The sequence below is a fragment of the Methylopila turkensis genome, assembly GCF_027922325.1.
GTDB lineage: Bacteria > Pseudomonadota > Alphaproteobacteria > Rhizobiales > Methylopilaceae > Methylopila > Methylopila turkensis.
Window position 1 is genome coordinate 446,033 of the sequence record NZ_BSFL01000002.1, and the last position, 55,293, is coordinate 501,325.

The following is a 55,293-nucleotide window of genomic DNA, read 5'->3' on the forward strand; positions in this document are numbered from 1 at the left end:
CCAGCCGTTCTCGCAGGCGCTCGCGACCGCGGTCGACATGGCGGCCGCGGCCTACAAGCGCGACGGCGGCCTCTCCGGCATCGCCACGGGGCTGACCGATCTCGACCGGCTGATGGGCGGGCTTCAGTCCTCCGACCTGATCATCCTCGCCGGCCGTCCCGCGATGGGCAAAACCTCGCTCGTCACCAACATCGCCTACAACGTGGCGAGCGCCTACAAGGGCGAGGTGCAGCCGGACGGGCGGATGAAGACCGTCAACGGCGGCGTCGTCGGCTTCTTCTCGCTGGAAATGTCGGCCGAACAGCTCGCGACCCGCATCATCGCCGAGCAGGCCTCGATCTCGTCGTCCAAGATCCGCCGCGGCGACATCCTCGAGAGCGACTTCTTCAAGCTGACCGAAGCGGTCGCCGAGATGCAGCGCGTGCCGCTGTTCATCGACGAGACCGGTGGCATCTCGATCGCCCAGCTCGCCGCCCGCGCCCGCCGGCTGAAGCGCTCCAAGGGCCTCGACGTCATGGTGGTCGACTACCTGCAGCTGCTGTCCGCCTCCGCCAAGAAGGGCGAGAACCGGGTGCAGGAGCTGACCGAAATCACCACCGGGCTAAAGGCGCTGGCGAAGGAGCTCGCGGTGCCGATCATCGCGCTGTCCCAGCTCTCCCGCCAGGTCGAGAGCCGCGAGGACAAGCGCCCCCAGCTCTCCGACCTGCGCGAATCCGGCTCGATCGAGCAGGACGCCGACGTGGTGCTGTTCGTCTTCCGCGAAGAGTATTACGTGAAGAACAAGAAGCCCCGCGAGGGCACGCCCGAGTTCGACCAGTGGATGTCGGAGATGGAGAACGTGGCCGGCAAGGCCGAGGTCATCATCGGCAAGCAGCGTCATGGCCCGACCGGCTCGGTGCTGCTGCAGTTCGAGGCCGAGTTCACCCGCTTCGGCAATCTCGCCCAACCCGACCATCTGCCGGAGCAGATGTGAGCGCCGCCGCCCTATGAACGAGGCGGCGGGCGCGCGCCTGACGATCGACCTCGCCGCGCTGGCCGCCAACTGGCGCACGCTCGCGCGCCTCGACCCCGGCTCCGAATGCGCCGCGGTGGTGAAGGCCGACGCCTACGGGATAGGCATCGCCCACGCCGTCCCGGCGCTCGCCGACGCCGGCGCGACGACGTTCTTCGTCGCGCATCTCGACGAGGCGCGCGCGGTTCGCGCGGCCGCGCCGCAGGCGACGATCTATGTCCTGAACGGCCTGCCGCCGGGCTGCTGCGACGCCTTCGCCGCGATCGACGCCCGGCCGGCGCTGGGCTCTGTCGAGGAAATTCTCGAATGGACCGCGTTCCGCGCCGCGACCGGCGCCGCGACGCGGGCCGCGGTCCATGTGGACACCGGCATGACCCGCCTGGGCCTCGACCCGGATCAGGCGCGCGACTGCCTCCCGCGCCTGCCCTTCGCGCCCGCGCTGCTGATGAGCCATCTCGCCTGCGCCGACGAGCCGGCGCGCCCCGAGACCGAACGGCAGCGCGCGCTGTTCGCGGAGCTGCGCTCCCTGAAGCCGGACGCGCCGGCGAGCCTCGCCAACTCGGCCGGAACGCTGCTCGGCAAGACGCAGGGCGGCGGCCTCGGCTTCGATCTGAGGCGGCCCGGCGTCGCGCTCTATGGCTCGAACCCTGTCGCGGGCCGGCCGTCGTCCCTGCGTCCGGTCGTGTGGCTGGAGGCGCGGGTCGTGCAGGTGCGCGAGGCGACGGCGGGCGCGGCGGTGGGCTACGGCGGCGCGGAGCGGCTCAGGCGGCGCTCGCGGCTCGCGATCCTGTCGCTCGGCTACGCCGACGGCATCCTGCGTTCCGGCGGTTCGGAGGACGGCGCGCCCGGCGCCTGCGCCGCGATCGGCGGCGTGCCCTGCCCCTATGTCGGCCGCATCTCGATGGACCTGATCGCGATCGACGTCACCGACGCGCCCGAACGCCCGAACCGCGGCGACTGGGTCGAGGTGCTCGGCTCCACCGTCTCCGTCGACGACCTCGCCCGCGCCTGCGGCACCATCGGCTACGAGGTGCTGACCGGGCTCAGCCGGCGATCCGAGCGCAGGTTCCTGGGGTAAGGCGTCGGTATTGACGGCGCCCTGGAGGCGCTACAGATTATCAACAGTTGATAACGCAGGAGGATCGTGATGCCGTCCAGTTTCGCCCTCGGCGAGCATTTCGAGGGCTTCATCCGGTCCATGGTTGCGTCCGGCCGCTACAACAACGCGAGCGAAGTGGTGCGCGACGGACTGCGCGCGCTCGAAGATCGCGAACTCGAGCGGGCGAAGGATCAGGCGGAGCTCGACGCTTTCTTGGCCGAGAGTTTCGATGACGTCGAGGCGGGACGGGTCTACCCGATCGAAGAGGTCTTCGACGAAATCCTCAGCGAGGTTCGCGAGCGGTCTGGACGCGCGGGTGACGATGTAAAATGAAGGTCGTGGTCACCCGCCGCGCCCGAAGCGAGCTGAGGGACATTGGCCGCTACGTCGCGGGCGACGACCCAGCGGCGGCGGAGCGATTGGTGGCTGACCTTTATGCGCGGCTGGCGGCGCTTGCCGACGTCGCCGAACGTGGAATGGTCGTCGGTATCAGTCGAACGCGACCGATCCGTCGTCTGGTCCATGGGGCCTACCTGATTATCTATACCGTCGACGTCGACGCCGTCCGGGTTCTGCGCGTGGTCCACGGCGCCCGAAGCCCGAAGCTTTTGCTCAGAGACATTGATCCCCAAGCCTGATGGCCCGCCTGAAACCCACCTTCGTCTGTCAGGCCTGCGGCGCGGTCACCTCGCGCTGGGCGGGGAAGTGCGAGGCCTGCGGGGCCTGGAACGCGATCGTCGAGGAAGCCGTCGCGGCGCCCCTGCCCGGCGGCGCGTCCTCGACGGCGGCGCGGGCGCTCGGCCGCGGCCGCGTGGTCGTTCTGGAGGGGCTGTCCGGCGCGACCGACGAGGCGCCGCGGCTCGTCGCGGGGCTCGGCGAGCTCGATCGCGTCACCGGCGGCGGCTTCGTCCACGGCTCCGCGCTGCTGCTGGGCGGCGAGCCCGGCATCGGCAAATCCACGCTGCTGCTGCAGGGCTCCGCCGCGCTCGCCCGCGCCGGCCATCGGGTGGTCTACGTCTCCGGCGAGGAAGCCGCGGCGCAGGTCAGGCTGCGCGCGCAGCGGCTTGGCCTCGCCGACGCGCCGGTCGCGCTCGCCGCCGAAACCAATGTCGAGGACATCCTGGCCACGCTGAAGGACGGCCCGCCGCCGCGGCTCGTCATCATCGATTCGATCCAGACGCTGTGGACCAGCCAGGTCGAGGCCGCCCCCGGCACCGTCACGCAGGTGCGCGCCGCGGCCCAGGCGATGATCCGTTACGCCAAGACCACGGGCGCCTGCGTCATCCTCGTGGGCCACGTCACCAAGGACGGCCAGATCGCCGGTCCTCGCGTCGTCGAGCACATGGTCGACGCGGTGCTGTCGTTCGAGGGCGATTCGGGCCGCGACTTCCGCATCCTGCGCGCGCAGAAGAACCGCTTCGGACCCACCGACGAGATCGGCGTGTTCGCCATGACCGGCGACGGGCTGGAGCAGGTGACGAATCCCTCCGCCCTGTTCCTCGGCGACCGGGAGCCCGACGCTCCCGGAGCCGCGGTGCTCGCGGGGCTCGAGGGGTCCCGACCGATTCTCGTGGAGATCCAGGCGCTGGTGGTGCCGTCGACCCTCGGCACGCCGCGCCGCGCCGTCGTCGGCTGGGACAACGCCCGTCTCGCCATGGTGCTGGCCGTGCTGGAGGCGCGCTGCGGGGTCCGGCTCGGCGGCCATGACGTGCATCTCGCGGTCGCGGGCGGGCTGCGCATCCAGGAGCCGGCGGCCGACCTCGCGGTCGCCGCCGCGCTCGTCTCCTCGCTCACCGGCGCGGCCCTGCCGGTGGACGCCGTGTTCTTCGGCGAGATCGGGCTCACCGGCGCGGTCCGGCCCGTGTCGCATCCCGGCCCGAGGCTGCGGGAGGCCGCGCGCCTCGGCTTCAAGCGCGGCGTTCTGCCGGCGGCCGCCGCGGACGCGGCGCAGGGCACGGACGTCTCGATCGTCGCCATTCCAACGCTCGACGTGCTGGTCGCCCGCCTTGCGGCGCGCGCAGACGCCGCGCATGCGTCGCGACAAGGCGCGTGACGGGCGCATGACCGCGCGGTATAGAGAGCCCGCTCGAAGGCCCGCGAGGGTTCACGCCCGCTCACGATCCCGATCGACCGCGTAGATGACCATCACACTTCTCGACGTGATCCTTATCGGCGTGATGCTGATCTCGGCCGTGCTGGCGATGGTGCGCGGATTCACGCGCGAGGTGCTGTCGATCGCCTCATGGGTCGCCGCGGCGGCAGCGACCATCGTCGCGTTCGAGCCGGCGCGAGCGCTCGCGCGCGAGCACATCAAGTTCAATCCGCCGCAGATCGCCGACGTGGTCGCCGCGGGCGGCGTGTTCATCGTCACGCTGCTGGTGGTGTCCTTCATCACCATGAAGATCTCGGACGCGATCCTCGACAGCCGCATCGGCCCGGTCGACCGCACGCTCGGCTTCATGTTCGGCGCGGCGCGCGGCCTGCTGCTGATCGTGATCGCGTTCCTGTTCTTCTCCTGGCTGGTGCCGGAGAAGGGCCAGCCGGACTGGTTCCGCACCGCGCAGTCCAAGCCCATGCTCCAGAGCGCGGGAGACCAGCTCCTGGCGCTGTTGCCCGAAGACCCCGAAAGCACCATTTTGCAGCGACTGAAGCGGCGCGACGGCGCGGCGGGCGAAGGCAATGCGGCGCCCTCTGCGCCGGCCACGCCTGACGCGGCGCCTCCGCCTGAGGAGACGCCCTCGGCGGCGCCGTCGCGGCAGGACAGGCAGGGCATACAGAACCTGCTCGACCGGGACGCCCGGCCGAACCAGTGAGATCGCCGCGCGGGTCGCGCGGCCGGCGTGGAGGCGGCGGAATCGCCTCCGGGAGACGGACCATGAGCGAGCCCAGCATGGCGCGCGCCGACGCCCAGCGCGCGCCGGACGCCGTCGAAGACGTTTTCGATCCTTACGCCGACCGGCTGCGTGAGGAATGCGGCGTCTTCGGCGTGTTCGGCCACCCGGACGCCGCCGCGCTCACAGCGCTTGGCCTGCACGCCCTTCAGCACCGCGGCCAGGAGGCCGCGGGCATCGTCTCCTTCGACGGCGGTCGCTTCCACGCGGAGAAACGCCTCGGCCTCGTCGGCGATCACTTCTCCGACGCCAAGACCATCGGCCGCCTGCCCGGCCGCGCCGCGATCGGCCACAATCGCTATTCGACCACCGGCGAGACCATTCTCCGCAACGTCCAGCCGCTGTTCGCGGAGCTCGACGCCGGCGGCCTCGCGGTGGCGCACAACGGCAACCTCACCAACGCGCTGACGCTGCGCCGCGAACTGGTGAAGGCGGGAGCCATCTGCCAGTCGACCTCCGACACCGAGGTCATCCTCCACCTCGTCGCCCAGAGTCGCCGCCCGCGCATCGTCGACCGCTTCGTCAACGCGCTGCGCGAGATCGAGGGCGCCTACGCCCTCGTCGCCCTGACCACCAAGAAGATGATCGGCGCGCGCGATCCGCTCGGCATCCGCCCGCTGATCCTGGGCGAGCTCGACGGCTGCCACATCCTGACCTCCGAGACCTGCGCGCTCGACATCATCGGCGCGAAGTACATCCGCGACATCGACAACGGCGAAGTCGTCGTCATCACCGACGAGGGCGTGCAGTCGCTGCGCCCGTTCCCGCCGCAGCCGATGCGCCCCTGCGTGTTCGAGTTCGTCTACTTCGCCCGACCCGACAGCGTGGTGCAGGGCCAGTCGGTCTACGAGGTGCGCAAGCGCATGGGCATGGAGCTCGCGCGCGAATCGATGCCCGACGCCGACGTCGTCGTGCCGGTGCCGGATTCTGGCGTCCCCGCGGCCATCGGTCTGTCGCGCGAGAGCGGGGTGCCGTTCGAACTCGGCATCATCCGCAACCACTATGTCGGCCGCACCTTCATCCAGCCGACCCAAGGCGTGCGCGAGCTCGGCGTGCGCATGAAGCACAGCGCCAACCGCAGCCAGATCGAGGGCAAGCGCGTCGTGCTGGTCGACGACAGCCTGGTGCGCGGCACCACGTCGAAAAAGATCGTGAAGATGATGTATGACGCCGGCGCCAAGGAGGTGCATTTCCGCCTCGCCTGCCCGCCGATCCTGTACTCCGACTATTACGGCATAGACACTCCGGAGCGGGAGAAGCTGCTCGCCGCGACCCACACGCTGGAGCAGATGCGCGAGCTGATCGGCGCGGACAGCCTGGCCTTCCTCTCGGTCGACGGGCTCTACCGCGCCATGGGCTACGACGGCCGCGACGACCTGCGGCCGCAGTTCGCCGACCACTGCTTCACCGGCGACTACCCGACCCTGCTCACCGACCGCTCGGGCGAGACCCCGCGCCAGCTCTCGCTGATCGCCGAGGCGAGCTGACGACCGGTTTTCCAAGGCTGGAGCCGCCCCGCGCGGTGTCTTTCGGCGCGCCTTTGCGGTAAGGGGTCCGGGCTCGCCGACCGGGAGACGTCACGTCCCGGTCGGCGAGCCGCGCATACGCAGACGGACGCCGAACGCCCATGTCGACTGAAAAGCTTCTCGCCGGCCGCGTCGCGGTCGTCACCGGCGCCTCCCGCGGCATCGGCAAAGCCGCCGCTCTCGCCCTCGCCGAGGCCGGAGCCCACGTGGTCGCGACCGCGCGGACGCAAGGCGGGCTTGAAGAGCTCGACGACGCCATCAAGGCCGCCGGCGGCTCCGCCACCCTCGCTCCGTTCGCCATCGACGACTACGACGCCATCGACCGCCTGGGCGCGGCGCTCTACCAGCGCTTCGGCAAGCTCGACATCCTGGTGGCCAACGCCGGCCAGCTCGGGCCGCTCTCGCCGCTCGGCCATGTGGAGCCGAAGGACTGGGACAAGACAATTGCGGTCAACTTAACCGCGAATTGGCGGCTCATCCGCTCGCTCGACCCGCTGCTGCGGCTCTCGGACGCCGGACGCGCCGTGTTCCTGACGTCCGGCGTCGTGCACAAGGACCGCGCCTACTGGGGCCCCTACGCCGTCACCAAGGCCGGCGTGGAGGCGCTCGCCCGATCCTACGCCGCCGAAACCCGGACCAACACGCCGGTGCGGGTGACCCTGGTCAGTCCCGGCCCGCTGCGCACCGCCATGCGCGCCCGCGCCATGCCCGGCGAAGATCCGGCGACCCTGAAGACGCCCGAAGACCTCGCGCCGAAGATCGTGGCGCTCTGCCGCCCTGAGTGGACCGAGACCGGCAAGCTCTACGACTTCCCGACCGACAGCCTGCAGAGCTTCCACGCGCCGGCGTGACGGCGCGTCAGCGCAGCAGCAGGTCCGGCAGCGCGCCGATCCGGCGGACGGCGCCGCTCCGCCGCGGCGTGACGGACACGTCCAGCATCATGCGCTCGACGCCTGAGAACCAAGGCAGATCGAGTTCGATCGTCTCGGCCGACCACCAGTCCGCCCGGGATGCGCGCCGGACGCCGCGCATGGACAGCGTCACCGTCATCGGCTCCGGCCCAAGGCCGGGATTGCGCAACGTCAGCGGCCGTCCGTCGTAGAGCGGAGCCTTGAGCGGTGGAGCGACGACGCCGAAGCGCGCCGCGAGATCGCTCTCAAGCCGATCGGCAGCCCGGACCAGCGCCTCTGGAACCTTGGCCGGGCGCACGGCGTCCCAGTCGATCGCGGCGAGCGACGCGGGATCGTCGAGAAACGCCGTCGGCAGAAAATCCCGGAAGCCGCTGAACCGCCGCAGCGCGTTCGATATGCCGCGGTCGGGCAGCGCGACCACCGGCGTGCCGAAGCCGACGCAGGGCAGCGCCACATGCAGCCGGCGGGTGATCACCAGCCGCGCGGTCCGCAGCCGCTCCAGCAGCCGGGCGAGCGCTGCGTAGCGCATCAGCGAGTCTTGCTGCGTCATCGGCGGCAGGAAGTTGCTGATCACCTCCGCCCCATCGCGGAGATGGGCCGGCACATGGGCCGCAATCGCCTCATCCGGCAGGTCGACGATCAGCACGCCGCGCCGCTGGTCCTCCGGGACCGGCGACAGGCCGCGCCCGATGAACAGCGTCAGGCACCCGACCCAATCCGCGGCCACGCCGGCCGCGCGCAGGAGCTCCGCGCTGTCCAGGTCTCGGGCGCCAACCGGACCGCGCGCCGCAAGCCACGGCTTCCACGCGCTCATCATCAACGCGTCGGAGCCGAGCGCGAAGCCGAACAGCGCCGGCTCGATCGACGGGTGCGGCGTCCGGTAGTCCTGCCCCTGCTTGAACCAGGAGTTGAAGATGGTCAGGTGGGGGCCGTCGAGCGCCTCGATCGCCATGCGGTCGCGCGCGATCAGCGCGTCGAGCCGCGGCAGCCGCGCCAGCGCCGCGTAGGACTGGATGTCGTCGCCGATGTTGTAGGTCGAGAAGCCGAAGGCCGCGGCCCGCAGGCCGGGCCGCTCCGCGCTCGTCCGCGACGGGGCCGCCACGCGCCGGCGCGTCAGCAGGTCGGTCAGCGGCCGGATCAGCCGCTGCGCCCGCTCCGCCGGCGTGCGCTTCGACACGGCGCCTTCAGCCCTTGTCGTAAGGGTTGTCCGGCGTGCGGAAGGTCAGCCGGATCGGCGCGCCGGGCAGGTCGAAGGTCTCGCGAAGCCCGTTGACGAGGTAGCGGACGTACGAGTCCGGCAGCTCCTCGGTGCGGGTTCCGAAGATGACGAAGAACGGCGGCCGGGCCTTCGGCTGGGTGGCGTAGCGCAGCTTGATGCGCTTGCCCGCGACCGCGGGCGGCGGGTGCCGCTCGAGCACGCCCTCGAGCCAGCGGTTCAGCGCGGCGGTGGAGACGCGGCGGTTCCAGACCTCATGCGCGGCCGCCACCGCCTGCATCAGCCGGTCGACGCCCTCGCCGGTCTGGCCGGACAGCGCGACGAGCTGCGCGCCCTTCACCTGCGGCAGCAGGCGATCGAGCGCCTCGCGATGGTCCTTCTGCGCCTGGCCGCGGTTCTCGACCAGATCCCACTTGTTGAGGGCGATCACCAGCGCCCTGCCCTCGCGCGCGACGAGGTCGGCGATCGACAGGTCCTGCTTCTCGAACGGCATCGTCGCGTCGAGCAGCACGACCACGACCTCGGCGAACTTGATCGAGCGGATGGCGTCGGCGACGGACAGCTTTTCAAGCTTGTCGATCACCCGCGCCTTGCGCCGGAGCCCCGCGGTGTCGACGAGCCGCACGCGGCGGTCGTTCCACTCCCAGTCGATCGAGACCGAATCGCGGGTGATGCCCGCCTCCGGCCCGGTCAGCATGCGCTCCGATCCGACAAGCCGGTTGACGAGCGTCGACTTGCCCGCGTTCGGACGGCCGACGATCGCGATGCGCAGCGGCGCGTCCTCGCCCGGCTCGTCCTCGTCTTCGTCGGAGGGCTCCGGAAAGAACGGCCGCAGGGCGTCGTAGAGCTCGCCAAGGCCCTCGCCATGCTCGGCGGAGACCGGCAGCGGATCGCCGAGCCCGAGGGAATAGGCCTCGTAGGAACCGGCGACGCCGGCGCGGCTCTCGGCCTTGTTGGCGAGCAGGATCACCGGGCGATGGGCGCGCCGGACAAGATCGGCGAAGCGGATGTCGTCCGCGGTCACGCCGGCGCGGGCGTCGGTCATGAACAGCACGATGTCCGCCTCCTCGATCGCGGCCTCGGTCTGCTGGCGCATGCGCGCCTCCAGCGAACCTTCGGCCGCGCTTTCGAGCCCGGCGGTGTCGACGATGCGGAAGGTGAGATCGCCGAGACGGCCTTCGCCCTCGCGACGGTCGCGGGTCACGCCCGGGCGATCGTCGACGAGCGCGAGGCGCTTGCCGACCAGCCGGTTGAACAGCGTGGATTTGCCCACGTTTGGCCGGCCGACGATGGCGACAAGCGGCAGCGGGTAAGCGGGCGGCGTTTGTTCGGTCACGTGTCGACGCCCTCCCGGCGCCCGTTCCGCGGGCGGCCGGGGATCGGCCGTCAGGCGGTTACGACAGAGGCTGCGGCACCGTGGCCGGAGGTTGCGGCGCGACCGGCGGCACCGGCCGGCGCTCGCCCGGCAAGGCCGTTTCCTTCTCGCCGAACGGATTGAGGTTTGAGATCGACTCGCAGCCGCCAAGCGCGCCCGCGAGCGACGCCACCACGGCGAGACGGAGAAGCAGTCTGGAGCGCTCGGTCACGTAATCGTTTCCCCGGTTTGAACCTACCCACACGCGTATGCGCGCGAACCTACTTAGCGGGCGCGGCCGCCGCAGCCGGCATCACCGACAGCATCAGGTCGGCGCGCTGCCGCGCGCCCTGGCCGGTTTCCGGATCGGAGACGAGCGCCTCGAACTGGCGGCGGGCGTCCACGAGATCGCCGGCCTTGTAGGCGGCGAGGCCCAGAACCTCCCGCGCGGCCTGCCGCCACGGGCCGTTGTCGACGGCGAGAGCCTCGACCAGCTTCCGGACCTCGTCGCGCGAGGCGTGATCCACCGCCACATAGCCGGCGCGGACCCTAGCCGCATCCCGCAGCAGTGCGTCGGCCGCCGAATCGTTCGCCACCGCCTCGTAAAGCTTCAGCGCCGCAGCGGGGTCGGACTTCACGACCTCGGCGGCTTCGCGCAGCCGCGCCAGCGCCTGATAGCCCGCCGGCGCGTTCGCGGCGAGCTCGGCGAAGGCTGCCTTGGCTTCGTCAGCCTTTCCTTCCTCGGCCAGCCGAGCGGCGGCCTGATACCGATCGCCCGCGGCCTCCGCCTGCCGCGCCTGCCAATACTCATAGCCCCGCCATCCGCCGGCGGCGGCCACCAGCAGCACCGCCACCGCGACGATCAGCCAGCCGTACCGCGTCCAGAGCCTCTGCAGCCGCTCGCGACGCAGGTCCTCCTGCACTTCATGGAAGATGTCGGTCATCGGCTCTTATGCGCATCCAGTCGTCATGCGGGGACTTTGCGAGCCGGGATCACGCGGCGCGCAAGCGGCGCGCACCATAGCGACGGGGCGGCGGCGCCGCAAACCCTTTGCGTCACGCGGGTCCTAGAACGTGAAGGCGGGAACGCCGATCAGGATCGGGTGCAGGAACACGCCGAACAGCGCATAGACGACCGCCCCCAACGCCACCGCGACCACGTCGTTGCGCCCGTCCGCCGGGCCGCGCGCCAACTCGCCATGGGCCCGCGACTCGCGCTTGATCAGAATGCGGGCGACGACGCCATAAGCGAGGAAGCCGCCGAACAGCAGGACGCTCGCGAGATCACCGTTGGCGACAAGATGGCCGGCGGCCCACAGCTTCAGCGCCGCGAGCATGGGATGCTTCGTTTTCGCGCGGATGTGACCGGGCAGGTAGGCCGCGACCAACAGAATGAAGGCCGGCAGCATCAGCGTGATGGGGATGTGCCGCGTCCAGGCCGGGGGCGTCCAGAGCGGAACGAAAGGCGCGGTCGCGTAGCCATAGACAACGAGCGCGAGCCCGGCCGCCGACACCAGCGAGTAGAGCCCCTTGTAACCGCTCTCCCCCAGCCGCGCGATGAGTTCGGCCCGGCGCCCGCGCGCGCGGGTGAAAATGTGCCCGCCGAGGAAAAGCGCGAGCCCGAGCAGCAGGAAAATCATGGCGCCCCTACCCCAGTTTGGAGAGGCTCCAGACTATCGGCGCCGGCCACGCGACACCAGACCGACGGCGAATGAAACCGGCGTCCCTGTTTCAGGCGGCGCGCTTCGGCGCAGGCAGCGCGGCGACGGCGTTGCGCGCCGCCGCGGCGTCGCGGCGAGCGCGCTCGGTTTCGGTCTCGAGCCGCGCGACCTCGGCGCGCTTGGACCGCGCCTCCTTGCGCCACTTGCCCTGGCGCGCCCAGGCGGCGACCCCGCCAACCAGCACGCCGATCATGACGGCCAGGAGGATCACGGCGAACAGCGGCAGATTGACGGCCAGCGCCGGCGCCTCCGGTGAGAATGGGTCGAATCCGATCTGCACGGACTGCCGATTCGCCACGGCGAACAGCACGAGGAACAGCGCGAGTGGCACGCCGACGAGGCCGGCCAGGAGACGACGCAGTGTCATGCCGAGGCTTCCGCCGCCGCTGCAGGATCGTCCTTGTTGAGGCGCACGCGCATCTCCTTTCCCGTCTTGAAGAACGGAACCACCTTGCCGTCGACGGAAACGTGCTCTCCGGTGCGGGGGTTCCGGCCGACGCGCGCCGGTCTCGCCTTCACCGAGAAGGCCCCGAAGCCGCGCAGTTCGACCCGGTCGCCACGCGCGAGCGCGTCGACGATCTCGTCGAGAATCGCGTTGACGATGTTCTCGACATCGCGCTGGTAGAGGTGCGGATTAACGCTCGCGATCCTCGCCACCAATTCGGACTTGATCATTGAGCCCTCCCGCGCCGCCTTCCAGGACGACGCATTACCCCTAAGTATCGGCAAAATAAGAATTATTGCTGGGCAGGTTGCCAGATGGCGAGCAGACCGTCAAGGACGGCCCCCTCGCCTGCATAAGCGGTCCGGATCGCGCTGGCGACGCTCGGAAGCCCAAGCGCCTCCGCAACCCACGCCGCCGAGGCCGTTGCGAGGCCGAGCCGCTCCAGACCGTCCGTTCTCGGCTTCCATTCGCGGACCGGCAGATCGGGATCGACGCCCCGGGTTTTGAGCCAGTCAATCGCCTCCGCCTCGCCGCCGAGTTCGTCGACAAGCTTGAGTTCGATCGCCTGGCGGCCGGTGAAGACGCGCCCGTCGACGACCGTCGCGAGCGCCACGCCGTCGAGCTTGCGTCGATCGGCCACGATCGCCTTGAACCAGTCGTAGCTGTCGAGGATCAGGGCTTCGAGCGCCTTGCGCGCCTCCGGGCTCGTGGGCTCGACGCCGCTCGGCGCCGCCTTCAGAGGGCTCGACTTCACCGACTCCACCTGGACCCCGAGCTTTTCCAGCAGGCCGGTGAAGTTCGGATACTGCGCCAGCACGCCGATCGAGCCGGTGATGGACGTCTGGCGCGCGACGATGCGGTCGGCGGCGAGAGCCGCGATGTAGCCGCCCGACGCCGCCATGGTCTCGACGACCGCGACCACCGGGCGCTTCTCGGCGATCTTGCGGACCGCGTCGTAGATGTCCTCGGACGCCGTCACGCCACCGCCCGGGCTGTTGATCATCAGCAGCACGCCGCGGGCCTCGCTCTTCTCGAGGTCCTTCAGAAGCTTGTCGCGCTTGTCGTCGCCCATGATCACGCCCGAGAGCTCGACCTTGGCGATATGCGGCTCGCGGGGCCCCGGCTTGCCGTCGCCGCCGCGTCCGAGCGCGAAAGCCACGATCGCGACGCCGAGGATCGCGACGGCGCCCACGCGCCAGAACGCCAGTCTGCGCCGAAGCGAGCGACGCTCGAGAATTGCTTCGGTGTCGAGTGCCATCGGCGTCGGTCCGTCTTCAGAGCGTCGTGTCGGCGGCCACCGGCGCGCGGTGGGCCGACAGGCCTAACACGACGAAAGCCCGCGCGGAACTCCCGCGCGGGCTTCGGATCAAGCGTGGGCGCTTTCTCTTCGCGGACGAGCCGCGAAGAGAAGACGCGGGGCTTATCAGTCGTCGCTCTCGGCGTCGCGCCGCTTGAGCGCGGCCCCGAGGATGTCGCCGAGCGAGGCGCCGCTGTCGGACGAGCCGTACTGCGCGACGGCCTCCTTCTCTTCGGCGATCTCGAGCGCCTTGATCGACACGGAGACCTTGTGGGCCTTCTTGTCGAACTGCGTGATGCGGGCGTCGAACTTCTCGCCGACGGCGAAACGCTCCGGACGCTGGTCGGCGCGGTCGCGGGCGAGATCGGCGCGGCGGATGAAGGCCGTGAGGTCGGTGTCCTGGATCTTGACCTCCAGGCCGCCTTCCTTGACCTCGATCACCTCGCAGGTGACGACCGAGTTCTTGCGGATCTCGCCCGAGTCCACGAACGGATCGCCGCCGAGCTGCTTCACGCCGAGCGAGATGCGCTCCTTCTCGACGTCGACGTCGAGAACCTGGGCGCGCACGATGTCGCCCTTCTTGAACTCGTCGATGACCTGCTCGCCCGGACGGTTCCAGTCGAGATCCGACAGGTGGACCATGCCGTCGACGTCGCCGTCGAGACCGAGGAACAGACCGAACTCGGTTTTGTTCTTGACCTCGCCCTCGACCTCGGAGCCGACCGGATACTTCTCGACGAAAGCTTCCCACGGGTTCTGCATGGTCTGCTTCAGGCCGAGCGAGATGCGGCGCTTCACCGGATCAACCTCGAGCACCATCACCTCGACCTCCTGAGAGGTGGCGACGATCTTGCCCGGGTGGACGTTCTTCTTGGTCCACGACATCTCGGAGACGTGGATCAGGCCCTCGATGCCCGGCTCCAGCTCCACGAAGGCGCCGTAGTCGGTGATGTTGGTCACGCGGCCGGTGAACTTCACGCCCGCCGGGTACTTGGCCTCGATGCCCTGCCACGGATCGGCCAGCAGCTGCTTCATGCCGAGCGAGATGCGGTGGGTCTCGTGGTTGATCTTGATGATCTTCACCTTCACCTGCTGCCCGATCTGGAGCAGCTCGGTCGGGTGATTGACGCGGCGCCACGCGATGTCGGTGACGTGCAGCAGGCCGTCGATGCCGCCAAGGTCCACGAACGCGCCGTAGTCGGTGATGTTCTTGACGACGCCCTCGATGACCTGGCCCTCTTCGAGGTTCTGGACCAGCTCCTGGCGCATTTCGGCGCGGGACTCTTCAAGCACGGTGCGGCGCGACACGACGATGTTGCCGCGGCGGCGATCCATCTTGAGGATCTGGAACGGCTGCGGCGTGCCCATGAGCGGGCCGACGTCGCGCACCGGGCGGATGTCGACCTGGCTGCGCGGCAGGAAGGCGGTCGCCCCCTCGAGGTCGACCGTGAAGCCGCCCTTGACCTGGTTGAAGATGACGCCTTCGACCTTCTGGTTGTCGTTGAAGGCCTGCTCGAGCTTGACCCAGCTCTCCTCGCGGCGCGCCTTGTCGCGCGACAGCACGGCTTCGCCGAGCGCGTTCTCGACGCGCTCCAGATAGACCTCGACGACGTCGCCGACCTTGAGCGGGTTCTCGCGGCCGTGGCCGGTGAACTCCTTGACCGCGACGCGGCCCTCGGTCTTCAGGCCGACGTCGATGACGGCCATGTCCTTTTCGATCGCGGTGATCGTGCCCTTGATCACCGAACCTTCGGCGATGTCGGCGGTCGCAAACGATTCTTCGAGCAGCGCGGCGAAATCTTCGCGCGAGGGTGCGGCTGCGGCAGTGGCGTTCATGAAGTCTCCTGCCCGTCTTCGGGCCTAAGGCGCCGGCTTTGGTGTTGACGATCGGCTTCCGGGCCGCCGCTGTCCGGTTGCGCGCCTCTCCGGAAAGAGAGACGGGCCGGCGCCGGGACGGATGCGGCCGGGGAGCCCCTCCGTAAACGCGCCTTGCGCGACGGCCGCTCGTGGACGAGGGCCGCTCCAACGCCGTGACGCCTTAACGGATCGCGGCTCGTTAGCAGATCGGCCGTCTCGGCGCAACGAGGGAGCGCGGATGTCAGGCGGTTCGCGCCTTCACGACGAGGCGGTCGACGATCGCGACCGCGGCCGCGAAGGCGGCGTCGGCGTCAAGCGCCGTGGTGTCGAGCGTCACCGCGTCGTCCGCAGCCTTGAGCGGCGCGTTGGCTCGGCTCATGTCGCGATGGTCGCGGGCGCGGATGTCGGCCAGGATCGCCGCTTCGTCGACGTCCTCGCCGCGGCCGCGGAGCTCCAGCGCGCGGCGACGGGCGCGCTCCTCGGCGGAGGCGATGACGAACAGCTTGGCGTCGGCGTCCGGGCAGATCACCGTGCCGATGTCCCGCCCGTCGAGCACGGCGCCCGGCGCTTCGGACGCGAACCGACGCTGGAACTCGAGCAGCGCCTGACGGACCTGCGGATAGACCGAAACGATCGAGGCGCCGGCGCCCGCCGCCTCGCTCCGCAGCATGGGATCGGCGAGGAAGGCGGGATCGAGCGCGCGGGCCTCCTCCGCGCCGGCGTCGGCGTCGTCGAGCATGTCGCGGTGGATCAGCTTCAGCGCGACCGCCCGGTAGAGGAGGCCGGTGTCGAGATGGCGCAGCCCGTAATGGGCGGCGATGCGGCGCCCGAGCGTGCCCTTGCCGGACGCCGCCGGCCCGTCGATCGCGATGATCACGGCGCGACCTCGAGATCGCCGCCGAGGCCGCCCATGAGGTCGAAGAAGGTCGGGAAGCTGGTCGCGATCATAGTGGCGTCGTCCACGGTCACCGGCCGCTCGGCGGCGAGCCCCATCACCAGGAAGCTCATCGCGATGCGGTGGTCGAGATGGGTCGCGACCGCAGCCGCCCCGCCCGGCGCGCGGCCTCCGCCGCCACGGACGATGAGGTCGTCGCCCTCGATGCGGGCCTCGACCCCGTTCGCGACGAGGCCGGCGTGAACCGCGGCGAGGCGATCGCTCTCCTTGACGGTCAATTCGTGCAGCCCGCGCATCCGCGTCTCGCCCTCCGCGAAGGCGGCGGCGACCGCGAGGATCGGATACTCGTCGATCATGGTCGGCGCGCGCTCCGGCGGCACGTCTACGCCCTTCAAAGGGCCGGCGCGGACGACGAGATCGGCGACCTCGTCGCCGCCGTCCTCGCGCACGTACTCGAGCGAAATGTCGGCGCCCATCTCCAGAAGAGTGGTCACGAGGCCGGTCCTGAGCGGGTTGGTCATCACCCCCTCCAGCGTGACCTCCGAGCCCGGCGTGATCAGCGCGGCGACCAGCGGGAACGCCGCCGACGACGGATCGGCCGGCACCCGAACCTCCGCCGGCCTGAGCTCGGGCTGGCCGACGAGCCTGATCTCCCGGCCATGGGCGCCATGAGGCTCGACGGTCACCTCGGCGCCGAAGGCGCGCAGCATGCGCTCGGTGTGGTCGCGCGTTGCCTCGCGCTCGACGACCGTCGTCACGCCCGGCGCGTTGAGGCCCGCGAGCAGCACCGCGGACTTCACCTGCGCGGACGGCACCGGCGTCTCGTAGGCGATCGGCAGCGCGCGATCCGGTCCCTTCAGCGTGAGCGGCAGCCGGCCGCCCTCGGCGGCGTCGACGACCTTGGCGCCCATAAGGGCGAGCGGATCGAGGATGCGCCGCATGGGGCGCGAGCGCAGCGAAGCGTCGCCGTCGAACGACGCCTCGATCGGATGTCCGGCCACGACCCCCATCATCAGCCGCGAGCCGGTGCCCGCGTTGCCGAAGTCGAGCGGCGCCGCCGGAGCGCGCAGGCCGCCGACCCCGACGCCGCGCACGCGCCAGCTCCCTTCGCCGAGCCGCTCCACCTCGGCGCCGAGCGCCTCAGCCGCGCGGGCGGTGGCGAGCACGTCCTCGCCCTCCAGAAGGCCCTCGATCCGGGTTTCGCCGACCGCGAGCAGCCCGAGAATGAGCGCGCGGTGCGAGATCGACTTGTCGCCGGGCGCGCGGACGCGGCCGGCGAGCGGCCCGGCCCGACGGGCCGTTGCGGGACGGGATAGGGCGGCGGCGGACACGGTGGGCGGACCCCGGGAACGAGACGTTGGATGGCGGACCGCGGGCCGCGGGCGCGGGCGGAGCCGGCCATGCGAACCGGGCGGCGGGGCCGGACGGCGCGCATTGGCTCTTGACAGCCCGGTCCGCCCACGTCAATCCACCGCCTCGTTTCGCGACAGATGGGATGAACGCCTTGGGGAAGCCTGAACTCGGCGTCAAGCGCGTGTGCCCGGAGACAGGGCGCAAGTTCTACGACCTGAACAAAGATCCGATCGTTTCGCCGTACACCGGCGTGGCCTATCCCGCGTCGGCGTTCGAGCCCGTCGTGAAGGTTTCGCGCGTCGCCGCGGAGAAGGCCGTCCCGCGTCCGAAGAAGGACGAGGAAGACGAGGCCGTCGACGACGCCGACACCATCTCGCTGGAGGACGCCGACGACGAGGCGACCGGCGGGGCGAAGGCGTCCGGCGACGACGACGGCGACGATGTGGACGTTGACGTCGATTCGGACGACGACGCCGACCCCGAACCGTTCCTCGAGGACGACGAGGACCCGAACGACGTGACGGAAATCATCGGCGATCGGGAGAAAGACGAGGAGGCTTGAACGCCGCCCCGAAACGTGATTTGAGATGCGCCGCCCCGGTTCGCCGGGGTCGCGACCTTCCCCGGATCGCCGAGATTTGGGGACGAGACGCCTTCACTGCGAAGGCGTGACTGTCCGGTCTCCCCGGCGCGACTGTTCCCAACAGCGCCGGACCAAGGAGACCGTCCCCCGGTGGGGCCATAGCTCAGTTGGGAGAGCGCTTGAATGGCATTCAAGAGGTCGGCGGTTCGATTCCGCCTGGCTCCACCAATCACTCCCTGCGAACCTGGGAGCGTTCAGACTGGACGATCGGTCCGGTCTGCCACGCGACTTAGCGGGCGGGCGGCTCGCTAGGCGGCCTCTTGGACGATCTCGATCGTGCCGTCGCCGAGTCGAATCGCGCCTGCGCGCTCGAACGCCGCGAGCCATCCTTCCATCGGCCAGCGCCCCCATTTCCGGCGAAACACCTCCGCGTTGCGGACGATGTCGGCGAGATGCTCGAACGGCGGATCGCTGACCGGGTGATGCTGATGGAACGCGCGCGCTTCACCCATGAACAGGAGCGGAACGCGCTTCGTTTCGGCGCGGAATCCAAAATCGGTGTCTTCGCCGCCATAGCCGACGAAGGTCTCGTCGAAACCGCCGAGCGCTTCGAACGTTTCGCGCCGCACCCCGAAGGCGAGCGACCAGAACAGGCCGGGATTGGATACGATCCGGAGGCCGCTTTCCGGAAAACGCCGAGCTTCGTGCGGGCGCCCGGCGGCCACCAGATCCCGCTCGGTCCAATCGCCGCGGGCGTCGTCCGGTCCGAGATAAAGCACCTCGGGGCAGACGACGCCGTCCCGTTCTCTCAGAACCTGGTCGACGGCGCCGAGGAGCGCGCGCGACGGGATGCAGTCGGCGTCGAGGAACAGGAGCCGTGCGCCGGTCGAGAGCCTCGCGGCCAGATTCCGAGCGGCGGCGAGTGGCAAGCGCTCTCCCGGCAAGCGGACAAGCCGGAGCGGGAAGTTAGGGGCCTCCAAAACGAGCGGCTCGTCGTTCATATCGACGACCACCAGCTCGTCCGGCGCGCGTTCGGACCGGCCGAGGCCCTCCACCAGATTGCGCAGATGCTCGGTCCGCCCGCGCGCAAGGGTCAGGACGCTGACGCCCGTCATGCGCGCCTCCACAGGTCGAGACGATAGTTTTCGTGGCGGTCGGTCCGCAGGCGAGCAATCGGCGCGACCATTGCGGCGCCGAGCTTGGCGACCGCGTCGTCGGCGGTTTGGGGGTAGTCGGTTTCTCCGGTCCAGTGGACGAGGAGCAGGTCGCCCGAGGGAACGAGAGCCCGATCGATCCAGCGGCCGGCGGCAGCGAGATCCTCGTCGCCGAGATAGTAGGCGACCTCCGACATCACGATCAGATCGAACCGGCCTTGTGGAGCCGCGCCAGGAAAAGCGCGCTGCTCGAACCGGACGCCCAAATCCGCGCAGCGTGCGACGGCAAGACGGAGCGCCGTCTCGCTGACGTCGATCGCGAGCAGGTCGACTGCATGCTCATTGAGGCGCCGCGTCAGAACGCCATTCGCGCAACCGATCTCAAGTGCAGACCGGTAGCGTCGACCGCCGAGCGCGGCGATCGTGGCGTCGTACTTCGCGGCCTCGTAGGCGCTGGTCTCGAAGCCCCAAGGGTCTGGATTCGCGACGAACATGCCCTCGAAGTAGCCGGAAGGCAGGCTTCCCTTATGGCGCATGCGGGGACCCGTCGAGATAGAGGACGTCGGCGGCCGGCATCCGTTTCAGCCGCTCGGGGACCCGGAAACCTTCGCCGTGGAGCGGCGTCGTCTGGCTTCGATGCGCGGCGAGCGCGAGCCGCCGCGGGCCGGGGCGGGACGGTTCGGTGCGGTAGGCGGGTCCCCGAGGCACGCGCTCCGCCCAGACCACATAGTCGAACACCTCGATCGGCCGCATGACGGCGGCCGCGACGGCGCGCGCGAGCGCTGAGGCCGCCTTGTGGTCGCAATGCGGATCGAGCGCGGACGTGGTGGCGATGGCGTCGACGCGGCGCGCCCGACACAGGGCTTCCAGGCGTCGGACGCCGCGCGTCCAGGCCGGCGATCCCGGCGCCGGGGGATGCGCGTCCGGCCAATCGAGGAAGACGGGGGACGGCGCGCCGGGGGCCAGCGTTCTCAGGGCCGCGCGGGCCTCGCGCCGGCGGATGGCCGCGAGATCGGCCGGTCCATCCGGTCCATGCGACGCGCGCCCATCGGTCAGGAACGCCACGGCGGCGAGCCGCCCGCCGGCCGCGGCCTCCGCGATCAGGGCCCCGGCGCCGATGGTCTCGTCGTCGGCGTGCGGTGCGAGCACCAGCCACCGCGCCTTGGCCCACGGGCTTCGGCTCAGCGGCCTCGGAAAACGGGAGGTCACCACAGCTCGTCCTCGCCCCAGACGTCGCGCTCGAGGAACGCCTTGGCGGCTTCGTCGCGGGCGTGGTCGGGGCCGGCCTGCCGGAGGTAGAGGCTCAAGTCCCGGATGATCTTGTCGATGCGGGAGCCGTCGAGCGCGCTTCGCGTTCCGACGATGCGCGCCGAGAGCTCCATCACGTCGAGGGCCGCCCGCTCCACCACGCCGCGCGTCATCATGACGAACGGCTTTGCGTCCGGGTGATCGCCCGCCGCGCGCTGCGCCGCCTCGCGCGTCCAGAGCCAGGCCCCGCGCGCGGCCGCGACGGCTTCGGCGAATTTGGCGCGCTGCAGCGGATCCTCGCGGGCGTCGTCCCGCATCGCCTTGCGGGTTTCGGCGAGCAGCCCTTCGACCCCGCCGAGCTGCACGGCGAGGAACCGCCACGCGCCGGCGGTGAAGCGCGGCTCGCGATCGTAGTCGCCCGGCGCTCCGAGGAGGTCTTCGCGGCGGGGGCGCATGCCCGTGAGGTCATAAGTCCCGCTCATCGTCGCGCGCATGCCGCGCACGCGCCAGCCGGAGGTGTCGGCGCGCTCCGGCTGGTTGGCCGGGACCACCACCAGACGCCGCTCGCCGACCGCAGGTCGCGCCGTGACGATGGCGAAGTCGAGCCCGCCGGCGCCCGTCGCGAAGCGCTTCGAGCCCGAAAGGCGCGGCCCGAAGGGATCGTCCTCCAGCGCGACGCCGGGCGAGGGCTCGGTGGCCCAGACGCCGAACAGTCGTCCGGCGTCGAGGTCCTTCGCCAGCCGGCGGAGCTGCTCGGCCGAGCCGTACCAGGCGAACAGCTTCAGCGCGTTGACATGGCCCTCGTAGATGCGGCCGAGACTGAGGTCCGCCCGTCCGACCAGACGCAGCGCGTCGAACAGCGAGCGGTTCTCGGCCTCGGCCGAGCCGAACGCCTCGCCGCCGCACTGGAGCGGTGCGAAGGTCCTGTGAAGGCCGCTGCGCACGAGCAGCCGGACGCTTTCCGCAGGAAAAACGCCTTCGGCGTCGTAGCGTTGGCCGAGCTTGCCGAGTTCGCCGTCGAACAACGCGAAGTGCAGGGCGGCGGATGGGATCTGCGTCATCGGTCGGCCCATCGCTCTATAAGGGAGGCCGCGCTCCCCGCGCCGTTCGCGTCGTGGAACGACGCGATCCTGCGATGGTCGAGGGCCTCCGCCTGCTGCAGAACGCGCGGCCATGCGGATGCGGAGGGCCAACGGGACAGGACCACCGCCGCGCCTGCGCGGTCGAGCGCCGCGGCCTTGGCGTGCTGCTCGGCGAAGGGCCGGTCCTCGGGGATGCAGACGAAAGGCCGTTCGGCGGCCGCGACCGCGGCGAGAACGCCGTCGCCGGCGCCGCCGACCACGACGGCGGCGACGCCGATCTCGTCAGCGGCGTCATCGACCCATCCGGCGACGTCGAGGTTGGACGGCGCCTGCGTCGGCCGCTCGACCCGGCCGATCACCCGCCATCGGCGATCCGGCGTCGCGCGGGCGGCCTCATCGATATCCTGCGCTGTAATTCGGCTTCCGCCCCGGCCGAACGCCACCAGGACGACATTGTCGGTCCGGTTGCCGGCGGGTGGAAAGGAGCCAAGACCGGAGGCGTAGACCGTCTTCGCGCGCACCCAGTCCGGGACGTCGTCGGCTTCGCAACGCGGATCGAACGGCGCGAGGAGCGCCTTCGCGCCGCGGAACGCGTCGAGATGGGCCGGGTCCCACCGCGCCCCGGCGAGCCGGACATAGACGGTCGGGGTGGCGCAGAGCCGCGCCAGCATCGCGACCTCGACGGAGACGTCGACGACCATAAGCGCGGGTCGCCGCTCAGCGATCCAGGCCGCGATCAACCGCATGCGATCACGGACGCCGGAGTGGTCGATCGGCGCGTAATGCAGAGCGTCGGGCCGATCCGCAGCTCCGTCCTCGCCCGAAAAACCTCCGTCCGACCGGTCGTCGGGAAGCTCCAGAACCTCGAATGGGCCGAACAATCCCGTCACGCCCGTGCCGATCAGCGTGAACCGCCCCGGCGCTTGCGCGGCGATCGCCTGCGCGCGCCGGCGGTGGCCCTCGCCATGGTGGTGCACGTAATAGCCGATCTGGCCGCCGTTCATGCCGCGGTCTCGATCGCGGCCGGAACCACGACGACGTCGCAGGTCATCGGCGGCAGCCCGGCCTCCAGCGCGGCGACGCGCGCGTCGCCGCCGGCCAATCGAACGACGCGCCGCCAACGCGCGCGCTCCCTCCACTGGTCGAGCGACGGCGCCGCCATGGCGTGGGAGGAGGAACTGGCCAGCTCCTTCATCTTCGCGGCCATGCCGCCGGTCGCCCGGGCGTCCGTCCTCGCCGAGACTCGGGTCCAGACCGAAGGCGGATGGCTGAGGCGGAAGCCGAGCGCGCGCGCCGCCATGACGAAACTGGCGTCTTCGCCGGAGGGGATCGGAGGGATGCCGCCGACGGCGCGATAGGCCGCGACGGTCGTCGCGAGGCTGCCGCCGGTATGGTCGCCATGACGCGGCCAGGGATCCCACGCCACGGGATCGATCTCATCCTCGATCTCGCGGACCGCGCGCCAATAGGCCGACAACGCCTCCCATCTCGACCGGACGAGCGGCGGCACGGCTTCGTCTTCATCGAGCGTCAGCGCGCCGCCGACCAGGTCGACGCCGAGCTCGATCGCCTTGACGTTCTCGCGGACCCAGTCCCGCGGCGGCCTGGCGTCGGCGTCGGTGGTCAGCAGGATCGCTCGATCATCCTCCCCGAGGACGGCGACTCCGAGGTCCATCGCGCGCCGGCGCGCCGTTCCGGCATGGGCTGCTCCGGGTGGGAACGTCTGTTCGTCGAGGTGAAGCGTCAGGGCGCCTTCATGTTCGCTCGCAAAGCGCTCCGCGATCGCTCGCGAGCCGTCCGACGTGTTGTTCAGCGCGACCACCACCGGCAAGGGGCTCGGCCAGTCCTGCGCCGCGAGCGCCGCCAGCAGGCGCGGCAACCGCTCCGCCTCGTCGCGCGCCGGAACGCAGACGCAAACCCGCCGCGGCCCCGCGTCCGCGGTCATACCGCGACCGCCAGCTCGCCGGTCCGCAGGGTCGGAGCGCTGTCCCTGACCATCTGCGCATAGAGCCGCTCGTAGATCGAAACCATGAGGTCTGCGTCGCAGTGGCGTTCGGCCCGGAGCCGGCACTTCCGGCGGTCCAGCCGCTGCGCCGCGATCGCCGCGTCCGCGAGAGCGCACGGATCGTCGGGCGTCGCCAGCACGCCGCAGGTCTCGTCGAGGACTTCGGCGACGGCGCCGCGCGCGAAGGCCGCGACGGGCGTTCCGCAGGCCAGCGCCTCCGCCGCGACCAGCCCGTAGGGCTCTTCCCAGCACGGCGTGAACAGCAGCGCCAGCGCCCCGCCGATCACCTCGGCGAGCTCCGCATGGCCGAGATGGCCGAGATAAATCGCGTCCTGGTTCAGACGAGGCCGTATCTCGCGTTCGAAATAGTCGGCGTTCGCGATCGGGCCGGCGATGCGCAGCGGCAGACCGACGAGCCGCGCGGCGTCGATCGCGAGATGCAGCCCCTTCTCGGGCACGATCCTTCCGGACCAGGCGAGATAGCAGGCCGAGGGCGCGGGATTGAACGCGAAACGCGTCAGGTCGATGCCGTTGAGCACGACGCCCCTGACCGGCGCGATGGGAGCCCAGAGGCTGCGCAGCGCGTCCGACACCGCGACGAGGATCGAGCGGGAGTTGCCGATCCGCACGCCGCTTTCGAGCCAGCAAAACGGCGGCGTGTGCAGGGTCGTCAGCATCGGCGTCGCGACGGCGTCCGCCATCGCGACCGGCAAGTAATGCAGCGAGTTGTTGTGGATGACGTCGAAGCCGCGGCCGCCGATCCCGGTCATCAGCTTCAGATAGGCGTGGTGCTCCCGGAAGAACGCCACGTCAGTGGCCTCCGCGAGGCCGACCTCGCGGATGGCCGTCTCCTCGCAGATCGGCTCCACGCCCACCGACGGATCGGACCCGTCGGAGGCGAAGACGACGACGTCGTGGCCGCGTCGGCGCAGACCGCTCGCGAGCAGGTGGGTGTGTGTCTCGAGCCCGCCTGCGAAAGGCTCGCCGATGCGGTGCTTGAGATGCGCGATGATGCCAATACGCAAAACGACGACCTACCTTTTTCGAAGACCAAGCGCGGTCCCATCCGCGCGGCGAGACGGATCAGGCTGCGAGCTGTTCCGCGATCTTCGAGAGGCGTTCGTCGGCGGCCTTCTCTTCCTCGAGGGTCTTCTGCAGAAGCGGCGTCGCTTCGTCGTAGCCGAGCTTGGCCGACCAGGACCGGAGCATGCCGTAGCGGGCGATCTCGTAATGCTCGACGGCCTGCGCGCAGCCGATGAGGACGTCGTCGGAGGCCGGCGACTCCGCGAAATCCTCGAGGTCTTCCTCCATCTCGGAGGTGATCCCCTGCATCGCCTCGCACGTCTTCGCGCGCGGCGTCTTGCCGATGATCGCGAAGATTTCGCTCAGACGCTCGATCTGCGTCTCCGTCTCCTCGAGATGCTCTTCGAACGCCTTCTTGAGTTCGAGCTCCTTGGCCGCCTTCGCGGACTTCTTCAGCGCTCGCGCGGACGCGCGCTCGGCGTAGAGCACGTCCTTCAGCGTTTCGTGGAATGCGTCCGCAAGCGTCTTGGTCGTAGCCATCCGGCGATCTCCCTGATCCGTTCGATTGGGAGAGTCCCGCTTTCGCCTTCCCGTTCCCAGGCGCAGGGGGAAAATCGACCAGCCGGCCTATCCGGGTCGGTTCGGGAACGGATTCCGTTATACCGGGATAAGGTCCCCCAGCTGCCGGCCGAGCCAGCGCTCGGCGGCGGCGAGATTGGCGAACAGCGGAGGCTTGGTGCTGTCGACGCCGTTGAAGCCGGCCTCGAGGCTCCATTGCCCCACGACCGGCCCATGGTCGGGATCGTCGAGCCGGACAAGGACGGCGATGAGCTTGCCGTTGAGCAAGACCAGCCGCCCTTCTTCGTCGGCTGATCCGGTCTCGACCTTTACGGGCAGGAACTCCATCACGGGCGCTCCTCGCGATCCTGTCTGAAGTGCAGATAACTCGGGTCAAACTCGGCGAACGCCTTCAGGGCGTCCACGTCGGGAATGGTGATGCCGCGGCCCGCGGAGACGATCAGGCCGGCTCCGCGCAGGCGCTGAAGCGCGCGGTTCACCGAGACGGTCGTCAGCCCGACGGTGTCGCCCAGCTCGGCCTGCGACAGCTCGAGCCTGAAGCTGTCGTCCGTGGCCTGGCCGACGACCTGCAAGCGGACAAGCAGCTCGCAGAGGATGTGCGCGACGCGGGCGCTCGGCGTCCGGCGGCCCATGTTGACCAGCCATTCGCGCAGGATCGCCGCGTTGACGAGCTCGGACCACCAAAGCGCGCGCGCGAGCGCAGGGCGCGAGGTCAGCATCAGCACATGGTCTTCGGAGAGCTCCGCGACCTGGCACGGCGTTCGCGCCGCCATGCCGTGGTCCATCTTGTCCAGCAGGAAGCCGTAAAGGTCGCAGAAGTCGCCGGGCACCAGATAGCCGATGATCTGCCGCTTGCCGTCGGGCAGCGTCTTGTAGCGGTAGCCATGCCCCTCGATGATCACATGGACGGTGTCGGTGTGATCGCCTTCGCCGACGATGTCTTCGCCGGACTTCAGCGTCCGCCCACGTCCCATCACGGCGTGAAGAAGCGTTTTATCCTCATCCGGCAATGGATGGAGCGCTTCGAGTTTGCGGATGACTGCCGTCGACATTCTGCCCTGTTCTCAATCCACGTCGCTCGTACGATCCCCGGGGGCGCTGTCCGCCGCGCCGCCGGCGGCGTCCGCGGACGCCTGGTCCCGTTGCGACGACAGCACGGCCTCGAGGCGCGCGGATATGTGGTCCGCCACCCGGCCATCGAGCTTCATCGCTTCCAAAGCCGCCTTCAAAGCCTCGAGCGCCTGCACGCGGTCGCCGGTGGCGCCGGCGACGTAGGCGTCGATGTGTTGGTCGGCGAGTTTGACGCCATCGTCGGCCGGGGCCCCGGCCGCCACGACAAACCACGTCAGACACGTCTGGAGATCGCTCATTCCACGGTTATACGGCGTGCAATAACGTCCGGATATAAACCCCTATAACGCTCCGCGGCGCAGACTGTCGATTTATCCGGCGATCGCCCCGATCCCGCCTTTTCTCGCGGAACGACCGCCGCCTGAAAGCTCTCACCTGTCGAAGCCCGCGTGCGACGCGCGGCGAAGGGAGAGCTCCATGTTTATGAGAATCGATCGGCTCCAGGCCGAGCTGCCGAAGCCCAAAAGGGCCGATCCGAACGCCGCCGCCGCTCTCCAGGAGCTTCTCGGCGGCAAGTTCGGCGAGATGTCGACGCTCAACAACTACATGTTCCAGAGCTTCAATTTTCGAAACAAGTCCAAGGCGAAGCCGTTCTACAGCCTCGTCGCCAGCATCACGGCCGAAGAACTTGGCCATGTCGAGCTGGTTTCGAACGGCATCTCGATGCTCGCGAACGGCCCGACGCCCGAGAAGGACCACGACCGGGACATCTCGAAGGCACCGTTCGAGGAGATGAAGGACATCCGCTCCGCGGCGTCCTTCCTTCACGCCGGCGGCGGCGCGATGCCTGCGGATTCGAACGGCCTGCCGTGGAACGGCACCTTCGTGTTCACGACCGGCAACCTGATCCTCGACCTGCTGCACAACTTCTTCCTCGAATGCGGCGCGCGGCTGCACAAGCTCCGGGTCTACGAGACGCTGTCCGACCCCACCGGCCGCGAGGTGTGCGGCTATCTGCTCGTCCGCGGCTCCGTGCATGCGCACTCCTACGCGCTGGCGCTGAAGAACCTGACCGGCGTCGAGATGGAGAAGATGCTCCCGACGCCGAACATCGATCTCTCCAAGATCCCGGAATCGCAGAAGTATCTCGACGAGGGCAGCCATCGGCGGCTCTACACCTGGGGCGAGGAGACCTATCGCGACATGGCTTCGATCTGGGGCCAGGGCGAGCATGCGCTTCCCGGCGATCCCCCTGGCGAGCTCGAGGTCGTGCACGGCGCGCCCGACGGCGCGCGGATCGACGAACTGCAGGGCGCGTCGGCCGCCTTCACCTCCGATTACGACCCCGCCGAGATCTTCGAGATGGCCGCCAAGCTTCAAAAGAAGATGTGACGCGACGGCGGCTTAGCCGAAGCGCAAGGCCGCCGAGGATGACGCGAGGGAGCTATGGCTCCCTCGCAAGCCGATCCGGGCCACGACGGCGTTCAGAGCGCCGACCCGCGCCGCGAGGCGTCGACGCACCACCGCTCGTCGCCGGGCGAACCGGAAATCACAGACCGCAGGAGAACAACGATGGCCACCACAGTCGGACATGAGAGCGACATCACGAAGCTCGTCCAGAACTTCTCTATCTCGAGCACGACGCGATCGCGGCCTACGACTCGACCATCGACAAGCTCGAGAGCGAGGCCCTCAGGGCGCAGGTCGCCTCCTTCCGCGACGACCATCTCACCCATGTCTCGACGCTGAAGACCATCGCGTCGGAGCTCGGGATCGAAGCGCCCCGCGAAGGCGACATGAAGCAGATGCTGACGACCGGGAAAGTGGCGCTCGCTGGCCTGATGGGCGACGGCGCGATCCTGAAAGCCATGAAGACCAACGAGGACGACACCGTCACCGCCTACGATCGCGCCCGCCAGCACGCTGACGCGCGTCCCGAGTCTGTGGCGTTCTTCGAAAAGGCGCTCGGCGACGAGCAACGGCATCGGACCTGGTTCGAGCAGACCGCAGCGGCGGCCTGAGCGCCGTCTCGATAGGTCCGCGCCGTCATTTCAACGGTGGGGGCGTTCGGTCCATCGACGCCGAGCAATGTCGAGAGGTGACCTGGAGCGCCTCCGCCATCCGGTCCGACACATCGGCGAGCGCGTCGAACCGGTCGTTCCGATCGTCAGGAAATATCGGGAATTCGCTTCGGCCGCCATTCGAGGCGCCGGCGTCGCTCCCGATAAACCGGAGACACCCATGAAAGCGCTGACATGGCATGGCAAGGGCGACGTCCGTTGCGACAGCGTGCCCGACCCGACCATCGTCGACGGCCGCGACGCCATCATCAAGGTGACGTCCTGCGCCATCTGCGGCTCGGACCTCCACCTCTATGACGGCGTGATGCCGTCGATGAAGCATGGCGACGTGCTCGGCCACGAGACCATGGGCGAGGTCGTCGAAGTCGGCTCGCAGAACAAGGCCCTCAAGGTCGGCGATCGCGTCGTCGTCCCCTTCACGATCTCCTGCGGCGAGTGCTTCTTCTGCAAACGCGGCTTTTTCTCGGGCTGCGAGCGGTCAAACCCAAACAGCGATATGGCCGCGAAGCTCTGGGGGTCCTCGCCCGCCGGTCTGTTCGGCTACTCGCATCTGCTGGGCGGCTACGCCGGCGGGCAGGCCGAGTATCTGCGCGTGCCCTTCGCCGACGTCGGTCCGATCAAGGTCCCGGACCACCTTACCGACGATCAGGTCTTGTTCCTGTCCGACATCTTCCCGACCGGCTACATGGCGGCGGACTTCTGCGACATCCGGGGCGGCGAGACGATCGCGATCTGGGGCTGCGGGCCGGTCGGCCAGATGGCGATCCGCTCGGCCTTCATCCTCGGCGCCGAACGCGTCATCGCGATCGACACCGTGCCCGAACGCCTCGCGCTCGCCGCAGCCGCCGGGGCCGAGACGCTCGACTTCAACAAGGTCGACATATTCGAGGCCATCATGGAGAAGACCCATGGCCGCGGCGCGGACGCGACGATCGACGCCGTGGGCACCGAACCCGAGACGACAGCGAGCGTCGACAGCGTCATCGACAGGGTCAAGGTCGCGCTGTTCATGGGAACGGACCGCCCCCACGTGCTGCGTCAGGCGATCCACTGCACGCGCAACTTCGGCGTCGTGTCGATCGTGGGCGTCTACGGCGGCCTGCTCGACAAGGTGCCGATGGGCTCAGCCATCAACCGCGGCCTGACGTTCCGCATGGCGCAGACGCCCGTGCAAAAGTATCTGCCGCTGCTGCTTGAGCGGATCGAGAAGGGCGAGATCGACCCGTCCTTCGTCATCACCCACCGCGCCGGCCTCGAGGCCGGACCTGACCTCTACAAGACGTTCCGCGACAAGCAGGACGGCTGCATCAAGGTGGTGCTCCGGCCATGATGACGATGGGGACCAAAGCTGCGGCGAGGCGCTCGCGGCCGACGTCCCGGCGGGACGCCGCGGCGAAACGGATCGCGGTCGTCTGGAGCCCAAAAGCTTGGCTGCGCGCGGGCCGCACGGGGTCGGCTGAAGATTACGAAGCGCTGAAGGAGGAGAGGACGATGAGCGGCGACGCGACCCTGTTGATGATGCCGGACGGCGACAGACCGGAGGCGGCGGACTTCGCGGCGGGCGACGCCTTCCGGACATTCGAGGCCGCCGTTCGAGCCGCGCACGAGCGTGTCTCCCCGAAAGATCCGTTCGCGCCCTGGATCAGATTCGGCGGGACGATCATGAGTCCGGAGGAAGTCATGGCCATCAATACGCCGCCGGCGCCGCTCAAGGTCGCGGAAGGCGCTGAGGTCAGCGACCGGCTCGACGACGATCTGGAGAACACGTTTCCGGCGAGCGATCCGCCGGCGCGCACGGAGCCCTAGAAACGGTCAGTCTCTCGCGCGGGAGCGTGATGCTGACGCCTTTATGGCGGTTTGACGCTCCCGCGATCCGGGGATTTGGCCCCGTGCCGCGCTGAGCCGGACGTTGGTGAACTCGGCCGCTCGTAAGCAGGGGTCGTCGCCTTCCAAGGGGACGCCCGCCGGCGTTTTCGCCTGAAACGTCCGCATCCGCGACGGGCGTTGGGACGCGTCGAAGCACAGGCTTCAGCCGTCGGCGCGGGCGGTGTTCGGCGCGGCGCCAGAAGCGATCACGACAAGAACTTCCGCCTGCTCGTCGCCGAGGCTCCGGATCTCGTGACGCTCCTCGCCGGAAAAATAGAGGCAGTCGCCCTGGCTCATCAGGATCTCTTCGCCGCCGAGCTTCACGGCGATCTTGCCTGAGACCACGAACAACATCTCCTCGCCGCCGTGGGCCCAGCGCGGACCGCCGATCGTCCCGGGCGACCGGGCGGGGCGCATGAGGAACGGCTCCATCATCTTGGCCGCCCGGCCGGTCGCGAGCGGCAGCAACCCGTAGCCCTTCTCGGGGGAGCTGTGGTCGCCCGCGCGCTGCAGCGTATAGCGGACGTTGGGGGCCGCGTTGAGGTCGAACAGCTGGGCGATGTTGACCTGCAGCGCGTTCGCGACGCGGAGCAACGCGGTGATCGACGGCGTCTTCAGCCCGCGCTCGACCAGCGAGAGATAGCCGCGGGTCAGCTCGCTCATGCCCGCGAGCCGGTCCAAGGTGAGGCCCCGCTCCTGGCGCAGAGCGCGGAGATTGGGCCCGAGCCGATCGCTGTTCGAGATATCCAGCACCGAAGTCCTCCGATCGCCGCTCCGTCGCACATTACGGCGGCCGGCGCATCATCCGTCTTGGCGGCGGACGCGCTGATCCGGCCACCCGTTTTATGGAGGAAATCATGTCGGAGCCGGGCTGACGATGCAATTAATTCAGGCGCCGATCAGGCGGAAGTGGACCGAGAAACGCTGAATTTGAACGCGCTCTGCGCAAGCCGAGGACACGGCGCCCAGCGGATGGGCGCTGGATAGGCATGCCCTGAAAATCAGCTTTTGATTTCCATCAGTAAACATGTTTCGATCCTCGGGCGGCCCGCGATGGCGGGCTGCGACACGCAGAGGACAGGCAGCATGGCCATATCACCCACCCGCCGCCGCGGGCCGGACGCCGAGAACGTCGGGAACAACACCCGGTTCATTTCGGACAACATGCGGTTCATTTCAGGCAAACATTGCGCCAAGGCGGGTGAATCCGGCCGCGGTCGCGTTCTCCTTCCCCTGAGGCTGGCGGCGTGATCCGGCGTATCGGGACCGGGCCCCGTCTGTCCGCCGCGACCGTCCATGGCGGCCTCGTCTACGTCTCCGGCCGGGTGCCGGACGATCTGAGCGTCGGCGTCGTCGATCAGACCCGACAGGTGCTGGCGAAGATCGACGCCATTCTGGCCGAGGCCGGCACGGACAAAAGCCGCATCCTGAGCGCGATGGTCTGGCTTCCCGCCATCGGCGACTTCGCCGCGTTCAACACGGTCTGGGACGCCTGGGTGGCGCCTGGCGCCGCGCCGGCGCGGGCCTGCGTCGAGAGCCGGCTGGCCGATCCGGCCATCAAGGTCGAAGTCGGCTGCATCGCGGCGCTGCCGACCGACTGAATTTTCGAAGCGTCACCCGCGCTCCGCGCGGCTCTGGCCTCCCGGCCTGATCGGCCGGGCGGCGCGCCGATCCCCTGCGCCTGGCGCGCGCCCGCACGAGCGGGGGCGAGGAGCGCGGGGGCCGGCCGATCGACAGCCTGCAATCGAACGACGTCTCCACATCCCAGCGGGGGGTAATGATGACAGTTGCAGCCGATATCTCTCAGGCGCCGGCGCTCGCCGCCGGCGAAAAGCTGCCGGACGCCGAACGGCGCAAGATCGTCTGGTCGAGCGTTATCGGCACCACCGTCGAGTGGTACGACTTCCTGATCTACGGGACGGCGGCGGCGCTCGTCTTCAACAAGCTGTTCTTCCCGAGCTTCGACCCGGTGGTCGGCACCATCGCGGCGTTTGGCTCCTACGCCGTCGGCTTCGTGGCGCGCCCGCTCGGCGGCGTGATCTTCGGCCATTTCGGCGACAAGCTCGGCCGCAAGGCGATGCTCTCGCTGACGCTGCTCATCATGGGCGTCGGCACCTTCCTGATCGGGTTGCTGCCGACCTACGAACAGATCGGCATCTGGGCGCCCATCCTGCTGGTGCTGCTGCGTCTGGTGCAGGGGCTCGGCATCGGCGGCGAATGGGGCGGCGCGGTGTTGATGGTCGTGGAGAGCGTGCCCGACCGGAAGCGCGGCTTCTACGGCGCGCTGGTGCAGCTCGGCTATCCGCTCGGCGTGATCACGTCGATCGGCGCGTTCCGGATGGCGGGCCTGATGTCGGACGAGGACTTCCTGTCCTGGGGCTGGCGCATCCCGTTCCTCGCCAGCGCCTTGCTGGTGGTCGTCGGCCTGTTCATCCGGCTTCGCCTGCACGAGTCTCCGGCCTTCCAGCGCGTGAAGGCGCAGAACGTCGTCGCGAAGATGCCCGTGATCGAAATCCTGACCCAGCACACCAGGACCTTCATCACGGCGGTCGGCCTCAAGGTCTCGGAGATCGCCTATGTCAGCATCGTCACGGTGTTCTCGATCTCCTACGTCACCTCCAAGCTTGGCCTGCCCCGCAGCGTCATCCTGAACGGCATCCTGATCGCGGCGATCATCGAGCTGTTCACCCTGCCGCTGTTCGGCATGCTGGCCGACCGCTACGGCCGGCGGACGATGTTCATCCTGGCCTGCGTCTTCTCGATCGGCTTCGCCTTCCCGATGTTCAGCCTCCTGAACACCGGCGACCCGACCATCATCACGATCACGGTGGCGATCGCGCTGAGCCTCGGCCAGGGCGTCATGTTCGCGATCGGGGCCGCATGGATGTCCGAACTGTTCGACGCGCGGCTGCGCTACACCGGAGCCTCGCTCGGCTTCCAGGTCGGCGCGGCGCTCAGCGGCGGCTTCACGCCGCTGATCGCGGCCGCGCTCCTCGCCTGGAGCGGAGCGACTTGGCCGATCTCGATCTATCTGATCGTGCTCGCGCTGATCACGCTCTCGGCCACGCTGATGGCGCCCGAAACGGCCGGCAAGAAGATCGATTGACGCCGGCCGGCGCATGAATGACGACGCGCGGCTCCCGGACTTCTCCGGGAGCCGTCCCCGTCCGGACCTTGAAGCGGCATGACTTCGCCGCGAGGAGACGACCATGAGAGACGACGACCAACGTCACGACGCCATCCCCGACGCCGGGGTCGACCGGCCCGCGCCTAAGATGATCGAGGCGTTCGAGCACGCCGCCGGATCGATCGCCCGCCATGTGACGGGCGGCGCCACGGGCTTCAAGGGCGCGCTGCTGCACATCCATGTGGCTCCCGCCGCGAGCTATGAGATGGAGGAGCTTCAGGAGGCGCATTGCGTCGCGGGCCGCGGGATCGTGGGCGACCGCTATTACGATGGAACCGGCACCTATTCGCCGAAGCCCGACACCCGCGAGGTGACCCTGATCGAGCAGGAGGCGCTCGACGCGCTGTCGCGCAACGACCCGCCGCTTCAGGGCGGCGCCATCGCGCTCGCCGCCGGCGACCACCGGCGGAACCTCACCGTGCGCGGCGTGCCGCTCAACCATCTCGTCGGCCGCCGCTTTCGGGTCGGCGAGGTGATCCTGCGCGGCGGGCGCCTCAACTTCCCCTGCAAATATCTCGAGGAACTTCTTGGGCTCCCGGTCTACCTGCCGCTCTACAACCGTTCGGGCCTGAACGCGGGGATCGAGCGTGGCGGCGTGATCCGCCCCGGCGACGCGATCGAGCTGCTGGACGACGCCTGATCCCATGACCGCACGCATCGTGATGAAGCTGAAGGTCAAGGCCGCGCGGCTTGCGACCCCAAGCGTCCTGCATCTGACGCTCGTCCATCCGACCCGGCCGGCGCTGCCGGCGTGGGAGCCGGGCGCGCATGTCGACCTCAGGCTGCCAGACGGCAAGATCCGGCAGTACTCGCTCTGCGGCGACCCGCAGGACCTCAGCGCCTACGAGATCGCCGTCAAGCGCGAGGACGCCGGACGCGGAGCATCGCTGTGGGCCCATCAGGCGCTGGTCGAAGGCGCGACCGCCCATGTCTCGGCGCCGCGCAACAATTTCCCGATCCGCGAGGCGACGCGCCATGTCTTCGTGCTTGGCGGCATCGGGGTGACGCCAGGACTTTCGATGGTCCGGAAACTGCGCGCCGAGGGGGCGCACGTCGCCGTCCATTTCTGCGCGCGCAGCGCGGCCGAAGCGCCCCTGCTCGCGGAACTGTCCGCGGCCTGCGGCGACCGGCTCGCGACCTGGTTCTCGAGCGAGGGACGGCGCTTCGATCCCGCCGCCGTCGGGCCCTACGCCGCCGGGTCGGTCCTCTACGTCTGCGGCCCGGGCCGTCTGCTGCAGGCCGTGCGGGACGCCGCCGGCGCGCTCGGCTGGCCGGATGAGTCCGTCCACGCGGAAGCCTTCCAGGCGACGCTCGACGAGAATTTCAAACCGGAGCCGTTCGAGGCGAAGCTCGCGTCGACGGGCGCGACCCTCCATGTGCCCGCCGACCGTTCGCTGCTCGACGTGCTGCGCGAGCATGGCGTCACCATGCCGTCGTCCTGCGAGCTCGGCGTGTGCGGCTCATGCGTGTGTGGCTACACGGAAGGCGTGGTCATCCACCGGGACGCCGCCATCTCGACCGCCGACCGGCAGGACAGGATCGCGCCCTGCGTCTCCCGCGCGCGGGTGTCCGTCACGCTCGACCTCTGACGCCGCTCCCCCTCACCCGGCCCTGCGGGCCGACCTCTCCCCACTGGGGAGAGGTGAAGGGAGCGCGTCCCACACCTCTTCGATGAGGCGCCACGCCGCCGCTGCGCCACCTCTCCCCGGAGTGATTTGGTTCGGGAACTCCCGAACCAAATCACTCCGGGGAGAGGTCGGATGACGAAGTCGTCCGGGTGAGGGGGCTGTGACGTCCTGGACGCCCGGCTCCGCCGGCAAGACGGGCGCGGATTGAATCACACGCCGCTGCGTTCCGCTTCGGGGCGCCATCGCGCGGCGCCCCGAAGCCCCTTCGCTGGATCAGGCCGCGACGTCGAAGCGGTCGAGGTTCATCACCTTGGTCCAGACGCCGACGAAGTCCTTCACGAACTTCTCCTTAGCGTCGGAGGCGGCGTAAACCTCGGCCAGGGCGCGCAGCACCGAGTTCGAGCCGAAGACGAGATCGGCGCGGCTCGCCGTTCCGGTCGTCTCGCCGGTCTTGCGGTTGGTCCCGACGAACGAGGTCTTGTCTTCGTCGGTCGCGGTCCACTTCGTGTCCATCGAGAGCAGGTTCACGAACACGTCGTTGGTGAGCTGGCCCGGCTTGTCGGTCAGAACGCCGCGGGTGTCGCCGCCGACGTTGATGTTGATCGCGCGCAGGCCGCCGAACAGCACCGTCAGTTCGGGCGCGGTCAGGGTCAGCAGCTGCGCCTTGTCGATCAGGGCCACCTCGGCGCGCTTGGTGTTGGACTTCTCATAGTTGCGGAAGCCATCGAGCTCGGGCTCCAGCCACTGGAAGCTGTCGACGTCCGTCTCCTCCTGCCGGGCGTCGGCGCGGCCGGGCGTGAACGGCACGGTCACCGAATGGCCCGCCGCCTTCGCGGCCTTCTCCACGCCCGCGTTGCCCGCGAGCACGATCAGGTCCGCGATCGAGACCTTCTTGCCGCCGCCGGCGTGGGCGTCGAAATCGGCCTTGATCCCTTCGAGCACGGACAGGACCTTCGCCAGCTGCTCGGGCTGGTTGACCTCCCAGTCCTTCTGGGGGCTGAGGCGGATGCGGGCGCCGTTCGCGCCGCCGCGCTTGTCGCCGCCGCGGAACGTCGAGGCCGAGGCCCAGGCGGTTCCGACCAGCTCGGAGACGGTGAGCCCGGACTCGAGGATTTTGGCCTTGAGGTTGGCGCCGTCCGCCTCGTCGATCAGCGGATGGTCGACGTCCGGGATCGGATCCTGCCAGATCAGCACTTCCTTCGGGACTTCGGGCCCGAGGTAGCGCGAACGCGGGCCGAGGTCGCGGTGGGTCAGCTTGAACCAGGCGCGCGCGAAGGCGTCCGCGAAGGCCTGCGGGTCCTCGAGGAAGCGGCGCGAGATCTTCTCGTAGATCGGGTCGACGCGCAGCGAGATGTCCGTGACCAGCATCGTCGGCTTGATCTTCCGCGACGGGTCGTGCGCCATCGGGATGATCTCGGGGGCGTCCTTCGCCTCGTACTGGATCGCGCCGGCCGGGCTGCGGGTCTGGACCCACTCGAACTTGAACAGGTTCTCGAAGTAGAAGTTCGACCACTGGGCCGGGGTCTGGGTCCACGTGACCTCAAGGCCGGAGCCGATCTGGTCGCCGCCGTGGCCCGCGCCGTAGCTCGACGTCCAGCCGAGGCCCTGGTCCTCGATGTCGGCGGCCTCCGGGTCCGGACCCTTGTAGCTTTCGGCCGCCGCGCCGTGGGTCTTGCCGAAGGTGTGGCCGCCGGCGATCAGCGCGACGGTCTCCTCGTCGTCCATCGCCATGCGCCCAAAGGTCTCGCGGATGAACTCCGCGGCCGAAAGCGGGTCGCCGTTGCCGTCAGGCCCCTGCGGATTGACGTAGATCAGGCCCATCTCGGTCGCGCCGAGGCCCTTCTCGAACTTGTCGAGGGTGCGGTGGGTGAGCCACTCGGTCTCGTTGCCCCAATTGACGTCGCGATCCGGCTCCCAGGTGTCGGCGCGGCCGCCGGCGAAGCCGAAGGTGCGGAAGCCCATGCTCTCGAGCGCCACGTTGCCGGTGAGGATCAGCAGGTCGGCCCAGGAGATCGACTGGCCGTACTTCTGCTTGATCGGCCACAGCAGGCGACGCGACTTGTCGATGTTGACGTTGTCCGGCCAGGCGTTGAGCGGGGCGAAGCGCTGCTGGCCGCGGCCGCCGCCGCCGCGGCCGTCCGCGAGGCGGTAGGTGCCGGCCGCGTGCCACGACATGCGCACGAACTGCGGGCCGTAATGGCCGAAGTCGGCCGGCCACCAGTCCTGGCTGTCGGTCATCAGCTTGCGGAGGTCGTTCTTCAGCGCGTGGTAGTCGAGCTTCTTGAACGCCTCGCGGTAATCGAACGCGGGATCAAGCGGATCGGACTTGGAGGAGTGCTGGTTCAGCAGGTCGACGGGCAGCGTGTTCGGCCACCAGTCGGTGTTCTGCCTCGGGCCGCCGTGAGCGACCGGGCATTTTCCCGTGGTGTCCTCGGTCTTCGCGTCCATGGTCTTCTCCGGTTCTGGCTGGGCGCGCCGCAGTGCGCCGATCGGCGGGCGACCCGCTCCGCCATCCGGCGGGGGCTGGTCGCTCGTCCTTGTCCCGCGAGCCTTTTAGCAGGGCCGTTTCATTATATTAATTCCGATTTCCTGATTGTGACGATAAGCTGAACTTATGACGAACCTGACGTTCAAGCAGTTCCGCTATTTCGAGGCGCTGGCGCGGCACGGTCATTTCGGACGCGCGGCCGAAGCCTGCGCGATCTCGCAGCCGGCTTTGTCGATGCAGATCAAGGCGCTGGAGGAGGAGCTCGGCGCGGCGCTGTTCGAGCGGGACCGGCGCCAGATCCGCCTGACGAGCTTCGGCGAGGAGATCGCCCGCCGCGCGCGCGAGATCATGCGCTCGCTCGACGAGCTGGAGGGCTACGCCCGCGCCTCCCGCGGCGGCTTGGTCGGCCGGCTGCGGATCGGCGTCATACCGACCATCGCCCCCTACCTGCTGCCGGGTCTGATCGCGGAGCTCACCCGGCTCTACGAAGGCCTCGACCTGCACGTGCGCGAGACGCTGACGCCGCGTCTCGTCCAGGAGCTGAACGAGGGACGGCTCGACATGGCGATCGTCGCCCTGCCGGTGTCGGAGCCGTCGCTGGTCGAGGCATCGCTGTTCACCGAGGATTTCGTCCTGGTCCGTCCCCGCAGGGACGAGGGAAAGCCGGTGCCGAACCGCGAGGCGCTCAAGGAGATGAGGCTGCTGCTGCTCGAGGAAGGGCACTGCTTCCGCGATCAGGCGCTGTCGTTCTGCAACAGGAGCCCGCATGCGGCGCAGCCGCGCGACCTGCTGGACGCGAGCTCGCTGTCGACGCTCGTGCAGATGGTGGAGGCGGGGCTCGGCGTGACGCTGGTTCCCGAGATGGCGGTTGCGGTCGAGACTCGCTCGGCGTCGGTCTCGGTGGCGCGCTTCCGGACGCCGCCGCCCTCCCGCACCATCGGCATGGTCTGGCGCCGGACGAGCCCCCTCGCCCAGCAGCTGCTCCAGATCGCGGACGTGGTGCGCGCCTCCGCAGCCGCGCTGCGCCCGTCCGGCGCGGCGGCCTGATCTTACGCCCGGCTAAGCGGAAGCAGCTCGCGCCCGACGTCGTCGAGGCCGCGCGCGGCCAGCGCCGCGACGAGCTCCGGCGCGAGCGGACGGTCGGAGGTGAACAGCGCCGTCGCGCCGCTCGGGGCCGCGTCCGGGAACGGCCCGACGAGCGCGGCCACCCGGCGCGCGATCGCAGGCGCGGGGTCGATCCACGCCACCGGCCACGGCGCGACGCGCGCGAGCCGATGCGCGAGCAACGGGAAATGCGTGCAGGCCAGCGCCACCACGTCGGTGCGCCGCCCGCCCGCCTCCACGAAGCAGGGCGCGATCTCGGCCGCGAGCGTGGCGTCGTCCACCGGCTCGCCGCGAAGCTCCGCCTCGGCGAAGCCGGCGAGCCGCGGCGCGCCGACGAGCGTCACCGCCACGTCGCCCGCGAAGGCCTCGATCATCGCCTTGGTGTGCTCGCGGCGGACGGTTCCGGGCGTGGCGAGGATCGTCACGAGGCCGGACCGGCTGGCGGCGACCGCGGGCTTCACCGCCGGCACCGTGCCGACGAATGGCGTCCGGAACCGGGCGCGCAGGCTCGGCAGCGCGATCGTGGACGCCGTGTTGCAGGCGACGACGACGAGATCGGGCGCCGCGCGCGCGATCAGGCGCTCCATCACCGCGACGACGCGCTCGGCGAGCCGCACATCGTCCAGCGCGCCATAGGGAAACGCGGCGTCGTCCGCAGCGTAGACGTAAGCCGCGCCCGGCAGCGCGGCGCGCAGCGCGGCGAGCACCGTCAGGCCGCCGAGCCCCGAATCGAACGCCAGAATTTTCGGAGCCCGGCCGAGCGGCGCCAACGTCGCGCTCGACAATCCCGCAAACAGATCCACGCCCATCCCGCGCCGCGACCGTTCAATGCCACTCGCCCGATTGAAGCGCCGGGATAGTTACCGAATCGTGGCGAAGCCCGGTCGAAGCCGCGCTTTGTCGCGGGCCGCGCCGCGGCGGCGACGGCGTGAGGTCAGCCGAACCGCCCGCGCCAGCCGGGCTGCGCGCCCGGAAACGGCAGCGGCGTCGCCTCGTAGACCCCGCGGGCGACCGCGCGGGCGAGCGTCATCGCGGCGACATGGCCGATCGTCGCGAGCGCCGCGACGCGGTCCCCACCGAGCCCGACCCGCTCGGTCGAGGCCGCGAACACCACGTCGCCGTCGAGCGGCGTGTGCACCGGAACCAGCGCGCGGGCGAGCCCGTCCTGCGCCATCACCGCGAGGGTCCGCACCTCGGTCTTCGTCAGAACGGCGTCCGTCGCCACGAAGGCCAGCGTGGTGTGCGCGCCGGCCTGCGGTTTCGCGGGCGGAAACCACGCTTCCGGCGGCGTGATCCGCGGGAGCCCAAGCCCGCCGAACTCCGCCCCGATCTCGAACGGCGCCGCCCAGAATTCGGGCGCGTCGCCGACGGTCGCCGATCCCAGCGCGTTGACCGCCACGAGCGCGCCCACGGTCACGCCGAGATCGCCGATGACGCTCGACGCGGTTCCGACGCCGCCCTTCAGCGTCGCTGTCCGCGCGCCGAGGCCGGCGCCGACGGAGCCGAGCGCGAAGCGGGTCTCGGCCGCCTCCGTCGCGGCGAAGCCGAGCTCGCGATAAGGAGGGTAGCGGCCCCAGGCCTTGTCGCCGCCGTTCAGCAGGTCGAACAGGATCGCGGCCGGCACGATCGGCGCGCGCGCCGCGCCCACTTGAAAGCCGCGGCCGGCTTCGGCGAGCGCCGCCGTCACGCCGGACGCCGCGTCGAGGCCGAACACCGAGCCGCCCGAAAGGCACAGCGCGTCGATGCGCTGGACCGTGCGCTCGGGCGCCAGCAGCTCGGTCTCGCGCACGCCCGGGCCGCCGCCGCGGACGTCGACGGAGGCGATCGCAGGCTGGTCGAACAGCACGACCGTGACGCCGGAGGCGAGCGCCGCGTCGTCGGCGTGTCCGACGCGCAGGCCGGCCACGTCGGTGACCGCGTTGAGGGGACCTGGGATCAGCGCAGACGTCATGCCGCGAAGCCTAGCACGCCGTCAGGCGGCGTCCTCCGGCGGCGTGTGCCAGCGCACGCGGTAGAAGATGTGGAGGCCGATCGCGTCGAGCTTGACCATGTCGCGGATCCAGCGCGGACGGACATAGGTCGCGTGGTAATGCGTCGCGTCGCCGACCTCGGGCAGCCAGGCGCCGCCCTGCGTCACGTCGCGGGCGACGCGCTCGGCGATCTCCCAGGCGCGGGCGTTGTTCACGCGGTCCGGGATGCGGTCGCAGGCGAAGGAGAACTGGCACGCGTTGCGCCGGTGCTTGTTCTGGTAGACGACGCCGCAGATCGTGTCGGGATAGTAGCCCGATCGCACCCGGTTCATGACGACCTGCGCCACCGCGTACTGGCCGGTGACCGGCTCGCCGCGCGCCTCGAAATAGATCGCCTCGGCGAGGCACTGCTCGGCGCGGGGGAGTTGATCCTCGGGGATGAACAGCCGGCGCGACAGCCGGGTCTCGATGCGGCCGGCGCCCTCGATGTCGCCGCGCAGCGCCGTCGTCGCGCCGCCCGGCGCGGCGTCGGTCGCGGGCGTGAAGGCGACCTGCGTGACCGCGCCGGTCGCGGGCGTGGCTCCGGCCTGGTGCGGCGCCACCGGAAGCGCCGCGACGGCGAGCGGGGTCTCCGCGGTGGGCGTGGTCGTGACCGGCATGCGGCCGCCGGCGAGGTAAAGCACGGACGGGGTCGAGCCGTCGTGGTTGGCGCCGGACTCGCGCGGCGTCATGGCGAGGCGGGTGACGGCCGCCTCTTCGGACGCGGCCGCGTCGGCGTAGGCGCTGTCGGCGAGCGCCCCCTCCTGCGGCGCGGCCTCGGCCGCCTTCGAAGGCGCCTTGGCCGGCTCCGGCGACGGAAGATCGAAGGCGAGCGCGCCGTCGGACGGAACGGTGCGCGCCACGTCGCCCATCTGCGGCAGCGTCGCGAGCGCGCCGCGCCGGTCGGGCCGCATCAGGTCGCCGAGCGCCGGCAGGGTGGCGAGCGCGTCCGGCGCCGCGCGGCGCGGCGCGGCGTCGAGTTGGAACGGCTTCACGGCATGGATCGGCTGCAGGTCGCCCTTGGTCGTCCGGTCGACGAACGGGTCGAGCGCCGCGGGGTCAGGAGCCGGGTCCGCCCGCTCCATCAGCACGAGATTGTCGCCGGCGCCGCGCGCGCTCAGCGCGAAGCCCGGACCGTGGCCGGCGCCGAACAGGTCCGCCGCCTCGAGCGACACGACGTCGAGGCCGCCGAGCGGCTCGACCACGAGGAAGGCGCCCTCGCCCCGGCTGCGGCCGTCGCGGCCATCGCGGCCGTCGATCAGGCTGAGCGCGTCCTGGCGCGCGATCGAGGTGGTCGCGAACACGAGCGCGGTCCCGGCGAGCGCGAGGCGCAGCAGCGAGGGGCGCAGGCGCAGGCGGCGGGACGGGCGGCGCACGGAACCGGAGCGCTTCGTCTGTCCCGCTCGCACCATCGACGCCACCCTGAACGCGCCAGCCGGAGCGGCGCGCGAACGGCCGTCCCGGCGTGGTCAGATCCACACACAGGTATGGTTGTCGCGTTTTAACCTTGAGGAGCGGTTAACGCGGGCCCGCGAGCCGGGCGGACAGCTCGGCGGCAGCCTTCGCCTCGCGCATGGCGGGGCCGCCGGAGAGCCCGGCCAGGATGGGCCCTGCGGCCGCGAGGCCGGCGGTTCCGAACCGTCCCTTCAGCGCCGCCTTCAGACGCGCCTCGCTCTGCGCCGCGCGGCGCTGCGCCCGCCGGTCGCCCTCGCGCAGGAAGGCCGCGTGCTCCTCGATCAGGGCCACGAGGCTGTCGAGCCCCTCGCCGGTCTCGGATGACACCAGGGTCACCGGCGCTCGCCAGGCGTCCCGGCCGGGGCTCGCGAGCGTTAGCGCGGATTCGAGGTCGTCGCGCGCCCGGAACGCCGGCGCGCCGAGATCGGCCTTGGTCACGGCGACCACGTCCGGCAGCTCCATGACGCCGGCCTTGATGAACTGCAGCGCGTCGCCGGACGCCGGCTGCACCGCGAGCAGGATCGTGTCGGCGACCAACGCCACGTCGGCCTCGGACTGGCCGACGCCGACGGTCTCGACGATGACCCGGTCGAACAGGGCGCGCAGCAGCAGCACGCCGCCGAAGGCGAGGTCCGACAGGCCGCCGAGCCGGTCGCGCGCCGCGAGCGAGCGCACGAACACGTCGCGGTCGTCCGGATCGGTCGGGATGCGGGCGCGGTCGCCGAGCAACGCGCCGCCGGAGCGCATCGACGACGGATCGACCGCGATCACCCCGACGCTCATGCCGCGGCCGCGGAACGCCCGCACCAGCGCGCCGGTCAGGGTCGACTTGCCGACGCCGGGCGGGCCGGTGAGCCCGAGCACGTCGCCCTTCGGTTCGGCTTCCGCCGCGTCGAGCAGCGCCGCCGCCTCCTCCGTGCCCGCGGAACGTTCGAGCCGCGCCAGAGCGCGGGCGAGGCCGGCCTTGCCGGAGGTCCTGAGCGAGGCGAGATCGGGGAAGGAAGGCGTGCTCACGAGGACCGGGACACCTGCGGGAAGGATGAAGCTCGGCCTCCGTCTCGCACGATTTCCGCCGCGACGCGACGCGCCTTAAGTCACGTCTCCCGCCACCCGTAACGTGGCGGCGGCGCGCCGCGTAACCTACATCGACACGAACCCGCGGAAGCCCGAAAGGCCCCCCATGCTCGACGAAACCTACGAGGTCACCCGCACGGACGCGGAGTGGCGCGCGCTGCTCAGCCCGGAGCAGTACCAGGTCATGCGCCGGCACGGCACCGAGCGCCCCGGCTCCTGCGCGCTCTTACGCGAGAAGCGCGCCGGCGTGTTCGAATGCGCCGGCTGCGGGCAGCCGCTGTTCCGCTCGGGCGACAAGTTCGAGAGCGGCACCGGCTGGCCGAGCTTCGACGCGCCGCTCGAGGGCGCGTTGGGCGAGACCGTCGACCGCGCCTACGGCATGGTGCGCACCGAGGTGCACTGCGCGCGCTGCGGCAGCCACATGGGCCACGTGTTCCCGGACGGCCCGCCGCCGACCGGCCTCCGCTACTGCATCAACGGCGTGGCGCTGAACTTCCAGCCGGAGTGACCGCGGCCGGCTCGGGGCCGACATAGCTCACCCGGTAGATCGCGCCGTTGTGGTCGTCGGAGACCAGCAGCGAGCCGTCCTTCATGACGTGGATGTCGACGGGGCGCCCGACATACTCGTTGTCCTGCACGAAGCCGGTCAGGAACGGCTCCACGCTGATCACCCGGCCGCGGGCGTCGCGCAGCGCCACGGCGACGTCCGCGTCCTTGCGGGTGCGGTTCCACGGCCCGTGCCGGGCGACGAAGATCGCGTGCGCATAGGCCGGCGGGAACATCCGCCCCTGGTAGAACCGCATGCCGAGCGGCGCCATGTGCGGCCCGAGCAGCGCCGCCGGACGGCTGAACTCGTCGCAGGAGCGGCCCCAGCCGAGCTCGGGGTCGGTCATGATCCCGGAGTGGCAGTAGGGGAAGCCGAAGTGCTGGCCCGGCTTCGTGACGTGGTTCAGCTCGTCGGAGGGCATGTCCTCCGACAGCCAGTCGCGCTGGTTGTCCGTGAACCAGAGATCGCCCGTCACGGGGTCGAAGTCGAAGCCGACGCTGGTGCGCACGCCGTCCGCGACCGTCTCGACGCCGGAGCCGTCGAGGTTCATGCGGATGATCCGGCCCTGCTCCGGGCCGGGGGCGCAGGCGTTGCAGGGCGCGTTGACCGAGACGTAGAGCTTGCCGTCCGGCCCGACCCGCAGCGACTTCCAGCTGTGCTGGCCGCCGGGAGGAAAGCGGTCGTAAATCACCGTCGGCGGTCCGGGGTCGTCGAGGCGATCCTCGATGCGGTCGAAGCGCAGGATCCGCTGCGGCGTCGCCACATAGAGCGCGCCGTCGTGGAACTCGATCCCGTTCGGCAGCGGCGTGTCGTCGAGCGCCACCTTGAGCTCGCGGCCGCCGCCCGGCTTCGGCGCCAGCGCGTAGACCCGGTTCGCCACGAACAGGCTCGACACGAAGATCGTGCCGCGGTCGCCCTCGCGGATCATGCGCGCGTCCAGCACGTCGCTCGCGAAGGTCTCCACCTTGAAGCCGGGCGGGGCGCGCAGCCGCGGCGTCGGAAGCTCCTCGGCCGGCGTCGGGGCGGGAAAGGCCGCGACCGGCGCCATCCGACGCGCGGCCTCGCTTCCGGGACGCCCGATCGACCAGAAGTCCTCGGTCGCCGTCGCGGCGAGCGCCGTCCCGCCGATCAGGGCGGCGGCGATCGCAGCGAAGAGCGCTCTCGGAAAGACACGTGGCATGGACCGACCCCGGCGCCTCGACCGCGTCGGCGCGCGAAACGTGCGCTGAAGCTAAGGCCGACCCTGCGCGTCGCCAAGCCGCCGAAGGTCGAGCGACGCGCGGAACCCGGGAACGCCGGCCGCCGTCGTTCGTTGACGTACGACGTCGCCGACGCGTCGCCGCCTGCCCGAAAGGACGCTGCATGAATCCGACACTCGCGCGCGCCGTCCCCGCGCCCAGCCCGGCGCTCGCGCTGTTCGCCTCGGTCCGCGCGCACAGCGCCCATCTCGCCGCCCCGCTCGGCGACGCCGACGCGACGGTGCAGTCGATGCCCGACGCGAGCCCCGCGAAATGGCACCTCGCGCACACGACCTGGTTCTTCGAGGCGATGGTGCTGGAGCGTTTCGCGCCCGGCTACGCGCCCTATTCGCCGAGCTTCAGCTACCTCTTCAACTCCTATTACGAGACCCTCGGCCCGCGCCAGCCGCGACCGCGGCGCGGCATGATCACCCGCCCGTCGCTCGACGAGATCATGGCCTATCGCGCCCATGTGGACGCCGCGATCGAGCGCCTGCTGGCCGCGGGCGCGTCCCCGGAGGCGGAGGAGATGGTGGAGCTCGGCTGCCACCACGAACAGCAGCACCAGGAGCTCTTGCTCACCGACATCCTGCATCTCTTCGCCCAGAACCCGCTTCATCCGGCCTATCGCGAGCCGGCGCCGGCCGCGGTCGGCCATGAGGCGCCGGAGGCCGCCTGGATCGGCTTCGAGGGCGGGATCGTCGAGATCGGCCATGACGGCGCCGGCTTCGGCTACGACTGCGAGGGTCCGCGCCACCGGACGCTGATCGAACCGTTCCGGCTCTCCGACCGGCTCGTCACCAACGCCGAGTGGCTCGCCTTCGTCGAGGCCGGCGGCTACCGCGACCCGCTGCTCTGGCTGTCTGAGGGCTGGGCGCAGGTCAACGCCGAAGGCTGGGCGCACCCGCTCTACTGGCTGGAGCGCGACGGCCTCTGGTGGAGCATGACGCTGAACGGCCTGCAGCCGCTCGATCCGGCGGCGCCGGTCGCCCATGTCAGCTATTTCGAGGCCGACGCCTTCGCGGCATGGGCGGGCGCGCGCCTCCCCACCGAGGCGGAATGGGAGCACGCGGCGACCAGCCTCGGCGCGCTGCCGCCCCAGACGCCCGACGCGCGGCTGCGGCCGAAGCCGGCGGAGGACGCGCCCGGCCTCAAGCAGATGTTTGGCGAGGTCTGGCAATGGACCCGCAGTCCGTTCACGCCCTACCCGCGCTTCGCCAAGGCCGAGGGCGCCGTCGGCGAATACAACGGCAAGTTCATGTGCGGCCAGTTCGTGCTGCGCGGCTCCTCGCTCGCCACCCCGCCCGGCCACGCCCGGGCGAGCTATCGCAACTTCTTCCAGCCCGACAAGCGGTGGCAGTTCTCCGGACTGCGCCTCGCCGAGGACGCCTGATGCTCGACAGACCGAACCCCGCCGCCGCCCAGCGCGAGGCCTTCCGCGCCGACGTGATCGAGGGCCTGTCCCGCCCGACCAGGACGCTGCCGAGCCGCTGGCTCTACGACGACCGCGGCTCCGAGCTGTTCGAGGCGATCACGCGGCTGCCGGAATACTATCCGACCCGGACCGAGACCAGCATCCTGATGGAGCAGGCTGAGGCGATGGCCGCCTTCTGCGGGCCGCGCGTCACCCTGATCGAATACGGCGCCGGCGCGAGCCTGAAGACCGAGATCCTTATCGCGGCCCTCGCCGAGCCCGCGGTCTACGCGCCGGTCGACATCGCCGGCGACTTCCTGCTCGCCGCGGCCGCCCGCGTCGAAAGCCGGTTCCCCTGGCTCGAGATCCGCCCGGTGGTCGCCGATTTCACCGCCGACTTCGAGCTGCCGCGCGGGCTGCCGGCGCTGAACCGGCGGGTCGGCTTCTTTCCCGGCTCCACCATCGGCAACCTCACGCCGCACGAGGCGGTCGCCTTCCTCGACCGCATGCGCGGCCATGTGGACGGAACGGACGCCGGCGAGGCCGGCCGCGCCATCGTCGGCGTCGACCTCGTGAAGGACCTCGAGACCCTTCTTGCGGCCTATGACGACGCGGCCGGCGTGACGGCCGCCTTCAACCTCAACCTGCTCGCCCGCGTGGTCCGCGAGCTCGGCGCCGAGGCGGACCTCGACGGCTTCGCGCATGAGGCGCGCTGGAACGCGGCCGAAAGCGCGGTCGAGATGCATCTCGTCGCGACATCGGCGCAGGAGATCCGGCTCGACGGCGAGATCTTCCGCTTCCGCGCCGGCGAGACCATCCACACCGAAAGCTCGCGCAAGCACACGGTCGAGGGCTTCGGGCGCCTCGCCGCCGCCGCCGGCTGGGACCTCGGCGAGGTCTGGACCGACGCCGACGAGGCCTTCGCCGTCGCCGGGCTCGTCTGAGCTCCTTCTCCGGCCGCCCCCATCCGACTTCGGGAGGGGGTGGCTGATCCGCACGCGGCGTGGCAAACGTAAGCGGCTTATAAGAAGGAGCGGCCGCGCGACGCACGCGGCGCCCGACGAGGAGAGGGTTGTTTCATGTCCGCCACGCGTATCGTCCGCCCGTTCGCAGCCCTGGCGCTGCTCGCTTGCGCCGCGAGCGCCGCGCTGGCGCAGGGCGCGCCCTCGGCGGAAGGGCCGCAGCGCGCCGCCAACCCGGAGCAGTCCGCCGAGATCGACGCCAAATACGTCGCCGCCTGCAGCGCCAAGGTCCCGAAAGAGCTCTGCGGCTGCGTCGTCGGCGTCGCCAACGTCCACATCAACGACATCGCCGAGCGGCAGGTGTTCTACGACTACATGATGGGCGAGGTGGACAAGGCGAAGGCCCAGCGCGCGATGTTCTCGCCGGAGAAGTCCCGCACCTTCAACGTCGCGCTGCAAAAGGCCGACAGCCTGCTAGGCCAGGAATGCGACAAGTTCAAGCCCAAGGACGCCGCTCCGCCGAAGTAGTCTTTTCCGCTTCGCCGCCCAGCCTCGTCTGCTCCGACGTCGTCCTCCCGGCGCCGCCTTTCCGCCGTCATCCTCCGGCTTGACCGGAGGATCCATCTCCGGCGCGGACGCGCCGGCTTTGGATGGATGGCCGGGTCAAGCCCGGCCATGACGGTTGAGGTTGTGATGCGCGCCGGGCCGTCCTCTCCCGTCATGACCGCCCTTACGGGCGCGCACGCCTTCCTTCGATCCGCCGCCCACGCTCGACGCCACCCTCAAGTCGTGGATACCCGACGCGAAGGCGCGGGCATGATTGCGAGCGCGTCTCCGGCGTCATGGAGCCTCTGGCGGCCTCTGCATGGGCGCGGCCCGGTCACAGTGCAGGGCGGGTCGCTGACGCCCGGCGCGAACCTCCGTCCGAGGGTTTTGAACCTCCCCCAGAGCGGCGTCGCGCGCCGCGCGTCCCGTCCGACGTCCCGGGGGCCCGGCTTCCGGTAGAGCCGAACCCGCAGGCGCCGCCCCTGTCGCCGCATGGCCGGCCGGTCCGGACACGCCCTCCGTAATGGGGCAGGATGGTTTCATCCGTCTCATAGGACAAAAACAATATCAAGGATAATATTCCGATATCAAAATTTTTTCCCCTTCAACCCACGACGTCATCTCCGTCGCGCCACGTGACCGCGCACGAATACCTACGATCTCGGCGGAGAGCCCGACGATCTCGAGAAGTCGTTGATCCGCGAAGCTATAGGGAATAAGGATGTCAGCTGTGCAGCTGAGTGCGCACGGGAGCCTGAACTCGCTCATCGTGGCTCAAGTGTCCACGCCATCGCCGCTTCATATAGGTAATGGCCTAATGTCAAAGCCTTGCGTATAGGATTTAAGTCGGATTAGATCCTTAATAAGAACTGCTTGGTACCGTTCCGAGACGATAATAGCGCCAACTCCGGCAAACTGACCCGTCAAGGACAGCCTATGGCTTCCACGGCTCCTTATGATGCCCGTGCGGTGGCAAATTTTCTCCTCGACCTCGCGGACAGCCGAGGCGTGGCCTTGACTCAGGTGACTCTTCTAAAATTAATCTACTTCGCACATGGCTGGTACCTGGCTGCTCACGGAAAGCCTTTGGTGTCTCATGATTTTGAGGCTTGGCAATACGGCCCCGTATTGAAAGTTATTCGGGACGCTTTCAAACAATTTGGACCATCACCTATTACGTCTCGTGCAAATAAATTAGTTCTCCAGACGGGGGAGTATATCCGAGTAAAATCGGATTTGCTGAACACCGACGCATCGTTTGTTACAGCAATCTTTGAAGAGTATGCGAATTTTACACCGTGGCAGCTTTCCGAGATGACCCATGAGCCTGGGTCGCCTTGGCATCGCATCTGGCACACTCAAGAAGCTGTGGGCAGAATTGCATTGCGCATACGAAACGACGACATCCTCGCGCACTTCGCTAGTATTGGGCATCGAATGCCTATATCTTGAAGTGCCCAGACTGGGAGTGCCCTATGTCAAGTCTGCTCCTTCTAAACGTGCTGGACGTTGCCCGCTCATTTGGAGAGACGCCTTCAAAGGCGGTCGCTCGAGAAATTGCGAATTGGCTAATTGAAGCTTACGCTAAGAAGGGCGGCGGTGGATTTAATTATAACCCTGCTATAAACACACTTTTTGATTTATTTCGGGGTGCTATCGATCGAGATGCTGCCGTTCTTCATTGCATGACTCGCGGAAACCCAAAAGGTCGAAGTCAGAACGTTCAGGCGATTAAAACAGTGGCACCTTACGCGGCCGAAAACATATCAACCTGTTATCGCATCGATTTTTCTGCAGTCGCTCTCGGTCGCGTGAAAGATCAGACTGTCTATGCGGCGATTAAGGCACCGATGGTCCGAGTCGTTCATGACGAAGCCTTCGTTGTTCTTCCAGGTTTTCGCATGTCATATAGGCCAAATCAAGCGCAGATAGATCTTGCTTGCTCTATCGCTCTCGCTAATTTGGCGCGGGATGATTTTGCTGGTGCCGATTTTGAGTATTTGTCAGCCGGACCCGGCGTGTCAGGCCAACGCGAATTTCAAGCGGTTCGAGGTCGCGACCGAACAGTCTATGATCGAGATCAACTGGACTTAATGATGCATGAGTATGTGCGGGGAGTTGCGATAGCGCTTGAGGAAGGTATCGAAAGACGAGCGCCTAATTTAAGGGGCTACCGTATAATCGATCCTAGAGAGCCTGATTTGTTTGCCTGATTGCTCCGGCGACGCCACACTGGTGAACTGTAGCGGTGGCCGGGCCACATAGCGTTCCGAAAGGGCGGCGCGCGACGACTTTCGCGTCGCATTCCGCTCAGAGGCGCTCTTCGACCACCAAGGTGTCCACGATCGGGCCGTCGGGGTAGGCGCGTTCGTCACCTGTTCTCCCCTCGCAATGACGGGAGAGACGTTCCATATTGCCCCCATGCCAAAGCCCACGCGCCGTCCCTCCCCCGGCTTTTCGGAGCAGCCTCAGGCCGACTTCGACGCCGGGACGCCTGTCGACCTCGCGGACGTCTCCGGCGACGCCGCGCTTTTGCGCGCGCTCGGGCGCGGGGCGGAGGCGGCGGACGCGGCGCGGCGGGCGGTCGCCGACGACGCGACGGCGAAGGCCGCGAGCGCGGGGCCGCAGGCCGAGGCCGTGCCCGGAGGGACCGTGGCGGCGAAGGCGCGCGCCAAGGCCGCTCCCGAAAAGGGCAAGCGCAAGCAGGCGCGGGGCTCTGCTCCCGCCGCCATCCCCGATCCGCAGAAGGCGCCGCGCGGCTTCGGCGCCGTGCCCGAGACCGACCTCGCCGCGCTGCCGGCGGATTTCGATCCGTCCAAGAGCGTGTCGGCGACGGTCGCGGCGCTGGAGGACCTGATCCAGAACGGCCGGCCCGAGCTGAAGGGCAAGCCGTGGGCGCCGCATCGCCCGCCCCGGCCGGAGAAGCTGGAGAGCGGCCAGACCTTCAAGCTGACCAGCCCTTACGAGCCCAAGGGCGACCAGCCCACCGCGATCGCCGAGCTTGTTGACGGCATCCGCCGGCAGGAGCGCGACCAGGTGCTGCTGGGCGTCACGGGGAGCGGCAAGACCTTCACGATGGCGCAGGTCATCCAGCACACCCAGCGGCCGGCGCTGATCCTCGCGCCCAACAAGACGCTGGCGGCGCAGCTCTACGGCGAGTTCAAGTCGTTCTTCCCCGAGAACGCGGTCGAGTACTTCGTCTCCTATTACGACTACTACCAGCCCGAGGCCTATGTGCCGCGGTCGGACACCTATATCGAGAAGGAGAGCTCGATCAATGAGCAGATCGACCGCATGCGGCACTCCGCGACGCGGTCGCTGCTGGAGCGCGACGACGTCATCATCGTCGCCTCGGTCTCCTGCATCTACGGCATCGGCTCGGTCGAGACCTACACCTCGATGACCTTCACGCTGCGGGTGGGCGAGCAGATCGCGCAGCGCCAGCTGATGGCCGATCTGGTGGCGCTGCAATACAAGCGCGCCGACGTGAACTTCACCCGCGGCACGTTCCGGGTGCGGGGCGACACGATCGAGGTGTTCCCGGCGCATTACGAGGACCGGGCCTGGCGCATCGGCCTGTTCGGCGACGAGATCGAGAGCATCCAGGAGTTCGACCCGCTGACGGGCGCGAAGATCCAGGAGATGGCGGCGGTCAAGGTCTACGCCAACTCGCACTACGTGACGCCGCGGCCGACGCTGAACCAGGCGATCAAGGGCATCAAGGAGGAGCTGAAGGGCCGGCTGGTCGAGCTCACCAAGATGGGCCGGCTGCTGGAGGCCCAGCGGCTGGAGCAGCGCTGCACCTTCGACATCGAGATGATGGAGGCGACGGGAAGCTGCGCCGGCATCGAGAACTATTCGCGCTGGCTGACCGGCCGCAAGCCCGGCGAGCCGCCGCCCACGCTGTTCGAATACCTGCCCGACAACGCGCTGGTGTTCACCGACGAGAGCCACGTCACCATTCCGCAGATCGGCGGCATGTACCGCGGCGACTTCCGGCGGAAGGCGACGCTCGCCGAATACGGCTTCCGGCTGCCCTCCTGCATGGACAACCGGCCCATGCGGTTCGAGGAGTGGGACGCCATGCGCCCGCAGACGGTGCATGTCTCCGCCACCCCCGGCGGCTGGGAGCTGGAGCAGACCGGCGGCGTGTTTTCCGAGCAGGTGATCCGGCCGACGGGCCTCGTCGATCCGATGATCGACGTGCGGCCCGCGCGTAGCCAAGTCGACGACCTGCTGGGCGAGGTGAAGGAGGTGGCGGCCAAGGGCTACCGCTCGCTCATCACCGTGCTGACCAAGCGCATGGCCGAGGACCTGACCGAGTATCTGCACGAGCACGGCGTCCGGGTGCGCTACATGCATTCCGACATCGACACGCTGGAGCGGATCGAGATCATCCGCGACCTGCGCCTCGGCGCCTTCGACGCGCTGGTCGGCATCAACCTGCTGCGCGAAGGCCTCGACATTCCGGAATGCGCGCTGGTCGCGATCCTCGACGCCGACAAGGAAGGCTTCCTGCGCTCGGAAACCTCGCTGATCCAGACCATCGGCCGCGCCGCCCGCAACGTCGACGGCAAGGTCGTGCTCTACGCCGACCACGAGACCGGCTCGATGAAGCGCGCCATGGCGGAGACCGCGCGCCGGCGCGAGAAGCAGCTCGCCTACAACGAGGCGAACGGCATCACCCCGGAGACGATCAAGCGCGACATCTCCGACGTCATGAGCTCGATGTACGAGCGCGACCGGGTCACCGTCGACAAGGGCTTCTCCGAGGACGCGCCGAAGGCCGGCCACAACATGAAGGCGACGCTCGCCGACCTCGAGGCGCGCATGCGCAAGGCCGCCGGCGACCTGGAGTTCGAGACCGCCGCCCGGCTGCGCGACGAGATCAAGCGGCTGCAGGCGACCGAGCTGCTGCTCGCCGACGACCCGCTGGCGCGCCAGTCCGAGATCGACCGCCAGACCGGCGGCTACGCCGGCGAGCGCAAGTACGGCCGTTCGGGCAACGAGCCGCCCAAAGCTTCGGCGAGCACGTCCCGCGTGGCCAAGCCCTCGCTCGACGACATGGGCCCCGGCACCGACCGCGCCACGCCGCTGCTCCACGGCGACGCGCCCCGGCCGCAGAAGCCCGACATGATGACGACGAACTTCAGGGCCGGCGGCCGCCGGAGCGGCCCGAAGCGGCGCTGAGCCGACGGGGCGTCCGGTTTGGCGACCGCCTCCGTATCCGCAGGCGACGCCGGCGTCATCGAGGACGGTCCCGGATCGGCCTTCGGCCGTCCGGAACGACGGAGCGGCGCTTCTCGCCCCGCATGCATCGCCCTGGTCCGGCGATAGAGCTCGCGGCTCGGGCCACCCTCCACCGTCGTCCTCCGACTTGACCGGAGGACCCATCGTCGACGTCGAACTCCACGCCGGACGTGGATGGTCCGGTCAAGCCGGACCATGACGGGCTTCATTCCGAGTCTGGCCGGCGTCGCCTGCGAGCGCGCCTTGCCGGGGGCCGGGCTCAGACCTGCGCCAGGCCGCCGTCGACGAACAGCTCCGCGCCGTTCACGAAGCTGGAGGCGTCTGAGGCGAGGAAGACGGCGACCTTGCCGGTCTCGTCGGGATCGCCGATCCGGCCGAGGGGGACCACGGCGGAAAAATGCTCGATCAGACCAGGCGCCTGCTCCGCGACGCCGCGCAGCGCCGGCGTGTCGATCGGCCCGGGGCTCAGGACATTGACCCGGATGCCGCTGCCCTTGAGATCGAGGATCCAGCTGCGCACGAAGTTGCGGATCGCCGCCTTCGTGCCGCTGTAGACGCTGAACGCCTCGGTTCCCATGATCGAGGTGGTGGAGCCGGTCACGATGATCGAGCCGCCCTGCCCCATCAGCGGCAGCGCCTTCTGCACCGTGAACAGCACGCCCTTCACGTTGATCGCGAAGGTCGTGTCGTAATGCTCCTCGGTGATCTCGCCGAGCTTCGCCAGGCTGCCGCCGCCGGCGTTCGCGACCAGCACGTCGATGCGGCCGTGGCGCTGCGACACGTCGGAATAGAGCGCGTCGAGGTCGGAGAGCGAAGAGACGTCGGCGCGGAACGCCGAGGCCTTCTCGCCGATCTCCGCGACTGCGGCGTCGAGTTCGGCCTGGCGACGCCCGGTGATCACCACAGTCGCGCCCTCGGACGCGAAACGCTTGGCGATCCCGAGGCCGATGCCGGTGCTGCCGCCGGTGACCACCGCGACCTTGCCTTCGAGTGAGTTTGACATGGGGACGTTCCTTTGACGGCGCGAGCGCCGGACAGACGGGCGAGGTCGATTTCACATCGACCGGTTCTGTACCGATCGGTATTTATCGAAGCGGGCGCTGTCAACGCTTACTGTATCGTTCGCTACTGAAAGCCGCGCGGATGGTCCGGCCTAGAGCCGTCCGCTCGATCTGAGGACTTCCAATCGCCGAACCGCCTTCGCTGTTCGCACAGCCCGAGGCCGGCCGCCGGTACGGGCGCGCGGGTCCAAACGAGCTTGCCCAGCGCGGGTCTGCGCTCCGGCGAATGGTCGCGGGGCCGCGACGTCCGGTCCGTTGCCATCCCATGCGTTCCGGCCCATGAAGGCCGCGACGCCGAGATCAAGAGCCACACTCAGGAAGCGCGCCGTTTGCAATGCAGTCTTATGGAGCTTGAAAAGCCTTTATGAAGATCTTGATCCTCGGCACGTCGAACTCGATCCTCAAGGATGGTTGGACTTACGGCTTCCGCGCAGCTTTACCTGACGCCCAAATCGACAAGCACATCGTCGGCGCATCCCCCGGTATGCAGTTCGTCACCAATCTGGCCGATGACCTGTCAGGATACGATCATGTCATCCTGGACTGCATCGTAAACGACGAACATCTTTCGCGACGCATCGGCGACATAAATTACAACAATCGGCTGATCTTCGAGCTCATGTCGACGCTGGCCTCGCGCGTCAACCTGATCACGCTCGGCTTCACCAAGGTGAACTTCATCAAGAAGGCCTCGCCGCAGTATCTGAAACGGCGCGTGATCGCGGCCGCCTGCGGGTCGCAATTCGTCAGCTTCCGGGACCTGACCCTCAGGTACGGACGCAAGATCCTCGGCGACAAGCCCGGCCTCTACGAGCATCTCGGCCATCCCAGGCGCGAGATCGCCTATGCGGCCGGACACCAACTCGGGCTTGCGCTTGCGGATTACGCCGCCCCGAAGGCCGCGCCCGCGGTCGACTATTCCGACAACTTCAGCGTGTTCAAACCTGAGCAGTTGATCCCTGGCCGCGCCCTGTCGGTGCGCGCGAACAGGCTGTTGTCCTTCGAGCACATCGAGCTTCGCGCCGGCGACGCGATCGAATTCCCGACCGCCGGACGCTGCA

General features: G+C 69.3%; 58 protein-coding genes and 1 tRNA gene (2 of these 59 only partly in view). 27 read left to right on the plus strand and 32 right to left on the minus strand.

Annotated elements, in window-relative coordinates; translation table 11 throughout:
* The 8 genes from PKE78_RS08765 to PKE78_RS08800 form a co-directional block, all read left to right on the plus strand.
* A protein-coding gene (locus tag PKE78_RS08765; protein ID WP_271200489.1) for a replicative DNA helicase crosses the window boundary here: on the plus strand, positions 1–973 show its 3' portion. It extends 518 nt beyond the left edge of the window; only the last 973 of its 1,491 coding nucleotides appear in the window; its start codon lies off the left edge, out of view; its stop codon occupies positions 971–973.
* Between the two features lie 13 nt (positions 974–986).
* On the plus strand, positions 987–2,090 hold the full coding sequence (gene alr / locus PKE78_RS08770) for an alanine racemase (RefSeq protein ID WP_271200490.1): 1,104 nt from the start codon (positions 987–989) through the stop codon (positions 2,088–2,090).
* A 69-nt stretch (positions 2,091–2,159) separates the two neighbouring features.
* Complete coding sequence (locus PKE78_RS08775; RefSeq protein ID WP_271200491.1) at positions 2,160–2,444, plus strand: type II toxin-antitoxin system ParD family antitoxin; 285 nt, start codon at positions 2,160–2,162, stop codon at positions 2,442–2,444.
* Positions 2,441–2,749, plus strand: coding sequence for a type II toxin-antitoxin system RelE/ParE family toxin (locus tag PKE78_RS08780; RefSeq protein WP_271200492.1), 309 nt, complete (start codon positions 2,441–2,443; stop codon positions 2,747–2,749). The genes PKE78_RS08775 and PKE78_RS08780 overlap by 4 nt, the downstream gene beginning before the upstream one ends.
* Positions 2,749–4,164 (plus strand): DNA repair protein RadA, encoded by a 1,416-nt coding sequence (radA, locus tag PKE78_RS08785; protein ID WP_271200493.1) that lies wholly within the window; start codon positions 2,749–2,751, stop codon positions 4,162–4,164. Before PKE78_RS08780 ends, radA begins: the two co-directional genes overlap by 1 nt.
* Before the next feature lie 85 nt (positions 4,165–4,249).
* On the plus strand, positions 4,250–4,924 hold the full coding sequence (locus PKE78_RS08790) for a CvpA family protein (protein ID WP_271200494.1): 675 nt from the start codon (positions 4,250–4,252) through the stop codon (positions 4,922–4,924).
* Positions 4,925–5,001: 77 nt separating this feature from the next.
* Positions 5,002–6,489, plus strand: a complete 1,488-nt coding sequence (gene purF / locus PKE78_RS08795) for an amidophosphoribosyltransferase (RefSeq protein WP_271200962.1) — start codon at positions 5,002–5,004, stop codon at positions 6,487–6,489.
* Positions 6,490–6,629: 140 nt separating this feature from the next.
* The gene (locus PKE78_RS08800) at positions 6,630–7,379 is read left to right on the plus strand and encodes an SDR family NAD(P)-dependent oxidoreductase (protein ID WP_271200495.1); all 750 of its coding nucleotides are present in this window, start codon (positions 6,630–6,632) and stop codon (positions 7,377–7,379) included.
* A gap of 7 nt (positions 7,380–7,386) precedes the next feature.
* Here PKE78_RS08800 and PKE78_RS08805 read toward each other — a convergent pair whose 3' ends face one another.
* The 11 genes from PKE78_RS08805 to aroA all read right to left on the minus strand — a co-directional run bounded on the left by PKE78_RS08805 (position 7,387) and on the right by aroA (position 17,555).
* The gene (locus PKE78_RS08805; protein WP_271200496.1) at positions 7,387–8,616 is read right to left on the minus strand and encodes a polysaccharide pyruvyl transferase family protein; all 1,230 of its coding nucleotides are present in this window, start codon (positions 8,614–8,616) and stop codon (positions 7,387–7,389) included.
* A 7-nt stretch (positions 8,617–8,623) separates the two neighbouring features.
* Positions 8,624–9,991, minus strand: coding sequence for a ribosome biogenesis GTPase Der (gene der, locus PKE78_RS08810; protein ID WP_271200497.1), 1,368 nt, complete (start codon positions 9,989–9,991; stop codon positions 8,624–8,626).
* A gap of 58 nt (positions 9,992–10,049) precedes the next feature.
* Positions 10,050–10,241: a hypothetical protein gene (locus PKE78_RS08815; RefSeq protein WP_271200498.1), complete on the minus strand. Its 192-nt coding sequence runs from the start codon at positions 10,239–10,241 to the stop codon at positions 10,050–10,052.
* A 49-nt stretch (positions 10,242–10,290) separates the two neighbouring features.
* Positions 10,291–10,953, minus strand: coding sequence for a tetratricopeptide repeat protein (locus PKE78_RS08820; RefSeq protein ID WP_271200499.1), 663 nt, complete (start codon positions 10,951–10,953; stop codon positions 10,291–10,293).
* Positions 10,954–11,076: 123 nt separating this feature from the next.
* On the minus strand, positions 11,077–11,649 hold the full coding sequence (locus tag PKE78_RS08825; RefSeq protein ID WP_271200500.1) for an NnrU family protein: 573 nt from the start codon (positions 11,647–11,649) through the stop codon (positions 11,077–11,079).
* A 91-nt stretch (positions 11,650–11,740) separates the two neighbouring features.
* Positions 11,741–12,097, minus strand: coding sequence for a LapA family protein (locus PKE78_RS08830; protein ID WP_271200501.1), 357 nt, complete (start codon positions 12,095–12,097; stop codon positions 11,741–11,743).
* On the minus strand, positions 12,094–12,453 hold the full coding sequence (gene ihfB / locus PKE78_RS08835) for an integration host factor subunit beta (RefSeq protein ID WP_487349013.1): 360 nt from the start codon (positions 12,451–12,453) through the stop codon (positions 12,094–12,096). The genes PKE78_RS08830 and ihfB overlap by 4 nt, the downstream gene beginning before the upstream one ends.
* Positions 12,454–12,467: 14 nt before the next feature.
* A complete protein-coding gene (gene sppA / locus PKE78_RS08840) occupies positions 12,468–13,433 on the minus strand; it encodes a signal peptide peptidase SppA (protein ID WP_271200503.1) in 966 nt (321 codons plus the stop codon).
* Positions 13,434–13,598: 165 nt separating this feature from the next.
* Positions 13,599–15,308 carry a 30S ribosomal protein S1 gene (gene rpsA, locus PKE78_RS08845; protein WP_271200504.1) on the minus strand — a complete coding sequence of 570 codons (1,710 nt, stop codon included), beginning with the start codon at positions 15,306–15,308 and terminating at the stop codon, positions 13,599–13,601.
* A 262-nt stretch (positions 15,309–15,570) separates the two neighbouring features.
* A complete protein-coding gene (gene cmk / locus PKE78_RS08850; RefSeq protein ID WP_271200505.1) occupies positions 15,571–16,206 on the minus strand; it encodes a (d)CMP kinase in 636 nt (211 codons plus the stop codon).
* Complete coding sequence (gene aroA / locus PKE78_RS08855; protein WP_271200506.1) at positions 16,203–17,555, minus strand: 3-phosphoshikimate 1-carboxyvinyltransferase; 1,353 nt, start codon at positions 17,553–17,555, stop codon at positions 16,203–16,205. The genes cmk and aroA overlap by 4 nt, the downstream gene beginning before the upstream one ends.
* On the opposite strand from aroA, the gene PKE78_RS08860 reads away from it, so the two are divergent.
* Positions 17,525–18,139: a TIGR02300 family protein gene (locus PKE78_RS08860; protein WP_309299099.1), complete on the plus strand. Its 615-nt coding sequence runs from the start codon at positions 17,525–17,527 to the stop codon at positions 18,137–18,139. The two genes, aroA and PKE78_RS08860, sit on opposite strands and share 31 nt — an antisense overlap.
* A 173-nt stretch (positions 18,140–18,312) precedes the next feature.
* Positions 18,313–18,388: transfer RNA gene (locus PKE78_RS08865), tRNA-Ala, on the plus strand.
* Between the two features lie 80 nt (positions 18,389–18,468).
* Here PKE78_RS08865 and PKE78_RS08870 read toward each other — a convergent pair.
* The 11 genes from PKE78_RS08870 to PKE78_RS08920 all read right to left on the minus strand — a co-directional run bounded on the left by PKE78_RS08870 (position 18,469) and on the right by PKE78_RS08920 (position 26,621).
* Positions 18,469–19,275 (minus strand): glycosyltransferase family 2 protein, encoded by an 807-nt coding sequence (locus PKE78_RS08870; RefSeq protein ID WP_271200507.1) that lies wholly within the window; start codon positions 19,273–19,275, stop codon positions 18,469–18,471.
* Positions 19,272–19,808 carry a class I SAM-dependent DNA methyltransferase gene (locus PKE78_RS08875; protein ID WP_271200508.1) on the minus strand — a complete coding sequence of 179 codons (537 nt, stop codon included), beginning with the start codon at positions 19,806–19,808 and terminating at the stop codon, positions 19,272–19,274. The genes PKE78_RS08870 and PKE78_RS08875 overlap by 4 nt, the downstream gene beginning before the upstream one ends.
* A gap of 31 nt (positions 19,809–19,839) precedes the next feature.
* The gene (locus PKE78_RS08880; RefSeq protein ID WP_271200509.1) at positions 19,840–20,463 is read right to left on the minus strand and encodes a PIG-L family deacetylase; all 624 of its coding nucleotides are present in this window, start codon (positions 20,461–20,463) and stop codon (positions 19,840–19,842) included.
* 56 nt (positions 20,464–20,519) lie between these two features.
* Positions 20,520–21,623, minus strand: coding sequence for an acyl-CoA dehydrogenase family protein (locus PKE78_RS08885; protein WP_271200510.1), 1,104 nt, complete (start codon positions 21,621–21,623; stop codon positions 20,520–20,522).
* The gene (locus PKE78_RS08890) at positions 21,620–22,648 is read right to left on the minus strand and encodes a glycosyltransferase (RefSeq protein ID WP_271200511.1); all 1,029 of its coding nucleotides are present in this window, start codon (positions 22,646–22,648) and stop codon (positions 21,620–21,622) included. Before PKE78_RS08890 ends, PKE78_RS08885 begins: the two co-directional genes overlap by 4 nt.
* Positions 22,645–23,589: a glycosyltransferase family 2 protein gene (locus PKE78_RS08895; RefSeq protein ID WP_271200512.1), complete on the minus strand. Its 945-nt coding sequence runs from the start codon at positions 23,587–23,589 to the stop codon at positions 22,645–22,647. Before PKE78_RS08895 ends, PKE78_RS08890 begins: the two co-directional genes overlap by 4 nt.
* On the minus strand, positions 23,586–24,674 hold the full coding sequence (locus tag PKE78_RS08900; RefSeq protein ID WP_271200513.1) for a glycosyltransferase family 4 protein: 1,089 nt from the start codon (positions 24,672–24,674) through the stop codon (positions 23,586–23,588). Before PKE78_RS08900 ends, PKE78_RS08895 begins: the two co-directional genes overlap by 4 nt.
* 58 nt (positions 24,675–24,732) lie before the next feature.
* Complete coding sequence (locus PKE78_RS08905; protein WP_271200514.1) at positions 24,733–25,212, minus strand: YciE/YciF ferroxidase family protein; 480 nt, start codon at positions 25,210–25,212, stop codon at positions 24,733–24,735.
* Between the two features lie 117 nt (positions 25,213–25,329).
* The gene (locus PKE78_RS08910; RefSeq protein ID WP_271200515.1) at positions 25,330–25,578 is read right to left on the minus strand and encodes a hypothetical protein; all 249 of its coding nucleotides are present in this window, start codon (positions 25,576–25,578) and stop codon (positions 25,330–25,332) included.
* Positions 25,578–26,303 (minus strand): Crp/Fnr family transcriptional regulator, encoded by a 726-nt coding sequence (locus PKE78_RS08915; protein WP_271200516.1) that lies wholly within the window; start codon positions 26,301–26,303, stop codon positions 25,578–25,580. Before PKE78_RS08915 ends, PKE78_RS08910 begins: the two co-directional genes overlap by 1 nt.
* A gap of 12 nt (positions 26,304–26,315) precedes the next feature.
* Positions 26,316–26,621 carry a hypothetical protein gene (locus PKE78_RS08920; protein WP_271200517.1) on the minus strand — a complete coding sequence of 102 codons (306 nt, stop codon included), beginning with the start codon at positions 26,619–26,621 and terminating at the stop codon, positions 26,316–26,318.
* Positions 26,622–26,799: 178 nt separating this feature from the next.
* Between PKE78_RS08920 and PKE78_RS08925 the strand changes: the two genes are divergently transcribed.
* Complete coding sequence (locus PKE78_RS08925; protein ID WP_271200518.1) at positions 26,800–27,714, plus strand: manganese catalase family protein; 915 nt, start codon at positions 26,800–26,802, stop codon at positions 27,712–27,714.
* Between the two features lie 92 nt (positions 27,715–27,806).
* On the opposite strand, the gene PKE78_RS18500 is transcribed toward PKE78_RS08925, so the two are convergent.
* The gene (locus tag PKE78_RS18500) at positions 27,807–28,058 is read right to left on the minus strand and encodes a hypothetical protein (RefSeq protein WP_309299100.1); all 252 of its coding nucleotides are present in this window, start codon (positions 28,056–28,058) and stop codon (positions 27,807–27,809) included.
* On the opposite strand from PKE78_RS18500, the gene PKE78_RS08930 reads away from it, so the two are divergent.
* From PKE78_RS08930 to PKE78_RS08940, 3 genes are all read left to right on the plus strand, one after another.
* Positions 27,990–28,343: a ferritin-like domain-containing protein gene (locus PKE78_RS08930; protein ID WP_309299102.1), complete on the plus strand. Its 354-nt coding sequence runs from the start codon at positions 27,990–27,992 to the stop codon at positions 28,341–28,343. The genes PKE78_RS18500 and PKE78_RS08930 overlap by 69 nt on opposite strands.
* A gap of 220 nt (positions 28,344–28,563) precedes the next feature.
* Positions 28,564–29,733, plus strand: a complete 1,170-nt coding sequence (locus PKE78_RS08935; RefSeq protein ID WP_271200519.1) for a zinc-dependent alcohol dehydrogenase — start codon at positions 28,564–28,566, stop codon at positions 29,731–29,733.
* A 161-nt stretch (positions 29,734–29,894) separates the two neighbouring features.
* On the plus strand, positions 29,895–30,209 hold the full coding sequence (locus tag PKE78_RS08940; RefSeq protein ID WP_271200520.1) for a hypothetical protein: 315 nt from the start codon (positions 29,895–29,897) through the stop codon (positions 30,207–30,209).
* A gap of 222 nt (positions 30,210–30,431) precedes the next feature.
* On the opposite strand, the gene PKE78_RS08945 is transcribed toward PKE78_RS08940, so the two are convergent.
* Together PKE78_RS08945 and PKE78_RS08950 are read right to left on the minus strand one after the other, a co-directional pair.
* A complete protein-coding gene (locus tag PKE78_RS08945; RefSeq protein WP_271200522.1) occupies positions 30,432–31,022 on the minus strand; it encodes a helix-turn-helix domain-containing protein in 591 nt (196 codons plus the stop codon).
* A 248-nt stretch (positions 31,023–31,270) separates the two neighbouring features.
* A complete protein-coding gene (locus PKE78_RS08950) occupies positions 31,271–31,444 on the minus strand; it encodes a hypothetical protein (RefSeq protein WP_271200523.1) in 174 nt (57 codons plus the stop codon).
* A 72-nt stretch (positions 31,445–31,516) separates the two neighbouring features.
* Here PKE78_RS08950 and PKE78_RS08955 point away from each other — a divergent pair, with 72 nt between their 5' ends.
* The 4 genes from PKE78_RS08955 to PKE78_RS08970 all read left to right on the plus strand — a co-directional run bounded on the left by PKE78_RS08955 (position 31,517) and on the right by PKE78_RS08970 (position 35,045).
* Positions 31,517–31,870 (plus strand): RidA family protein, encoded by a 354-nt coding sequence (locus PKE78_RS08955; RefSeq protein WP_271200524.1) that lies wholly within the window; start codon positions 31,517–31,519, stop codon positions 31,868–31,870.
* Positions 31,871–32,049: 179 nt separating this feature from the next.
* Positions 32,050–33,375: an MFS transporter gene (locus PKE78_RS08960; RefSeq protein WP_428981260.1), complete on the plus strand. Its 1,326-nt coding sequence runs from the start codon at positions 32,050–32,052 to the stop codon at positions 33,373–33,375.
* Between the two features lie 103 nt (positions 33,376–33,478).
* A complete protein-coding gene (locus tag PKE78_RS08965; protein WP_428981247.1) occupies positions 33,479–34,096 on the plus strand; it encodes an MOSC domain-containing protein in 618 nt (205 codons plus the stop codon).
* 4 nt (positions 34,097–34,100) lie between these two features.
* Positions 34,101–35,045: a PDR/VanB family oxidoreductase gene (locus PKE78_RS08970; protein ID WP_271200526.1), complete on the plus strand. Its 945-nt coding sequence runs from the start codon at positions 34,101–34,103 to the stop codon at positions 35,043–35,045.
* 312 nt (positions 35,046–35,357) lie between these two features.
* Here PKE78_RS08970 and katG read toward each other — a convergent pair whose 3' ends face one another.
* Complete coding sequence (katG, locus tag PKE78_RS08975) at positions 35,358–37,532, minus strand: catalase/peroxidase HPI (protein WP_271200527.1); 2,175 nt, start codon at positions 37,530–37,532, stop codon at positions 35,358–35,360.
* A 166-nt stretch (positions 37,533–37,698) separates the two neighbouring features.
* On the opposite strand from katG, the gene PKE78_RS08980 reads away from it, so the two are divergent.
* The gene (locus PKE78_RS08980) at positions 37,699–38,619 is read left to right on the plus strand and encodes a hydrogen peroxide-inducible genes activator (protein WP_271200528.1); all 921 of its coding nucleotides are present in this window, start codon (positions 37,699–37,701) and stop codon (positions 38,617–38,619) included.
* Positions 38,620–38,621: 2 nt separating this feature from the next.
* Here PKE78_RS08980 and murI read toward each other — a convergent pair whose 3' ends face one another.
* The 4 genes from murI to PKE78_RS09000 form a co-directional block, all read right to left on the minus strand.
* Positions 38,622–39,485, minus strand: coding sequence for a glutamate racemase (gene murI / locus PKE78_RS08985; protein WP_271200529.1), 864 nt, complete (start codon positions 39,483–39,485; stop codon positions 38,622–38,624).
* A 125-nt stretch (positions 39,486–39,610) separates the two neighbouring features.
* Complete coding sequence (locus tag PKE78_RS08990) at positions 39,611–40,627, minus strand: P1 family peptidase (RefSeq protein ID WP_271200530.1); 1,017 nt, start codon at positions 40,625–40,627, stop codon at positions 39,611–39,613.
* A gap of 21 nt (positions 40,628–40,648) precedes the next feature.
* Positions 40,649–42,061 (minus strand): cell wall hydrolase, encoded by a 1,413-nt coding sequence (locus tag PKE78_RS08995; RefSeq protein ID WP_271200531.1) that lies wholly within the window; start codon positions 42,059–42,061, stop codon positions 40,649–40,651.
* A 142-nt stretch (positions 42,062–42,203) separates the two neighbouring features.
* A complete protein-coding gene (locus PKE78_RS09000) occupies positions 42,204–43,154 on the minus strand; it encodes an ArgK/MeaB family GTPase (RefSeq protein ID WP_271200532.1) in 951 nt (316 codons plus the stop codon).
* Positions 43,155–43,320: 166 nt separating this feature from the next.
* Between PKE78_RS09000 and msrB the strand changes: the two genes are divergently transcribed.
* Positions 43,321–43,722, plus strand: a complete 402-nt coding sequence (msrB, locus tag PKE78_RS09005) for a peptide-methionine (R)-S-oxide reductase MsrB (RefSeq protein ID WP_271200533.1) — start codon at positions 43,321–43,323, stop codon at positions 43,720–43,722.
* On the opposite strand, the gene PKE78_RS09010 is transcribed toward msrB, so the two are convergent.
* Positions 43,688–44,941, minus strand: a complete 1,254-nt coding sequence (locus tag PKE78_RS09010) for a PQQ-dependent sugar dehydrogenase (RefSeq protein WP_271200534.1) — start codon at positions 44,939–44,941, stop codon at positions 43,688–43,690. The genes msrB and PKE78_RS09010 overlap by 35 nt on opposite strands.
* Positions 44,942–45,123: 182 nt before the next feature.
* Here PKE78_RS09010 and egtB point away from each other — a divergent pair, with 182 nt between their 5' ends.
* The 6 genes from egtB (at position 45,124) to uvrB (ending at position 53,111) form a co-directional block, all read left to right on the plus strand.
* Positions 45,124–46,392 carry an ergothioneine biosynthesis protein EgtB gene (egtB, locus tag PKE78_RS09015; RefSeq protein ID WP_271200535.1) on the plus strand — a complete coding sequence of 423 codons (1,269 nt, stop codon included), beginning with the start codon at positions 45,124–45,126 and terminating at the stop codon, positions 46,390–46,392.
* The gene (gene egtD / locus PKE78_RS09020) at positions 46,392–47,357 is read left to right on the plus strand and encodes an L-histidine N(alpha)-methyltransferase (protein ID WP_271200536.1); all 966 of its coding nucleotides are present in this window, start codon (positions 46,392–46,394) and stop codon (positions 47,355–47,357) included. Before egtB ends, egtD begins: the two co-directional genes overlap by 1 nt.
* Positions 47,358–47,492: 135 nt before the next feature.
* Entirely contained in the window at positions 47,493–47,903 is a 411-nt protein-coding gene (locus PKE78_RS09025; protein ID WP_271200537.1) for a hypothetical protein, read from the plus strand.
* Positions 47,904–48,857: 954 nt separating this feature from the next.
* Positions 48,858–49,373 (plus strand): Panacea domain-containing protein, encoded by a 516-nt coding sequence (locus tag PKE78_RS09030; protein WP_271200538.1) that lies wholly within the window; start codon positions 48,858–48,860, stop codon positions 49,371–49,373.
* A gap of 23 nt (positions 49,374–49,396) precedes the next feature.
* Complete coding sequence (locus PKE78_RS09035; RefSeq protein ID WP_271200539.1) at positions 49,397–50,134, plus strand: hypothetical protein; 738 nt, start codon at positions 49,397–49,399, stop codon at positions 50,132–50,134.
* Positions 50,135–50,342: 208 nt separating this feature from the next.
* A complete protein-coding gene (gene uvrB / locus PKE78_RS09040) occupies positions 50,343–53,111 on the plus strand; it encodes an excinuclease ABC subunit UvrB (protein WP_271200540.1) in 2,769 nt (922 codons plus the stop codon).
* A 319-nt stretch (positions 53,112–53,430) separates the two neighbouring features.
* On the opposite strand, the gene PKE78_RS09045 is transcribed toward uvrB, so the two are convergent.
* Positions 53,431–54,174, minus strand: a complete 744-nt coding sequence (locus PKE78_RS09045) for an SDR family NAD(P)-dependent oxidoreductase (RefSeq protein WP_271200541.1) — start codon at positions 54,172–54,174, stop codon at positions 53,431–53,433.
* 422 nt (positions 54,175–54,596) lie between these two features.
* On the opposite strand from PKE78_RS09045, the gene PKE78_RS09050 reads away from it, so the two are divergent.
* Positions 54,597–55,293: the 5' portion of a hypothetical protein gene (locus tag PKE78_RS09050; RefSeq protein ID WP_271200542.1), read on the plus strand. It continues 362 nt past the right edge of the window; 697 of the gene's 1,059 nt are visible here — the first part of the coding sequence; the start codon lies at positions 54,597–54,599; its stop codon lies off the right edge, out of view.

Bases quoted from the DNA above. Each gene is read 5' to 3' on its own strand.
- alr (WP_271200490.1), top strand. From the start codon at position 987: ATGAACGAGGCGGCGGGCGCGCGCCTGACGATCGACCTCGCCGCGCTG.
- PKE78_RS08775 (WP_271200491.1), top strand. From the start codon at position 2,160: ATGCCGTCCAGTTTCGCCCTCGGCGAGCATTTCGAGGGCTTCATCCGG.
- PKE78_RS08780 (WP_271200492.1), top strand. From the start codon at position 2,441: ATGAAGGTCGTGGTCACCCGCCGCGCCCGAAGCGAGCTGAGGGACATT.
- radA (WP_271200493.1), top strand. From the start codon at position 2,749: ATGGCCCGCCTGAAACCCACCTTCGTCTGTCAGGCCTGCGGCGCGGTC.
- PKE78_RS08790 (WP_271200494.1), top strand. From the start codon at position 4,250: ATGACCATCACACTTCTCGACGTGATCCTTATCGGCGTGATGCTGATC.
- purF (WP_271200962.1), top strand. From the start codon at position 5,002: ATGGCGCGCGCCGACGCCCAGCGCGCGCCGGACGCCGTCGAAGACGTT.
- PKE78_RS08800 (WP_271200495.1), top strand. From the start codon at position 6,630: ATGTCGACTGAAAAGCTTCTCGCCGGCCGCGTCGCGGTCGTCACCGGC.
- PKE78_RS08820 (WP_271200499.1), bottom strand. From the start codon at position 10,953: ATGACCGACATCTTCCATGAAGTGCAGGAGGACCTGCGTCGCGAGCGG.
- PKE78_RS08825 (WP_271200500.1), bottom strand. From the start codon at position 11,649: ATGATTTTCCTGCTGCTCGGGCTCGCGCTTTTCCTCGGCGGGCACATT.
- PKE78_RS08830 (WP_271200501.1), bottom strand. From the start codon at position 12,097: ATGACACTGCGTCGTCTCCTGGCCGGCCTCGTCGGCGTGCCACTCGCG.
- sppA (WP_271200503.1), bottom strand. From the start codon at position 13,433: ATGGCACTCGACACCGAAGCAATTCTCGAGCGTCGCTCGCTTCGGCGC.
- rpsA (WP_271200504.1), bottom strand. From the start codon at position 15,308: ATGAACGCCACTGCCGCAGCCGCACCCTCGCGCGAAGATTTCGCCGCG.
- PKE78_RS08870 (WP_271200507.1), bottom strand. From the start codon at position 19,275: ATGACGGGCGTCAGCGTCCTGACCCTTGCGCGCGGGCGGACCGAGCAT.
- PKE78_RS08875 (WP_271200508.1), bottom strand. From the start codon at position 19,808: ATGTTCGTCGCGAATCCAGACCCTTGGGGCTTCGAGACCAGCGCCTAC.
- PKE78_RS08885 (WP_271200510.1), bottom strand. From the start codon at position 21,623: ATGACGCAGATCCCATCCGCCGCCCTGCACTTCGCGTTGTTCGACGGC.
- PKE78_RS08890 (WP_271200511.1), bottom strand. From the start codon at position 22,648: ATGAACGGCGGCCAGATCGGCTATTACGTGCACCACCATGGCGAGGGC.
- PKE78_RS08895 (WP_271200512.1), bottom strand. From the start codon at position 23,589: ATGACCGCGGACGCGGGGCCGCGGCGGGTTTGCGTCTGCGTTCCGGCG.
- PKE78_RS08905 (WP_271200514.1), bottom strand. From the start codon at position 25,212: ATGGCTACGACCAAGACGCTTGCGGACGCATTCCACGAAACGCTGAAG.
- PKE78_RS08910 (WP_271200515.1), bottom strand. From the start codon at position 25,578: ATGGAGTTCCTGCCCGTAAAGGTCGAGACCGGATCAGCCGACGAAGAA.
- PKE78_RS08915 (WP_271200516.1), bottom strand. From the start codon at position 26,303: ATGTCGACGGCAGTCATCCGCAAACTCGAAGCGCTCCATCCATTGCCG.
- PKE78_RS08920 (WP_271200517.1), bottom strand. From the start codon at position 26,621: ATGAGCGATCTCCAGACGTGTCTGACGTGGTTTGTCGTGGCGGCCGGG.
- PKE78_RS08925 (WP_271200518.1), top strand. From the start codon at position 26,800: ATGTTTATGAGAATCGATCGGCTCCAGGCCGAGCTGCCGAAGCCCAAA.
- PKE78_RS18500 (WP_309299100.1), bottom strand. From the start codon at position 28,058: ATGGGTGAGATGGTCGTCGCGGAAGGAGGCGACCTGCGCCCTGAGGGC.
- PKE78_RS08935 (WP_271200519.1), top strand. From the start codon at position 28,564: ATGAAAGCGCTGACATGGCATGGCAAGGGCGACGTCCGTTGCGACAGC.
- PKE78_RS08940 (WP_271200520.1), top strand. From the start codon at position 29,895: ATGAGCGGCGACGCGACCCTGTTGATGATGCCGGACGGCGACAGACCG.
- PKE78_RS08950 (WP_271200523.1), bottom strand. From the start codon at position 31,444: ATGAACCGCATGTTGTCCGAAATGAACCGGGTGTTGTTCCCGACGTTC.
- PKE78_RS08960 (WP_428981260.1), top strand. From the start codon at position 32,050: ATGACAGTTGCAGCCGATATCTCTCAGGCGCCGGCGCTCGCCGCCGGC.
- PKE78_RS08965 (WP_428981247.1), top strand. From the start codon at position 33,479: ATGAGAGACGACGACCAACGTCACGACGCCATCCCCGACGCCGGGGTC.
- PKE78_RS08970 (WP_271200526.1), top strand. From the start codon at position 34,101: ATGACCGCACGCATCGTGATGAAGCTGAAGGTCAAGGCCGCGCGGCTT.
- katG (WP_271200527.1), bottom strand. From the start codon at position 37,532: ATGGACGCGAAGACCGAGGACACCACGGGAAAATGCCCGGTCGCTCAC.
- PKE78_RS08980 (WP_271200528.1), top strand. From the start codon at position 37,699: ATGACGAACCTGACGTTCAAGCAGTTCCGCTATTTCGAGGCGCTGGCG.
- murI (WP_271200529.1), bottom strand. From the start codon at position 39,485: ATGGGCGTGGATCTGTTTGCGGGATTGTCGAGCGCGACGTTGGCGCCG.
- PKE78_RS08990 (WP_271200530.1), bottom strand. From the start codon at position 40,627: ATGACGTCTGCGCTGATCCCAGGTCCCCTCAACGCGGTCACCGACGTG.
- msrB (WP_271200533.1), top strand. From the start codon at position 43,321: ATGCTCGACGAAACCTACGAGGTCACCCGCACGGACGCGGAGTGGCGC.
- PKE78_RS09010 (WP_271200534.1), bottom strand. From the start codon at position 44,941: ATGCCACGTGTCTTTCCGAGAGCGCTCTTCGCTGCGATCGCCGCCGCC.
- egtB (WP_271200535.1), top strand. From the start codon at position 45,124: ATGAATCCGACACTCGCGCGCGCCGTCCCCGCGCCCAGCCCGGCGCTC.
- egtD (WP_271200536.1), top strand. From the start codon at position 46,392: ATGCTCGACAGACCGAACCCCGCCGCCGCCCAGCGCGAGGCCTTCCGC.
- PKE78_RS09025 (WP_271200537.1), top strand. From the start codon at position 47,493: ATGTCCGCCACGCGTATCGTCCGCCCGTTCGCAGCCCTGGCGCTGCTC.
- PKE78_RS09030 (WP_271200538.1), top strand. From the start codon at position 48,858: ATGGCTTCCACGGCTCCTTATGATGCCCGTGCGGTGGCAAATTTTCTC.
- PKE78_RS09035 (WP_271200539.1), top strand. From the start codon at position 49,397: ATGTCAAGTCTGCTCCTTCTAAACGTGCTGGACGTTGCCCGCTCATTT.
- uvrB (WP_271200540.1), top strand. From the start codon at position 50,343: ATGCCAAAGCCCACGCGCCGTCCCTCCCCCGGCTTTTCGGAGCAGCCT.
- PKE78_RS09045 (WP_271200541.1), bottom strand. From the start codon at position 54,174: ATGTCAAACTCACTCGAAGGCAAGGTCGCGGTGGTCACCGGCGGCAGC.